The 44,412-nt window shown below is 31.5% G+C and carries 36 protein-coding genes, 5 tRNA genes and 1 pseudogene (1 of these 42 cut by a window edge); 10 read left to right on the forward strand and 32 right to left on the reverse strand.

The genetic code is table 11. The features are described 5' to 3' along the window. Positions 1-1,140 carry the 5' portion of a tyrosine--tRNA ligase gene (tyrS, locus tag G0Q09_RS02745; protein WP_125350013.1) on the reverse strand. It extends 156 nt beyond the left edge of the window, so the window shows 1,140 of its 1,296 coding nt (coding positions 1-1,140); it begins with the start codon at positions 1,138-1,140; its stop codon lies off the left edge, out of view. 129 nt (positions 1,141-1,269) lie between these two features. On the opposite strand from tyrS, the gene G0Q09_RS02750 reads away from it, so the two are divergent. The 3 genes from G0Q09_RS02750 to G0Q09_RS02760 are packed head-to-tail and all read left to right on the forward strand — an operon-like array spanning position 1,270 to position 4,262. Then, a complete protein-coding gene (locus tag G0Q09_RS02750; RefSeq protein ID WP_219033896.1) occupies positions 1,270-2,172 on the forward strand; it encodes a CorA family divalent cation transporter in 903 nt (300 codons plus the stop codon). Positions 2,173-2,178: 6 nt separating this feature from the next. Then, positions 2,179-3,180 carry an NAD-dependent epimerase/dehydratase family protein gene (locus G0Q09_RS02755; protein WP_219033897.1) on the forward strand — a complete coding sequence of 334 codons (1,002 nt, stop codon included), beginning with the start codon at positions 2,179-2,181 and terminating at the stop codon, positions 3,178-3,180. 14 nt (positions 3,181-3,194) lie between these two features. After that, a complete protein-coding gene (locus tag G0Q09_RS02760) occupies positions 3,195-4,262 on the forward strand; it encodes a diphosphomevalonate decarboxylase (protein ID WP_125350010.1) in 1,068 nt (355 codons plus the stop codon). Positions 4,263-4,544: 282 nt separating this feature from the next. Here G0Q09_RS02760 and G0Q09_RS02765 read toward each other — a convergent pair. From G0Q09_RS02765 to G0Q09_RS02810, 9 genes and pseudogenes are all read right to left on the reverse strand, one after another. Further along, positions 4,545-5,045: pseudogene (locus G0Q09_RS02765) on the reverse strand (DUF4184 family protein). A 39-nt stretch (positions 5,046-5,084) separates the two neighbouring features. Next, the gene (locus tag G0Q09_RS02775) at positions 5,085-7,802 is read right to left on the reverse strand and encodes a COG1470 family protein (protein WP_219033899.1); all 2,718 of its coding nucleotides are present in this window, start codon (positions 7,800-7,802) and stop codon (positions 5,085-5,087) included. A 102-nt stretch (positions 7,803-7,904) separates the two neighbouring features. Then, complete coding sequence (locus tag G0Q09_RS02780) at positions 7,905-8,930, reverse strand: hypothetical protein (RefSeq protein ID WP_219033900.1); 1,026 nt, start codon at positions 8,928-8,930, stop codon at positions 7,905-7,907. Continuing rightward, complete coding sequence (locus G0Q09_RS02785; protein ID WP_219033901.1) at positions 8,920-9,726, reverse strand: fimbrial biogenesis chaperone; 807 nt, start codon at positions 9,724-9,726, stop codon at positions 8,920-8,922. Before G0Q09_RS02785 ends, G0Q09_RS02780 begins: the two co-directional genes overlap by 11 nt. A 49-nt stretch (positions 9,727-9,775) precedes the next feature. Then, entirely contained in the window at positions 9,776-10,345 is a 570-nt protein-coding gene (locus tag G0Q09_RS02790) for a hypothetical protein (RefSeq protein WP_219033902.1), read from the reverse strand. A 170-nt stretch (positions 10,346-10,515) separates the two neighbouring features. Continuing rightward, a complete protein-coding gene (locus G0Q09_RS02795; protein WP_219033903.1) occupies positions 10,516-11,379 on the reverse strand; it encodes a helix-turn-helix domain-containing protein in 864 nt (287 codons plus the stop codon). A gap of 226 nt (positions 11,380-11,605) precedes the next feature. Next, entirely contained in the window at positions 11,606-12,349 is a 744-nt protein-coding gene (gene deoC, locus G0Q09_RS02800; RefSeq protein ID WP_219033904.1) for a deoxyribose-phosphate aldolase, read from the reverse strand. 9 nt (positions 12,350-12,358) lie between these two features. After that, a complete protein-coding gene (locus tag G0Q09_RS02805; RefSeq protein ID WP_125350002.1) occupies positions 12,359-12,832 on the reverse strand; it encodes an Lrp/AsnC ligand binding domain-containing protein in 474 nt (157 codons plus the stop codon). Between the two features lie 28 nt (positions 12,833-12,860). Beyond that, the gene (locus G0Q09_RS02810; RefSeq protein WP_219033905.1) at positions 12,861-13,850 is read right to left on the reverse strand and encodes an endonuclease/exonuclease/phosphatase family protein; all 990 of its coding nucleotides are present in this window, start codon (positions 13,848-13,850) and stop codon (positions 12,861-12,863) included. A gap of 310 nt (positions 13,851-14,160) precedes the next feature. On the opposite strand from G0Q09_RS02810, the gene G0Q09_RS02815 reads away from it, so the two are divergent. The 3 genes from G0Q09_RS02815 (at position 14,161) to G0Q09_RS02825 (ending at position 21,447) form a co-directional block, all read left to right on the forward strand. Further along, entirely contained in the window at positions 14,161-16,371 is a 2,211-nt protein-coding gene (locus G0Q09_RS02815) for an NADP-dependent isocitrate dehydrogenase (protein WP_219033906.1), read from the forward strand. A 228-nt stretch (positions 16,372-16,599) separates the two neighbouring features. Beyond that, entirely contained in the window at positions 16,600-18,954 is a 2,355-nt protein-coding gene (locus G0Q09_RS02820; protein ID WP_219033907.1) for a hypothetical protein, read from the forward strand. Positions 18,955-19,083: 129 nt separating this feature from the next. Further along, a complete protein-coding gene (locus tag G0Q09_RS02825) occupies positions 19,084-21,447 on the forward strand; it encodes a TonB-dependent receptor domain-containing protein (RefSeq protein WP_219033908.1) in 2,364 nt (787 codons plus the stop codon). 43 nt (positions 21,448-21,490) lie between these two features. On the opposite strand, the gene G0Q09_RS02830 is transcribed toward G0Q09_RS02825, so the two are convergent. The 8 genes from G0Q09_RS02830 to G0Q09_RS02865 form a co-directional block, all read right to left on the reverse strand. After that, a complete protein-coding gene (locus G0Q09_RS02830) occupies positions 21,491-24,874 on the reverse strand; it encodes a DUF8818 domain-containing protein (RefSeq protein WP_371875723.1) in 3,384 nt (1,127 codons plus the stop codon). A 93-nt stretch (positions 24,875-24,967) separates the two neighbouring features. After that, on the reverse strand, positions 24,968-26,599 hold the full coding sequence (locus G0Q09_RS02835; protein ID WP_219033910.1) for an ArnT family glycosyltransferase: 1,632 nt from the start codon (positions 26,597-26,599) through the stop codon (positions 24,968-24,970). Next, positions 26,583-27,218 carry a lipid-A-disaccharide synthase N-terminal domain-containing protein gene (locus G0Q09_RS02840; RefSeq protein WP_219033911.1) on the reverse strand — a complete coding sequence of 212 codons (636 nt, stop codon included), beginning with the start codon at positions 27,216-27,218 and terminating at the stop codon, positions 26,583-26,585. Before G0Q09_RS02840 ends, G0Q09_RS02835 begins: the two co-directional genes overlap by 17 nt. Next, positions 27,218-27,931, reverse strand: a complete 714-nt coding sequence (locus tag G0Q09_RS02845) for a glycosyltransferase family 2 protein (RefSeq protein ID WP_219033912.1) — start codon at positions 27,929-27,931, stop codon at positions 27,218-27,220. The genes G0Q09_RS02840 and G0Q09_RS02845 overlap by 1 nt, the downstream gene beginning before the upstream one ends. Before the next feature lie 123 nt (positions 27,932-28,054). Then, the gene (locus G0Q09_RS02850) at positions 28,055-28,942 is read right to left on the reverse strand and encodes a glycosyltransferase family 9 protein (RefSeq protein ID WP_219033913.1); all 888 of its coding nucleotides are present in this window, start codon (positions 28,940-28,942) and stop codon (positions 28,055-28,057) included. 283 nt (positions 28,943-29,225) lie between these two features. Further along, positions 29,226-29,930, reverse strand: coding sequence for an SDR family oxidoreductase (locus G0Q09_RS02855; RefSeq protein WP_038330800.1), 705 nt, complete (start codon positions 29,928-29,930; stop codon positions 29,226-29,228). Between the two features lie 13 nt (positions 29,931-29,943). After that, the gene (locus G0Q09_RS02860) at positions 29,944-30,720 is read right to left on the reverse strand and encodes a hypothetical protein (RefSeq protein ID WP_125349992.1); all 777 of its coding nucleotides are present in this window, start codon (positions 30,718-30,720) and stop codon (positions 29,944-29,946) included. Between the two features lie 67 nt (positions 30,721-30,787). Then, positions 30,788-32,224 carry an amino acid permease gene (locus tag G0Q09_RS02865; RefSeq protein ID WP_371875724.1) on the reverse strand — a complete coding sequence of 479 codons (1,437 nt, stop codon included), beginning with the start codon at positions 32,222-32,224 and terminating at the stop codon, positions 30,788-30,790. A gap of 181 nt (positions 32,225-32,405) precedes the next feature. Here G0Q09_RS02865 and G0Q09_RS02870 point away from each other — a divergent pair, with 181 nt between their 5' ends. The 3 genes from G0Q09_RS02870 (at position 32,406) to G0Q09_RS02880 (ending at position 34,551) form a co-directional block, all read left to right on the forward strand. Further along, entirely contained in the window at positions 32,406-33,074 is a 669-nt protein-coding gene (locus tag G0Q09_RS02870; RefSeq protein ID WP_219033914.1) for a hypothetical protein, read from the forward strand. Beyond that, complete coding sequence (locus tag G0Q09_RS02875; RefSeq protein ID WP_219033915.1) at positions 33,071-33,559, forward strand: hypothetical protein; 489 nt, start codon at positions 33,071-33,073, stop codon at positions 33,557-33,559. Before G0Q09_RS02870 ends, G0Q09_RS02875 begins: the two co-directional genes overlap by 4 nt. 89 nt (positions 33,560-33,648) lie before the next feature. Further along, entirely contained in the window at positions 33,649-34,551 is a 903-nt protein-coding gene (locus G0Q09_RS02880; protein ID WP_219033916.1) for a ketopantoate reductase family protein, read from the forward strand. A gap of 36 nt (positions 34,552-34,587) precedes the next feature. Here the strand turns inward: G0Q09_RS02880 and G0Q09_RS02885 are convergent, their stop codons facing one another. The 12 genes from G0Q09_RS02885 to G0Q09_RS02940 form a co-directional block, all read right to left on the reverse strand. Further along, on the reverse strand, positions 34,588-35,502 hold the full coding sequence (locus G0Q09_RS02885) for a hypothetical protein (RefSeq protein ID WP_219033917.1): 915 nt from the start codon (positions 35,500-35,502) through the stop codon (positions 34,588-34,590). A 47-nt stretch (positions 35,503-35,549) separates the two neighbouring features. Further along, positions 35,550-35,624: transfer RNA gene (locus tag G0Q09_RS02890), tRNA-Pro, on the reverse strand. Positions 35,625-35,646: 22 nt separating this feature from the next. Beyond that, a tRNA-Ser gene (locus G0Q09_RS02895) sits at positions 35,647-35,730 on the reverse strand. Positions 35,731-35,749: 19 nt separating this feature from the next. Next, a tRNA-Arg gene (locus G0Q09_RS02900) sits at positions 35,750-35,823 on the reverse strand. 24 nt (positions 35,824-35,847) lie between these two features. After that, positions 35,848-35,922 (reverse strand) — tRNA-Pro (locus G0Q09_RS02905). A gap of 51 nt (positions 35,923-35,973) precedes the next feature. Further along, positions 35,974-36,048 (reverse strand) — tRNA-Pro (locus G0Q09_RS02910). Between the two features lie 60 nt (positions 36,049-36,108). After that, on the reverse strand, positions 36,109-37,293 hold the full coding sequence (gene trpB / locus G0Q09_RS02915) for a tryptophan synthase subunit beta (RefSeq protein WP_219033918.1): 1,185 nt from the start codon (positions 37,291-37,293) through the stop codon (positions 36,109-36,111). Between the two features lie 12 nt (positions 37,294-37,305). Further along, on the reverse strand, positions 37,306-37,977 hold the full coding sequence (locus G0Q09_RS02920) for a phosphoribosylanthranilate isomerase (protein ID WP_125349945.1): 672 nt from the start codon (positions 37,975-37,977) through the stop codon (positions 37,306-37,308). Next, on the reverse strand, positions 37,974-38,759 hold the full coding sequence (trpC, locus tag G0Q09_RS02925; RefSeq protein WP_125349946.1) for an indole-3-glycerol phosphate synthase TrpC: 786 nt from the start codon (positions 38,757-38,759) through the stop codon (positions 37,974-37,976). The genes G0Q09_RS02920 and trpC overlap by 4 nt, the downstream gene beginning before the upstream one ends. Then, the gene (trpD, locus tag G0Q09_RS02930; protein ID WP_125349947.1) at positions 38,756-39,742 is read right to left on the reverse strand and encodes an anthranilate phosphoribosyltransferase; all 987 of its coding nucleotides are present in this window, start codon (positions 39,740-39,742) and stop codon (positions 38,756-38,758) included. Before trpD ends, trpC begins: the two co-directional genes overlap by 4 nt. A gap of 4 nt (positions 39,743-39,746) precedes the next feature. Next, positions 39,747-40,310 (reverse strand): anthranilate synthase component II, encoded by a 564-nt coding sequence (locus G0Q09_RS02935; RefSeq protein WP_125349948.1) that lies wholly within the window; start codon positions 40,308-40,310, stop codon positions 39,747-39,749. A 3-nt stretch (positions 40,311-40,313) separates the two neighbouring features. Continuing rightward, positions 40,314-41,708, reverse strand: coding sequence for an anthranilate synthase component I family protein (locus G0Q09_RS02940; protein WP_219033919.1), 1,395 nt, complete (start codon positions 41,706-41,708; stop codon positions 40,314-40,316). 253 nt (positions 41,709-41,961) lie between these two features. On the opposite strand from G0Q09_RS02940, the gene G0Q09_RS02945 reads away from it, so the two are divergent. Further along, positions 41,962-42,738, forward strand: coding sequence for an enoyl-CoA hydratase/isomerase family protein (locus tag G0Q09_RS02945; protein ID WP_219033920.1), 777 nt, complete (start codon positions 41,962-41,964; stop codon positions 42,736-42,738). A gap of 73 nt (positions 42,739-42,811) precedes the next feature. Here G0Q09_RS02945 and trxA read toward each other — a convergent pair whose 3' ends face one another. After that, positions 42,812-43,168, reverse strand: coding sequence for a thioredoxin (gene trxA, locus G0Q09_RS02950; RefSeq protein WP_219033921.1), 357 nt, complete (start codon positions 43,166-43,168; stop codon positions 42,812-42,814). 234 nt (positions 43,169-43,402) lie between these two features. Continuing rightward, a complete protein-coding gene (locus G0Q09_RS02955; protein ID WP_219033922.1) occupies positions 43,403-44,038 on the reverse strand; it encodes a suppressor of fused domain protein in 636 nt (211 codons plus the stop codon). Positions 44,039-44,412 lie beyond the last annotated feature (374 nt).

The raw sequence follows: 44,412 nt of genomic DNA on the forward strand, positions 1-44,412 counted from the left end.
ATTTGATTTTAAGAAACCTGATTTTTCAGCTAAAGCAGTTACAATATCCAAACCAGCTTCGATATCAGCTTTTGCAATAGTTGCTTGAGGCACACCTTCGAAAACTGATAAGAAAGTATCTCCATCTAATTCTTTCAAATCTTCTGAAGTTGATTTTCCGAATAAAACTTGAGATGCTTTTTCTGCTTTGCGTAATTCTTCAACACCATGAACTAAAATTGTAATTTCAGTTGCTAATTTACGTTGTAATTCGCGTAAATGTGGCTCTTGACGATGACGCTCGATTAAATCATCAATTGCTTCTTTTTCTAAGAATGTATAAATTTTGATGTAACGTTCTGCATCCGCATCCGCTTGATTTAACCAAAATTGGTAGAATTTATAAGGAGATGTACGGTTTTTATCTAACCAAATATTTTCACCACCTTCTGATTTTCCAAATTTAGTTCCGTCTGCTTTAGTTGTTAATGGACATGTAAAAGCAAAAGCTTCACCTTGTACTGTACGACGAATTAATTCTGTTCCAGTTGTGATATTTCCCCATTGATCAGAACCTCCCATTTGCAATTTTGCACCTAATTCTTTGTACAAATGCAAATAATCGTATCCTTGAATCAATTGATATGTAAATTCTGTGAAAGACATTCCGACATTCGATTCAGAAGAAAGTCTAGATTTTACAGAATCTTTCGCCATCATGTAATTTACAGTAATGTGTTTTCCGACATTACGCGCAAAATCGATGAACGAAAAATCTTTCATCCAATCATAGTTATTCACCAATAAAGCTGAATTTCCATTATTCGTATCAAAATCTAAGAAACGAGACAATTGTGCTTTAATTCCAGCAACATATTTATTCAATGTTTCTTCGTCTAATAAACTTCTCTCTGCTGCTTTACCAGTAGGATCACCGATAAAACCAGTTGCACCACCAACCAAGGCGATTGGACGATGACCGTGACGTTGCAAATGAACCAATAAGAAAATAGGAACCAAACTTCCCACGTGAAGAGAATCTGCTGTAGGATCGAAACCTACATAACCAGAAGTCATTTCTTTATTTAGTTGTTCTTCTGTCCCTGGCATAATATTGTGAACCAGTCCTCTCCAAGTCAATTCTTCAATTAATGGATTCATAGTATTTTAATATATTTTTTATCTAATTTTTACAAGATACAAAGTTATGATTTTTCAGTAGATTATAAATGATCTGTCAAAATAAAACTTATTTGATATATTTATTTAAAATTTGAATAAAAGGAATACATGCAAACACTTTTCGAGAACGAAAAATTTAAATGGATAAACTTACAAAATCCAACAAAAGTTGAGTTGAATGAAATTGCCACAAAATATTGTTTTCAGAAATTAACGATTGAAGATAGTTTGGAGCCTGGACATTTACCTAAATATGAATCAGATGATTCAAAAGTTTCGTTTTTGTTAATTCGTTTTTTTGATAAAGAACACCGTATGTTGAAAAACACTGTTCGAGAATTTAGTCACAAAATCAGTATTTACATCGGTGCAGATTTTATTGTGACTGTTCATCAAAAGGAAACGGATATTTTTGACAAAATTCAGAAAAAGTATTTAGCTAATACTGATTCTTCTAAAATCATTATCAAAGGAATTTTATATCGTATTATTTCCGAAACCATCAAAACTTACGAAGAGCCTGCATATCAAATGGACGAAGAAGTTAATCAACTCGAGCATTTGATTTTTACGGATGATTTTAGAAAAATTAAACTTCCTACCTTATATAAAATCAAACGAGAAGCTACAGCTTGCAAAAAAATATTAGATTATACGCTTGAAGCTCTGAAAGAATATCGCGCGGATAACAAAAAGACAAGTTCATCACAGGATTTGTACGAAGAAAACGTAAAAATGTTACACTTGCATTCGCAAATTGTAGATGATGTACAAAGTTTGTTAACAATTTACCTTTCGTTAAATGGACAAAAATCGAACGAAATCATGCAAATGCTTACCGTTTTTTCAGCATTTTTCTTACCCTTAACTTTTATCGCCGGAATTTATGGAATGAATTTCGATTTCATGCCCGAGTTAAATTACAAATTAGGCTATCCAATTTGTTTACTTGTCATGTTATTAGTGGTAATTTTTATTTACTTTTGGTTCAAGAAAAAAAAATATTTATAATTCAGTATGATTTTCGTAACGGGAGGAACAGGTTTGGTTGGCGCGCATTTGTTGGTAGAATTGGCAAAAAAGCAACAACCTATTCGTGCCTTAAAACGAAAAACATCGAACACAGCAATCATCAAAAATTTCTTTGCAGAACAAAACGCTTTACAGTTTTATCAATTTATTCATTGGATTGATGGTGATTTGTTGGATGTAACTGAACTTCCGAATTTATTAGACGGGATCGAAACAATTTATCACGCTGCAGCTTTTGTTTCGTTTGATGAACGTCAAGAAGAAGAAATTTTCAATACGAATATTTTAGGAACTGAGACTTTGGTAAATGAAGCTATTGATTCTGGCGTGAAAGAATTTTTCTTCATCAGTTCTATTGCTTCGATGGATGATTTGAATCCCGCAACTAAAATGATTGACGAACGTTCTGGTTGGAATAATGGCTTAACACATTCTTCTTATTCTATCTCAAAATTTAGAGCAGAAATGGAGGTTTGGCGCGCTTCACAAGAAGGCATTAAAGTTATTATTATTAATCCTGGTGTAATCATCGGAACATTGGATACTAAACGTGCAAGCGAAAGTTTATTTCAACAAAATTCGTCAAAAAGCGATTATGCACCTTCTGGTGGAACTGGTTTTGTTGATGTTCGCGATGTGGTGAAGATTTTTTTAGAATTAATTAATCAACAAGCTTACAATCAAAAATTTGTGGTAATTTCTGAAAATAAAAGTTACCGAGAAGTATTTGATTTTGTTTCGATCAATAGCAAACGTTCAATCAAAAATGTTTCGAATACAACCTTGAAAATCATTAAAAATCTATCTATTTTTAGTCGTATTTTTGGTGGAAAATATATGACAAAAGCGAATTATTATTCGTTGACAACTTATACCAAATACGACAATTCTAAAGTTAAAAATTTGCTTCAATACGAATTTATTCCAATCAAAGAAGCAATTGATTATCATTATAAACGCTTTCAAAAGCTGAATTCTACAAAATAGTTTACTTTTGTTTTATGGAACAACAATTCATTTCAACACTTTCAACAACTGCTTCGGAATTAAAATCAGGAAGCGTTTCTGCTAAAAGTCCATCAAATATTGCGTTGGTAAAATATTGGGGAAAAAAGAAAAATCAAATTCCAACCAATAGTTCAATTAGTTATACGTTAACCAATAGCTATACAGAAACTGAATTAAAATTTTCGCCAAAAACATCGGATGCTTTCGAAGTTGAAGTTTATTTAGAAGGTGAATTGAAAGAAAGTTTTACTCCAAAAATCATTACTTTTTTCGAAAGAATTACGGCTTACATTCCATTTTTGAATCAATTCAAATTTGAAGTTCACACACATAATTCTTTCCCACATAGTTCTGGAATTGCTTCTTCAGCTTCTGGAATGTCGGCAATGGCATTATGTTTAGTTCAAATTGAGAATATTCTTGGCGCAAATTTATCAGAAGAAGACGCCAAGAAAAAAGCTTCTTTCTTGGCTCGTTTAGGTTCTGGAAGTGCTTGTCGTTCGGTTTACAAAGGTTTGGTTGAATGGGGAGAAAATGATTTTATCGAAGGTAGTTCAGATTTATTTGGAACAAAATATCCAGATGTCGAAATTCATGATGTTTTCAAAACTTTTCATGATACCATTTTATTGATTCACGAAGGTCAAAAATCGGTTTCTTCTACTGTTGGTCACAATTTAATGAACGGACATCCGTATGCAGAACGTCGTTTTGTGGAAGCAAATGAAAACTTAAAAGCTTTATTACCAATTTTAAAATCTGGCGATATCAAAGCGTTTGGAGAATTGGTAGAACATGAAGCTTTGACATTGCACGCCATGATGATGATGTCGAATCCTGCATTTATTTTGATGAAACCAAATACAGTTGCTGCTTTAGAAAAATTGTGGGAGTTCCGTCGTGAAACAGGAAATCATTTGTATTTTACATTAGATGCTGGCGCAAATGTACATTTATTGTATCCTTCGCAAGATGCGGAAGCTATTGAAATTTTCATCGAAAATGAATTGAAACAATTCTGTCAAAACGGAAATTATATAAAAGATAAAGTGAGTTTTTAATCACTTCTAAAATAAAAGGTTGTCAATTATTTGATAACCTTTTATTTTTTTATTAATAGTTTCTCCATTAACCCAAAAATAACCAAACTCAAAAAAAATACTCATTCCGATAACAGCAATAATATTTCCTAAAGCAATTTCTATTGGGAAGAAAACTAATCGTATTGTGGAAATAATAGTTGTAAATAGAACTACTTTTAACCAAAAAAATGTAATCAAATTTAGTTTTTAGAAGAATTTGTTTTGGCATTTTATACATCCAAAAAGCAATAAAAATTGCACCTAAAAACTGCTAAAATGTTGTTGAAATTTATACCCTTTTACTTCGAAATTTTTGAAAGGAATTTGAACCCAAGTTTTCTGTAAAGCATGAAAATGTTTCGCAAAAAATCCCCATTCATGGGTAAAAGCATCCCAAAAAAGATGTGAATATGCACCTATTATAATTGAGAGAATTACAATTATCAAATGTTTTTTGAAATAATCAATCCAATCAAAAATTAGGAATTGAGCAAATCGTTCTTTAAAAAAATAAGGTAAATGATGAATTAAAACATTTCGGACAAATAAGTGAAAAACGAAACAATAAATAAGAGCAATTGGTAAATCAAAATACAAAACGCCTCAAAACAAATGAATATACGTCGCTACAATCTCCATTCGAGAGAAATATTCTAAATCTGGCGACATCGAACCAATGATTAATCCCGTCATCGAAAACCAATTCGATTTTAGCTTTTTTAGCGCAAGAACAATTGCTGGATGGCAAAAAGTTAGTGGCATTTAGGTTTTATTTTGATGCAAAGTAAATCAAAATATCCATTAATTACCAAAACGTTTGATGTTAACTTTTCGCTCCTTAATTTTCAAAATAAGCGGTTCATATTCTGTATTTTGTTCCTTTTCTACCGTTACTTTATTCAAATATGTTTTTGCATAAACATGTTCTGGTAAACTATTTTCTACAAGATGAAACGTATAATTTCCGACAGGTAAAAAAGCTGTATATTCACCTCTATCATTTGTTTTAACTGTAAAAACCTGTCCATTTTCGTGATTAAAAATCAATGTAAATCCGAATAAATTTGCCGAAACCTGATACTCCAAATTTGAAGATAATTCATACTCAACTTTTCCTCTCACAATACCAGTTTGTTGCATTGGAATAGAAATAGAAGTCGTTTTCGCATTGATATTAACCGCGAAATCTTGTGCAAACCATTTTTGTCCAGGAAGTTTGATTATATAATTACCATAAGGAACTTTTTTATACTTTATATTTCCTTCTAAATCTGTAATAAAGTTAGTTTCATTTATCTTCACATTACGACTATCAGCCACTTTATCACCTTCATCAAAAATACCATTTGCATTGTAATCATAAAACACAAACAAATTTAATGTTCCGTCTTTTACATCTGTCACAGTACGTTTCGCAGGCAAATTATATTGTACACCAACTTGCAAATAAGTTTGTTTGCTATTCAATGTTTTCGAATCGTAATGGCTAAAATTCGTTTGTGTACTCACAATAAAATTATCAATTGGTTGATAATCCACAGAAGCTCCAAAAGTTAGGGTATTTCCAAAATTTTTGTCAATATTATAATAAGTAGAAACTGCCGTATTCAATTTTCTTTGAAAAAAGCTTTGACGAAAACTCGCCGAATTTGTAAAACGTTCTAATTGATGATTTAAATTATTCGTCGAATAAACCTCTGCAATCATCATACTTCCTCGTTGATAAATTGAGTTTAACTGAAAGTTTTTCACATTCCACGTTAATTGTCCATAAACAATTGGATCAACCTTACTCAATTCGTTTAGCTCAGAAAACCCTCCCAAAGCATTCAACACCAACTGATGCACACGTGAATTAGACAACCAAGTAAATGTTCCGTTTAAATAAGTCGATTTAAAATCCATCGGCATGTACGTAAACGTCTCATAATTCAGAATATTTGATTTTTCTATATTGAATTTTGGAGAAATCGAAAGATTAAAATGATTTGCTAATTTGAACGAAATTCCCGTCTCAAAACGCAACGTTTTCGACTCATTTGCTTGCATATAATTAATCAAATACGGATCGATAGATTTCGGATTGTTATTCGTAATCGTTAACGAAGACCACAACGAAAATTTAGAAAACGTTCGTTGAAAACGCTGATTAAGATACAATGCTCCACGTCGCGTCCCCGGATAATATCCTGAGCTGTAATAATTGGAACTATAAAAATCAAATTTACCAATTGTTCCAGAAACATTTGCAGAAACTGATAATGAATTTTCGACATCATTTGTCTCTTTAAATTTTGACAAACCATACCCAAATTTCACCGAGTGATTCCACTTATTTGGCGTAATCCATTTGTAACCATTTGTCAAAACAAAGTCCGTTGTCGAATAATTTCTATCAAATAAAGCGGTTGTTTCTAATTCGTTTTTATCTTTTATCAAAAATCGTCCATTCGCAAAAGTTGTGTTGCTATTCTTGAAAACATCGTTCGTCAAATCATCTAATAAATTATAATTTTTTTCGACCGTTCCGACTACAATTCGGTTATCATTCTTATCATAATTATTAAAAAACATCACTCCTCGTCCGTTAACTGGAATATCAAAATCGTTGTTATTGATTGATCCGATTAAAATTCCTTTGTCTTTGCGTTGATATTTCACCCAAGAATCTGTCAAAACCATGTCTTGATCGTTATTCCAAGTTGTTCCATTAATATTATATGCAAATTCATTCAACCCAACCGAAAATTCTTGATGCGCCATTAAATTATAATTCGCATTAGCAGAATTAATATCGCGAGCAGTTAATCGAACATAATTTGAAGAAAAATTGGTCCAATTCTGATTTAGCATTGTTGGATCTATATACACACGATTGGAACTTGCATTCTGTATCGTAAAAAACACATTTCCTGCAAAATCTTTGGTCGTTGTATAACCCGAAACATTTGCCTGAAAACTTTCAATTTTCATCATATCGCGGTCTACATATTTAGAAAATCGAACAATTTTTTCTTGAAAAGCTTCAACTATAAGTCGTTTGTTATTATAAGTATAACTTCCTCTGAAATCAGGAAGTACATTGGTTAACAAAATTTCTTCGGCTTGATTTCCCATATTCATTACTTTTAATTCATAATGAATAGAATCTCCTTCTTGACGGTAAAAAATATTACTCTGGACAGGAAAAATTTTGATGTTTCTCTTTTGCAAAACAACAACTGAAGTAACAGATTTTCCTATTTCTTTTTTACTTAAAAAATCAATAATACTGAATTCTAAATCTAATTTTCCAGCCATTTGCGATTTACTCACCGTAAATTGCATAGGAATAAAAGCCTTCTTGTTTGGATTGATTTTTATTTGAAGATTATCTTGCGAATACGATTTTATAGCCGAAGGGATTTTAAGTGCCAGACGAGCATTTATCGTATCATTGGTTGTATTTTCTAATTGAAGAATAACAGAAAAGTTGTTGCTATCTTCTAATTTAACTTCTTTTATTGTACTAAATTTCAATCCATTATTTATAGTTTGAGCACGCAAATTTTGTCCGCTAACAAGGATAAGCAGTATAAAAAATACGCTTCGAAAATAATTGATTGAAAAGAACATATTGTTTTACAAAGGTGTAATTGTGTACAGCAAAGAAGTTGAATAATTCCCCGGTTTGCTATTCAAAATTTTATTATCCGACGGAGTTGTATAATAAATAATATTATACTTTTTTGAAGCTGTTTTAGAACTATTCGTCATCAATGATTGATTGTAATTCGAAAGTTTTATAACCTTAGAAAGATTATTTGTTTCGATGTCTTTTATCTGAACATTGATTGAATTTAATTCCAAATTCTGCGCATCACTTGATTGTAAATATTGATTAATCGACGAAACTTGAATATCGTAAGCTGTATCAGAAGAAACAATTAAGCCATTTTGATATTCTTTCTTCACACCATTTTTATAATCTTGTATCGTATTGAAAACCAATTCTCCATTTACAGCAGAACCATCGACCGCAATAGAAAGCGTCGGAACTGGTTCATAATTTCCGTTTGGACTAATTTGCATTTCAATCGAAAAAAGACTTTTACCAATCAGGGTTCCAAATTCATTCAATAAAGAAAACTCGAATTGAATTGGATAATTGTTCCATGATTTTAGAGGATTTAGATATGCTCCTGCATCAATCACAATATCATAATTCAGTACAATTGCACCATATTTTCCTGCTGGTGTTGCAATTGTTAAAGGAGAATTTCGGATAAAATAATTTGGAGAAAAACTCATCGCGATGTTATTCTGAATAACTCCTAATTGATTTATTGTAGGATAATTCTCTGAATAATATTGAGAAGTTGTATAATTATTAAATTTTAGCTTCAGTTTTTCGACAGGAAATTCTTTTTTCTCAGAATTTACAATAGGCGAAACAACACGCGCAACTAAAGACCAATTTTTATAATTTAAAGCACCAGACATGTGCATTTCTACAGCCACAACATTAGCCGTCGTAACTCCATTACTTCCATTTACTTGCACCCAACCATTATTATGAGCATTTAACGTAAACTGAGCAGAAACTGCCATTGTCAACAATAATGTTATGGTTGAAACTATCTTCTGAAACAAGTTACTATTTATCATTTGAGAACGTCAATTCAGCAATTTTCAATTGATCATCTTTCTCAAAACTTAAAGTTGAGGTAACAATATACGAGCCTTTTGGCAAATCCTTTGGCAATGGTATATATACAATTCTTTTATCATTGGGTAAACTATAGAAAACTGCATCTTGCAATTTTGTTTGTTGACCATTTTCTTGATTAATGATTTCATTTGTAATCGTTCCTTCGCTCCAAACATTTCCTTCATTGGAAATATTAAGCACCAAACGATTTTCAGTTTTATCGTAAACAAAATTTGTAAACTCTACATTTGTATCACGTGCAATATTTAATCGTTGATAAATTTTGATACCTGTACGAATCGAGAATATAATATTTTCTCCACTTTTATTTTGTCCAGCAATCGGATTTGTTTGCGTGATGTACATCATTGCTGTATGCACACTCTCTGCATTTATCTTTTCAGGAACTTGCATCAGAACTTCTATTTCTTTTGATTCTTTTGGCAAAAGTGTAAATGTATTACTTGGTAAAACTGTGAGCCAGTTTGCATTACTTGTTGGTAAAGTATTAGGTTCAGAGACTACATTACCTCCAAACTCATCATACTTCCAATCATTAAAAGAAACTGACAACTCTAATGTATGTGCATCACTTACATTGGTTACCAAAATCTTTTTACGCTCAGACTCACCAGGATTTAACGCAAAATAAGTCCTTGGTGGACTTACAGTAATACCTGATTGTGCACTAATCTTAGTTGAAATGATTAATGCTAAAAAAGAAACGATTGTTAAAAAACGAAGAACTTTCATAAGCAAAAAAAGAAGTGATATTTTTCAATACCACTTCCTGTTTTTTATATTATTGTGCCTCAATTGTATAAGTTACAGTAGTTGTATAAACATTAGGATTCTCAACATTGTAATATTTGTTTACATAATCGTTGTTTCCTTTTCCGTTATACGCAACGTTGAATTTTAAATCTGTACCACCAACTTGGCTAGAAATCAAGTTTTTGTCTGATTTATCTAATGTAACTGCACTGAAAGTTGATCCTGATTGATTCCCTGTACCTAAAGTTGCTACTAAGTTAATTGTATTTACATCGATTTTATCAGTTGTTCCGTCTTTTGTAAAAACTAAATTTTCATTTTCAGATTTTACTTTAACAGCAAAACCACCAGTACTATATACAATTAAGTGGTTGTTCATGTTTGATGTAACACCATTTAAATAATCTTTTTCAGATTTATACTCTAAATTAACTGTATTATCACCACCAATAACAATTGTTTGAATTGGGTATAACATTACGTTTAATGTTGCTGTTGCTGTTTTAGGCCCAGGCCCAGGCGTAGTCGGATCTTGAGCGAAAGCTGTTCCAGAAACTAATCCACAGAAAATTGTTAAAAAAAATGCTAATTTTTTCATGATTTTATAATTTGTTAAAAATTTATTAAAAAATATTTGTTAAACAATCTGGTAGTTTATATATTTATAATTGGTTATTCTCAAATTCCATTGCAAATCTAGAAGTTGTTTTTGTTCTAAAAAAGATTAAATCATACCAAAAGATGATGAAAAACGACATTTCTAACTATTTAATTCGGAGTACTTTGTCTGAATTTAGTCGGAGAAATCCCCGTGTTTTTCTTAAAAAACGCAGTAAAATTGGTTTCTTGAAGGAAATTGAGTTCCAGCGCAATCTCTTTTATTGACATTTTTGAGTTGACTAATAAAATCTTTGCATTTTTCATCAATTCTTCAACAATCATTCCTTTTGCTGTTTTTCCAAAAACGATTTGAGTTGCTTTATCTAACCTTCTTTTTGTAATAAAAAGTTTATCACTGTAAAAAGATACTTGTTTATTTTCCTTGACATTTTCTTGCAAAAGTTTTTTGAATTTTGTCGCAAGTTCTACATCAAAATCATCTTGTATAAATTGGCTTTGCATATCAAATGTTTCCATTTGACCATTGATAATAATACGTTCCAAAAGATTATGAGCAAGCTTCATATCTAATTCATTTTCGAATGCAGTAAAGAAATATTGCAAATAATTAGCCTCAAAAATTGGAGCAGAACAAATTGTATTCTCAACAATATTTATAATATCTCGCGAAAAAAGTGTAGAATTTTCTAACTTCAAGTTCTCTTCGATTGATTTTGAATAAAATTCTTGTTTAAAAACAATATAATAAGCATCAGTACGAGTAGTTTGTTTCACAAATTCTTGAGAGATATTGGGAGCTATAAAAAGAAAATGGTTTTTAGGAATCGAATATTCTTTTCCATTTATTTTATGAACAAATTTTTTAGAACCAGACCAGATTATTCCAAAATACTCATCAACAGATAACTCTTTTCTCAATTTTTCTGTATGTTGGATATCATTCAATTCAAATGCAGTTATACCTACATCAAAAACCAAATTATTATAAACATTTCGATTATTGAACAACATACGTCTATACTATTTTATCAGTGTTATCAATGCAAAATTACACCATTTTTAATCAAATCACTTGATATAAACCAAGTTATAATTTTAGTGCTCCAAAAATAATAAAATACAATATGCTATTTAAGTATTTTAAAAAATTAACTAAAAAAGGAAGCTTATTTTTAATGAATAAAAAAAGTCTCAATAAATATTGAGACTTTTAAATGTATTTTAATGTAGAAATTTTCTAATAACCTTTTGCTCCTTGCCCTCCTTTTAAAATCGCCAATGCAGACGATGTTCCAATTCTTTTCACGCCTAAAGCGATCATTTTTTCAGCTTCTTCTGTTGTGCGAACTCCGCCAGAAGCTTTCACTGGAAGCGAACCTGAATTTTCAAGCATCAATTTAATAACATGCTCGTTTGCTCCATTTGGTTCTCCATTTTCAGTTTTATAAAAACCTGTAGAAGATTTTACAAAAACTTTTGATGCATTTTCTTCACCTGCTTTCTCTAAAACAGTATCACGAATTAATTGTGTTATACCAACAATCTGTTCATCTGTTAAAGCAGCAGTTTCGATAATCCATTTTACAACTTTACCTTCACGCAATGCGACTAATGTTGCAGCTTCTACTTCTTCTTTTACTTTATCACTATCACCTTTTTTGAACGCTTCGTAGTTTACTACAAAATCTAATTCATCGGCTCCATCAGCAATTGCTTTTTGCGCTTCTCTCAACTTTTCATTCAAATCGTAAGTCCCTTCAGGAAAGCCAATTACAGTTCCCAAAACAACATTCGATTTTTTCTCATCCAATAATTCACGAACTGATCTTACATAATCAGGACGAATCATTACCGCATAGATATCATTATCAATAGCTTCTTGTGCTAACTTATGCACCATCTCTAATGTATCAGAATTCGAAATACCTGCTTGTTCAGGTGTTTTAAGATACGTCGAGTCTAAATATTGATTAATATTCATCTTTGTATATTAAAGTTTTATTTGTCTATCTATTGGTTGTTCCAACGAAATTATAGTTTCTGTACGTGTAACGCCATCAATTTGCTGAATTTTTTTGTTCAACACATTCATTAAATGTAGATTATCACGACTCAAAATTTTAAGGAAAATCCCATAATTTCCTGTTGTAAAATGAGCTTCCACTACTTCTGGAATTTCTTCCAAAGCTTTCACAACTAATTTATAAGAAGAAGGTTTGTCCATAAAAACACCAACAAATGACATCGTTGAATAACCTAAAATTGCTGGATTTACAATTACTTTAGTTGAATCAATCACACCAGAAGCTTCTAACTTCTTGATGCGTTGATGAACAGCCGTATTTGAGATACCCAACTCCTTTGCCAATTGAGAAACAGGTATGTTTGCATTATCCATAAACGCATTCAGAATCAATTTATCGATTCCATCAATCTCTACCTGACCATTTTCGTGGATTCTCACCTATTCTTAAAATTATACCGCTACAAATTTAATATTTTAAAATGGTATAAACGGGAAAATGGTCGCTATATCCACCGAAATATTTTCCGCCAACAAAAGTTCTGAATGGCAAACCAGTTGATTTTCCGCCTGTATTCTTCAAAAAATCAGCATCAAAAATATCTGTTTTTATATATTCTAAATTTGATTGAGAAGCAAAAAATCCTTTCGAAAAAAGCTGTTGATCAAACAACATCCATTGTTTTCTAAAAATCATCGAACCCCTTTTATACGATTGTAGACTGACCATTGGATTGAATAATTCATTTCGGTTTATCTCTTCTTTTTTTGAGCGTGTATCCAATTCATCAATTAAGTCAGAATTTGTTGGAGCATCATTAAAATCTCCCATCATAACAATTTTCTCCGAATAATTTTCGGTTAACAAATCGTTAATTCTTTTTCGAATCGTTTTAAAAATATGTTGACGCTTTAATTGATTGATTTCTTTATCAATTTTAGAAGGTAAATGAACAATAAAAAGATGAACAATTTCGCCAACTAAAATTCCTTTTACATACAAAATATCACGTGTATAAGATTTCGTATCATACTGATCTTTAAAGATAAATCTAATTGGTTCGCTTTCTAGAACTTCAAAAAATTGTTGACGATAAATTAATCCAACATTTATTTTTCGTTCGTCTAATGATTCATATAAAAGTGTTTTATAATCGCCATCTTTCAAAAAATCATTTTGAATCAAATCTTGCAAAACCTCTTCATTTTCAACCTCAGCCAAACCAACCAAATATGGCAACTCATTTGTTTCTAATTTGCCAATTTTAGAGATGCAAAATGCAATCTTATTCACCTTTGTATCGTAACGATTATCTTTCCATTTGATAAAATTACTTGGCAAAAAAGATTTGTCTGATGATTTAGAATAAAAATTTTCGACATTATAAAATGCGATTGTCGCTAAATTTTGTTTCAAAAGAATTGTTTTATGCAAAATTAAGAAAGAAACTAAGTTCATAAAAATTGGTTTCTTAAGAAGAATTAAAAAGACGATTTTTTCAAAAGTGAACTTATACATGAAGTTGAAAAAAAAATCAATCAAAAATTATCAACTTGAACAATTTTCTTTCAATAAATTATCAACTTGACGACCTATCAAAAATCATGTTAAATATTATACTAAAATTAGTGTAAATGATTGATTTATGGTCAACTTAATCTGCTAAATATTGTATATTTGCAAAGTTTGCAGTTTCTGCATTCAAAATTGAAAAAATGTATTTTTAATTGACTATTATTAAAATAGTCTCAAAAAAATTTAAAACATAATGTCAAAAATTCATTACACACTTACGGATGAAGCTCCGATGTTGGCAACTCACTCATTTTTGCCAATCGTACAAGGATTCACGAAAACAGCTGATATTACAATCGAAGTTCCAGATATTTCTTTAGCTGGACGTATTTTAGCTAATTTCCCTGAATTCTTAAAAGAAGAACAAAGAATTCCTGATGCTTTAGCAGAATTAGGAGATTTGGCGACTACTCCGGAAGCAAATATCATTAAGTTACCTAATATTTCGGCTTCTGTTCCTCAGTTAGACGAAGCGATTGCAGAATTGCAGGCGAAAGGTTTTGCTGTACCAAATTATCCAGCTGAACCAAAAAATGAAGATGAAAAAGCAATCAAAGCTAGATACGGAAAAGTTTTAGGTTCTGCTGTAAATCCAGTTTTACGTGAAGGAAACTCTGACCGTCGTGCACCGAAAGCTGTTAAAAACTATGCAAAAGCTAATCCTCACAAAATGGGAGCTTGGGCTACAGACAGCAAAACAGAAGTTGCTTACATGAAATCCGGTGATTTCTATGGTACTGAAAATTCAACTACATTAGAAAACGCAACTGAATATACAATCAAATTTTACGGAGAAGATGGTTCTGTTCAAGAATTAAAATCAGCAGCACCTTTAAAAGCTGGAGAAGTAATTGATTCTTCTGTAATGAACTTAAACTCTTTAAGATCATTTGTTCAAGAAGCTATTCAAGAAGCAAAAGACAAAAACGTATTATTGTCTGCTCACTTAAAAGCAACAATGATGAAAGTTTCTGATCCAGTTATTTTTGGAGCTATCGTAGAAACTTTCTTTAAAGATGTTTTCGTAAAATATGCTGATACTTTCAAAGCATTAGATATTAATCCAAACAATGGTTTAGCAGATTTATTCGAAAAAATAAAAGGTCAACCTCAAGAAGCAGAAGTTAAAGCTGCAATTGAAGCTGATTTAGCAAACGGACCACGTGTAGCAATGGTTAATTCTGATAAAGGAATCACTAACTTCCACGTTCCTTCTGATATTATTGTTGATGCATCTATGGCTGCATTAGTAAGAAACGGAGGTAAAATGTGGAACAAAGATGGTGCTGAAGAAGATACTGTAGCGATCATCCCAGACCGTTCTTACGCTGGTTTCTACGAAGCTGTTGTAGACGATATGAAAGCAAATGGAGCATTAGATCCTACAACAATGGGTTCAGTTCCTAATGTTGGATTAATGGCTCAAAAAGCGGAAGAATATGGTTCTCACGACAAAACTTTCCAAGCTCCTGCAAACGGAACAATCAAAGTTGAAGACGCAAACGGAAACACTTTATTAGAGCAAAAAGTTGAAACTTCTGATATTTTCAGAATGTCTCAAACTAAAGACGCTCCTATTCAAGACTGGGTTAAATTAGCGGTTAACAGATCTCGTTTATCTGATACTCCAGCAATTTTCTGGTTAGATAAAGGAAGAGCTCACGATCAACAAATCATCAAAAAAGTTGAAAAATACTTAGCTGATCACGATACAACAGGTTTAGATATTCGTATCATGGACGTTAAAGATGCTATGAAAGAAACTTTAAGCCGTGCAAGAGAAGGAAAAGATACTATTTCTGTTTCTGGTAACGTTTTACGTGACTACTTAACAGATTTATTCCCAATTTTAGAATTAGGAACTTCTGCTAAAATGCTATCTATCGTTCCATTAATGAACGGAGGTGGATTATTCGAAACTGGTGCGGGAGGATCTGCTCCAAAACACATCGAGCAATTTATTGAAGAAGGTTACTTACGTTGGGATTCTTTAGGTGAATTCTTAGCATTACAAGCTTCTTTAGAGCACGTTTCTCAAACACAAGGAAATGCAAAAGCTCAAACTTTAGCTGATGCTTTAGATGAAGCAAATGCTAAATTCTTAGCTACAGATAAATCTCCTGGTCGTAAATTAGGAACTATCGATAACCGTGGTTCTCACTTCTATTTAGCAATGTACTGGGCAGAAGCGTTAGCAAATCAAACAAAAGATGCTGATTTAGCTGCTAAATTTGCTCCAGTTGCAAAAGCTATGGAAGAAAACGAAGCAAAAATTAACGAAGAGTTAATTGGTGCGCAAGGTAAACCTCAAGATATTGGTGGTTACTACAAAGCAGACTTTGCTAAAACAACTGCTGCAATGCGTCCATCTGCAACATTAAATGCAATTGTTGACGGAATTTAATCCAACAACATTTCTTTATAAATTAAAACCTCGAGAAATTCTCGAGGTTTTTTTTTGTTTAAAGTCTTTTAATTAAATTCATTAACAAAAATTAACATTATTCGAGAAGAAAAATCGTCATTCAATCAAAAGTTATGATAAACTTTAATAAAATATTTGAATGAAAATCATCTAAATAATGATAATTTTAAGAATTCAAATTCATTCTATTAGATTAATCATTCTCGCATGAAATATATTTATTTACTCGCATTATACTTTTGCTCGATTACAACTTTTGCGCAATCAAAATTGGAAACGGCTATAAAAAGTCTGGATACAAATTACGCTCAAGAAAAAGTTTATTTATTATTTGATAAGGAAAATTACATTGCTGGCGACAATATTTGGTTCAAAGCTTATACATTAAATGGCTACAAACCAAGCTTAATTTCTACAAATCTTATTGTAGAATTATACAATAAAGACAAAAAATTAATCGACCGAAAACTGGTTCCGATTGTGAACGGTGAAAGTGACGGAACGCTAAATACCAAAAACGAAAACGAGGAAGGAATTTACTTTGTAAGAGCCTACACAACGTACATGACTTTCTTCTCAGAAGAATTTCAACATATCAATCAAGTCAAGATTTATAATCCAAATTCTAAGTTAAAACTTGTTCCAAATCCAAATTTAAAATGGAATGCAAAAGCTTTTGCGGAAGGTGGAAATTTTATTCAAAATCAGACAACTAAATTTGCTGTAAGATTAAAATCGGACGGAGATTTACCAAAAAAATGGAATGGTTTTGTATTCGAGAAAAATAATCCTACCAATAAAATTACAACATTTGATAATCTAGATGAAAACGTTGCGACTTTTGCGTTGAGAGCAGAAGAAGGCAAATCTTATCAAGTACAATTAAATGACGAAAAAGGAAATCAACAAATTATTGATTTACCTGAAGCTAAAAAAGATGGGATTCTGATGAAAGTTGTTCGAAATAGCAAAGACATTGTGATCCAATTAAAAAGCATCAATCAAGAAAATCCTTTATTGAATTATAAAATTATTGGAACAATTAACAACGAACTTGTGATGAGTTCTCAAATTGTAAAAAGTGTGGAATCGGTTTCGACTTATGTTCCAAAAGAGGTTTTAGACAATGATAAAGGTATTTTGAACATTGCCATTTTTGATGCAAATGATATTGAAGTTGCCAATCGTTTGATATTTATCAATCCAAAAGAATCATACAAAAAACCAGAAATTTCTTTCGAAACAACAACAAATCCTCGAGAATTAAATACAATTAAGGTAAAATATCCTGAAGAAATTAATTTTTCGGCTGTTATCAAAGATCAAAAAAATAATGATGAAGACAATTTAATTTCTGCGATGTTGTTGACAAGAGATTTTAGTTCGAAAATTAATCATCCAACTCAATATTTTAAAAATAATGAATTCTCAGAAAATCTTGATGCGCTTTTAATAACAGAAAAATGGAAAAGATTTAATTGGGAAGATTTAGTGGTTGGAAACATCGTAAAACCTACTATTGACAATGATCGTAGATATCTTTCGTACAAAGTAAAAGCGTACAATAACGGAAGAGAATTGAGCAATGCTTCGTTGAGTATTATCTATAAAATGCAAAATAATGGAAAAGAATTTGCAACGCTTGATACTGATTATGAAGGAAACTTCGAGATGAATAATTTGTTTTATTATGGGCCAATGGCGATGAATTATTTCTTGAATTCGGAAAATGGAAAATCTGCCAACAACGGAACTTTAACTTTATCTGTTGTGCCAAATTATAAAAGTACAAGTTATAAATCCAAATTGCCTGCAACGCCTTATTTATTAGAAGAAATTACGAATAAAGAAGAAGTCGAGAAGCAGAATACGTATAAACAGAACATCAAAATCATCAATGATAAAAGTATTCGTCTGAAAGAAGTTGTTGTAAAAGCGGATAAAAAATCGAAAACTGAGAAGCTGAACAATGAATTAAGTAGCGGAATGTTCAATAACATAAACGAAACTGTGATAGATTTCGTAAACGAATCTCAGCCAATAGAAGGTTATACAAATATTATGGACTTTTTAGCTGGACGAGTTGCAGGATTAACGGTTTCTAACGGAGTTCCAAAAATTAGAAATTCTGAAGTTGCAATTTATTGGAACGAAATGAAAATGACTGCGGATAATATAACCAGCATTAATCCTAGAGATATTGCAATGGTAAAAATTTTCAAAGGTGCTGGTTTACTTGGAAATGCAATTGCGATTTACTCGAAACGAGGAAGTGATGCGCCAGTTGATAACACGCCGATGTTACCAAATAATTTAATTCAAATTGGAGGTTACAATCAATCGCTGCCATATTTTAGTAATGATGATTACGAGTCGCTTTACAACGATATTCCAAATGATATAAGAAGTACTTTATTTTGGAATCCTAATTTGTATACAGCTCCAGGAGAAAACACAGAAATAGAATATTTCAACAACGATAAACCAAAAGATTATCAATTAACTATAATTGGTTTCGATGAAAAAGGAAATCTTGTTTATTATGAAGGAAAAATAAATTAAACAAAAAAAACTCGAGAGACTCTCGAGTTTTTTATTTTAATCAAATTCGTCGATAATATAGTAGGGTTTGTCGATTTTAAAGTTCAAAAAGAATCGATTTGGAGAATATTTGTTTAAAATTAATTCAACATGAAAACATTTATTCAACTTATCATTTTATTTAGCGCTAGTTTTCTATTTGCTCAAAACTATACACTAACAGGCGAAGTTATGGAGCAAAATAAAGCGCTTCCTTATGTTGACATTACCTTATCTAATCAAGACACAATTATCAATTTAACAACAGATGAACTTGGAAAATTCGCTATTGAAGCAAAGAAAAATACGTACAAATTTGAAATCAACTATTTTGAAGAAATTGTTTTTCAGAAAGATATTCAATTGAATAATTCTATCGATTTAGGAAAGATTGAAATTAAAACATCTACAAACTTGAAAGAAGTTGTCGTTGGAGCAGAAAAGAAAATCATGGAACGAAAAATCGATCGGTTTGTTTTCAATGTAGAAAATTCTACTTCAGCGGCTGGCGGAACTGCAATGGATGTTTTGCGCGTCACTCCTGGTTTGAATGTAACAAATGATAATATTGCGGTTTCTGGAAAAAATTCTGTAATGGTTTTGATTGATGACAAACCAACTTATATGTCACAAACGGATTTGATTAATTATTTGGAAAGTATTAGCGCTTCTGATATTTCAAAAATTGAAGTCATCACGACTCCGCCTGCAAAATATGAAGCAGAAGGAAATAGTGGAATTATAAATATTGTAACAAAAAAAATAAAAAATAATAGCTGGAATTCCACTATTGGAGCATCATATACGCGAAGTAAAAGAAACACAGAGCGCTACAATGCAGCTTACAATTTACAAAAAGATAAATGGACAGTTCAGACTTCGTTGAATGCTGGAGATAGAAGATTTCTGAGAACATGGAACAACGAATTATTTTTCTCTGATGCGCGCAGACACAACATTTCTTACACAGATTATATCAACAAATATCTAGGAGGACGATTCTCTGTTGATTATAAATTAACCGATAAATGGACAATTGGTTCTAAATTTTCATTCAACAATTCGAAATATAATTCAGAAAATCCACAAGAAATGTTTTTCAAGAATTTAACGAACGAAGTTTATCAAACAAATAAAGGAAATTCATTCGAAAATGGTAAGACGAATCAATCTTTGGTCAATCTTTATTCTGAATTTGCACTTGATTCATTAGGTAAAAAGATTTCATTTGATGCCGATTACGCCAATTACTCATCTCCCATGAATAGAACTTATGCAACCAATTCTTACAAAAATAATCAGTTAATAGAAGATTCTTTTTTTGGTGGAAAAAGTAATTTAAACAATCGTATTGAAAATTTTTCGTCTAAAATTGATGTAGAACTTCCTTTAACAAATTTCAATTGGAGTATTGGGGCTAAATTTTCGCAATCAAAATCAAATAATTTGGTTGAAGCATATAAAGCAGACGAAAATTACAACTATACATTTGATGAAAATTTGTCGAATCTTTTCAAATACAAAGAAAATAACGAAGCAATTTATTTGAACGGAAGTAAAAAGTTTGGAGAAAAATGGCAGATGCAAGCTGGTTTGAGATTAGAAGCAACACAAACAGAAGGTTTTTCGAGAGAAAATAATCAAACGAATAAAACAGATTATATCAAACTGTTTCCGTCATTTTATTTGTTGCATACTTTTGATAAAAGTAAAAGTTTAGGAATTAATTATTCGCGTCGTATCAATCGTCCAAATTACGAAAGTTTAAATCCTTTTCGAATGATACAAAACGAATATGTTTACAACGAAGGAAATCCTTTTTTGAAACCAGCTTTTACACACAATTTAGAACTTACTTTTACTTACAAAAAATTTGATACTCGACTTTATTATTCAAGTTTGAGAGATGGTGTCAATCAAGCTTCAATCATTGATGAGAACACAAAACATAATACTTTTGTTTGGATGAATTTTGTAGATTCGGATAGCTTTGGTTTGAGCCAAAATATGACGATAAATCCTACAAAATGGTGGTCAAGCGTTACTACTTTTGAAGTTTCTTATTCGAGCGCAAATGTTGCAATTTCTTCTAAGCGATTCAAAGGTTGGTCGAGTTCATTATTTTCGACAAATGATTTTACGCTTAATCAACAAAAAACGATGTTTATTAACTTGATTTATTTTCAAAATTTTGGAGAAACTTTCCAAAATTATAAACTAAAACCTTATGCTCGTTTCAATCTTTCGTTCAAATATTTGATGTTAGATAAAAAATTAGAATTGAGTTTGAATGCAACAGATATTTTCAAAGCGCAAGAATATTTATCACAAAATAACAATGGAATCGTACAAACTTTTGCGAATGTATGGGATACTCAAAGCATAAGAATTGGATTGAATTATAAATTCGGAAGTAATAAATTATCAGTAAAAAATCGCGAAACTGGAAATCAAGATGAAGTAAATAGAATGTAAAAATAATAAAAAAAGACGATTTTATAAAATCGTCTTTTTTTATTTAAAACCTCGCTTGCACTTGCACACTTCCCGTATGTATTGGCTTATTTTCTTCGGTTTTTCGTCCATCATACGAAATATTCAATTGCAAAAAACTTGTGATTTGCCGTTGGATTTGCAACTGCCAAACAAAATTATTTCCAGCGCGCAAACCTTCCATCATTTGATTTCCAACAACAGATTCTTGGTTTCCGATAAATTTATTGTTGATAAAACTAAAACTTCCCAACAAACTCATTTTATCCGAACCGTTCCATTGAATTTCTGTTCCCAAATCCGACTGATTTAATTGCTCTTCACCCGAAACATTCTTCTTATTTTGATAATTATAAAACAACGACGCAACAAGATTTTTTTCTGTTTGATACGTAATTTTTGGTGATAAACGAAGATTATTTAACTTATATCGTCTACTCAAAAATAATTCAGAATCGCTGTTAATCACCATATATTCAGTATCGAAACTTGCGATTAGATCTTGCAAAATCTTATAACGCGCTTGCAACAAATAACTGTCTGAATCACGGTATTCAGAACCTGTGTAAACATACGTTTGGGATTGTTGTTGATTGTAAATAAAATTTGACGACCATTTATATTGTGTTCCTTGATTAAAGAAAATCGACGAACGAATACTTCTTGTTTTACCTAAAATTTGAGCCGAATTCGTAAAAGGATTCCATTCTAACGTCGTTCCTTCTTTGCGCAACGAGTTACTTGCCGAGATATTTTGCTGAAACATCCAACGATTCCAGAATTCATTTTCGGTATTAAAAACTTGTTTTGGACGAAAACGCAACGTAAAATTGAATTGATTTTTATTCGTTTTCAAATACTCGATTGTATTCGTATACACGCGAATATAATTTGCTTGGTCGATAAATTCTGCCACTTCAAACTCGTCAATTTGCTCAATTCCATCGCCGTTATAATCCGTCCATTTGTAAATTCCCATTCCATCCGAAACTTTTACATACTGAAATTCACGCTGCGGTTCCACACCGCTTCCCACTTCATAATCTACATTTAATTGTAAACCTTGATTGAAAAAAGCTTTGTACCATTTTACGCTTCCTGTCATAAAATCTTCGTTCGGCGCATCTAAAAATTGATAATTAACTCGTCGATAATGGAAATTTAAATTTAATTGATGATTTTGTTTTTGTATTAATGTTGAATTAAAAATAGCTCCTTTACTTTGTTGAATATTTTGCCAAGTCCCTAAACGAACCGAATCGTCTTGACGTTGATAAACCGTCAAATCGATTTTATGACCAAGCGAATCTGCAAAACCTCCTTTCAACTGAAATTCATTCCATTTAAAACTTAAATCTGATTTTTGATTTTTTGTCAAATCATCCATGTCATTATTCTCGCCCCAAACTCTCGCTCCAACCCAAAATTTATTTCCAATTTTTCGTTTTCCATCTACCATATAACGTGCGAAATTGGTATTTTGAGGCGTTGCTTTTGTTGATAAAATATTTGCTTGCGCAACGATTTCGTCTTTTTCAGTTTTATAATTTGCATCAAGTTGATTTCTCAAACCTTTGTACAAACCAGTATTTTCAAGATAATCGAATTTATATTGTGCATTAAATTTTTCTTTCCAAGATGAATTGATTTTTGCTGTGATAAAATTCTGATTTACGCCACTTAATTCTTGTTCCAAATTAAAATCTCGTGCAAATTCAACAGCTCGTAAACGCTCTGCACTTTTATAATTTTTATTAATAAAATTCCATTCCGCATAAGGTGTAATTTTCCAATTTTTGAAAGAAAATGTTTTTTCACCATAAACACGAGTTGCTAAACCAGAATTGTTTTGATCATCAATCGATGAAAATAAATTTTGATCATAATTACTCAAACCTAAATTAAAACCAACATTTCCATTATTTCTCAATTGATATTGTCCATTCAACGTATAAATCTGCAACTTTTTAGGCGAAATTAATTGCTTTATTGGTTCATAATCACCTTGTAAAACTCCAGCAATTGCTTCGTTATATTGAAAGACTTTCCCATTTTGATTCGCATTTATTTGTCGATAATTTCCTTGATTAGCGCCAACATACGTGAAAGCCACTTGATACAATTCATCGTTTGGATCTGTCGAATATTCAAAGATATCTAATCCATTTTGATCTACTTTTCGATACAAGATTTTATTCGAATCAAACGTCGTTTTCTCTGCAGAAACTGTGTACATTTTATCTGGATCATTCCCTGCATTTGCCAAAATTTGCTTTTCAGCATCTGTCAAATCATTTCCAAGTGAATTATTCTTCGAATCTCCTTGAGAAAAGAAAAAACCTGACAATTTCATTCGTTCCGACTCATATTCAGCTCCACCATAAAGTAAAACTTGTGAATAATTTCGAGAATTGTACAAATACTCCACATTTATGCGCGTATTTGCGGTAATCAATCGGTTTGAAGTGAAAGAAATTTCGCCCGTATTGTAATTAATCACATAATCATTTTGTTCGCCACGCTCCAACAAAACACCATCAATATATACTTTTTCACTACCAGAAATAATAATCACATACAATTCATTATTCTTTCCAGAAAGCCTATAAGGACCTTGATTTCCGTCTTGTCCAACAAAATTAACACGCATAAATTCACCTCGTGTAATACTTCCAGAAGCAAAAATATTGGTCGACGATTTTTCGCTTTTTAACTGAGTTGACAATTGTAAACCTGTTACTTTTTGATTGAATGGATTGAAAAAATCTCGTTCTTGATTGGTATTAATATCAATATGTCCAGCTCTAATTTTCGAATTTTTGCTTGCTAATTCGATGTAAACTTTATCAAATTCTTGCAGATTTTGCGTGTATCCATCCGATTCTATTGGCACATTATTATCCGCAATCGCAGCATTTACTGTAATATCATCCGATAATTTTCCAGACAATTCCAAATCCAAAGAAGATTGCACAGACGCACTTTGATTATTTCCAAAACGAATTCCACGAACCATCGAACCTTTGCTGTTCAAACCATCAAAAACATCTTTGTTCGCTTGTTTTGAATTCGGTTCTATTTGATGAAAAATATCAACTGGTTTTGCATCATTAACAATGATATTCGGATTTTTGGCATAAAAAACAGATTCGGCTAATTTTGGATTAACAAAATACTGAATTTTCACCATTTGTTTGGCGATTGAAGAATTGAAATAAACCTCGTTTCGTTCGAAATTTATCGTATAAAATTCTTTTAAAATTGGATTTCCTGTTGAATCTAAAATTTGAAATTTTTCGGATAAAATTCCTTTATTTTGAAGCTTTATCGTATCAGAAAGTTGAACAGAATCTTGTCTAAAATTAGGATTTTTCCACCCAAAATGTTGAGCAAAAACAAAACTGTTCACTAACCAAAAACATAGAAAAAATAGAATCCGAAACTGCAAAAGATTTTATTAGAATAACGAAAATTTAAGCTAAAAATTTTACTCGAAATTTAATCACTTTTTTTGAATCAAATAATAGTTTCTTTGGATACGATCGTTATAATTTTTTTGATTTTTTGAAGAATGATTCAAATCGACCACACCAATTTTTTTGATTGAATAATTATTGAAATGATCCGCAAAAAAAGTAGAATCTGACGGACTTGCTAACATTCCAAATTTCTCTTCTTTCGGAAAGATAGTTTTCTTTCCATCGTTAATTGCAGGAATTGAAGTCCCATAATCCAACACTATTTCAGGAACAAAACTTTGCCATTCGTATGTTTTGATTTGATTTTGTTGTTCTAATTTTTTCAGATTTTTAGCAGAAGAATACAATTCTTCGGAAAAAGTTAATTTGGAAAGTGGAAATCCAAACGCAACAACTGAGCACATCAATAAAATAGTTGAGTAAAATATCTGTTCGAATGATTTTATCTTTAATCCTTTAAAAATTGAGATTCCTAAAATTAATCCTACGACAGCAAAAGGAATCGACCAAACCAAAAATTCTGACAAACGATCTTTTGTATAAATAAAAACACCAACTGAAATTGCGATTCCTATTATTCCGTATAAACCAAACGCAAAATTGGTAAAATATCGTTCAGTTTTATTTGATAAATTTTTGAATTCTAATCGTAAATATTCGATATAAAAGCCAATATTCATCGCTAAAGGAATTAAAACTGGTAATAAATATCTTGATTTTTTTTCTGGAATTACAGATAATAAAACCACCGATAAAATCGTCCATAACCAAGCAAATTGATAGGCTTTTTTGTTTGCAACTTTATTCTTTAGATAGGGATAAATCAAACTTACCAAAGCCGGAATTGTCCATAAACCAGATTGCGTAAAGAAACTCCAATAATAATAAATTGGGCGAGTATTATAGCTATGCCAATTGTTCACTTCCTTTTGAGAAGCCGCTAAAAAATGTTCTGGATCAAAATATTTCACATACATCATCCATGCAAATCCTACAACACAACCTAATATTATCGTTAAAATTGTAATTCCTAAATTTCTTCCTAATTTGTATCTATAAACAATAAAATAGGCAATTAAAAAAGGTAAAAATAACGCATACAACGAAACTGGACCTTTGCTCATTATCGAACAAGCCAACAAGAAAAATGCAGCAATAAAATTGAATAAATTAAATTTTGATGATTGAAATTCTTTCACCAAAAACAATATTGCTCCCATCACAAAACTATGCGTGTACATGTCCCAATTGTTATCTCTCCCTGAGAAAAACACGTAAAATGAAGTGATTAAAACCAATGAAGAATTAACAACTTGTTGTTTTGTTAAATCGAAATGCGTTAATGTTTTATAGAACCAAACGACTAATAAAATGGTAATTAGAACAACTGGAATGCGTAGCCAAAAAAAGTTTTCGAAACCAAAAACACTTCCAAAAAAAGCTGTAATCCAAGTTGGTAAAGGTGGCTTTTCATAACGAGGCAAACCGTTAAGCGTGGTAAAAATCCAATTTCCATCGTGTACCATTTCTCGCGCCGAAATAATGTTTCGAGCTTCCATAATGTTGGTTTGTAAAGCGCCAAGATTGACAAACAACATCAAAATTGTTACGATGATTAAAAATAAAACTGAATTTTGCTTAATCCACTGAACCATTTTTTTCTTTTCGTTTGATTAATATATTTCGAGCATAAACGATAAATCCCATAAAATGACCAACAAATAAAACGGGATCTTTTCGAATAATCGCGTAAATTAAAATCAACAATGATCCTGTTAAACTAATGACCCAAAATACCATTGGTAATTGCGATTCGTGTTTTCGTTCGGAATAAATCCATTGATAGACGAAACGAAATGTAAAAAGTACCTGAGATACGACTCCTAAAAATAAAAGCCACATCGGAATTTTTTCGTTTTTGAATAATAAATCTACATCAAAAATTCCGTTATTGAAGCCATAAAAAACAATTAATGCAGGAAAAATATACAGAAAAATACGTACTATTTTTGGAAATTCTTTCCAATGATTTTGAAGTTGAATATTTCTGATATAGATATAATACGTCAATGTTTGTCCCAACATAATTGAAAAATCATGACGCAAATAACCATATAAAAATAGCAAAACAGAGGCAAACAAGCTAACTTCCCAAAATAATTTTGGTGTAAGAACTTTTTTATTCTTTTCGGAAACAATCCATTGTAAAATAAGACGACTCGAAAAAAGTGCTTGTGCAAGAAATCCAATACTGATGATAACCCAATTTGGCATTATGCTCTTTCTTGAATTTTATAATTGATGTATTTTTTCTTCATCCAAACAAATGCAAAACAATCCATTAACGGTCCTAATAAACGATTCCATAAATTGAATTTTGATTCGCCTGCTATACGTGGAAAATGTTTGACAGGAACTTGAATTACTGTTCCGTTTTGTAATAAAATCATAGCTGGTAAAAATCGGTGCAATCCTTTGAACATCGGAATTTTTTTCGCTTTTTCAGCATCTATAACTTTTAATGGGCAACCTGTATCATCCATTCCGTCATTGGTAAATGCTCTACGAATAGAATTGGCAATTTTAGATGACATATTTTTCACGAAAGAATCTTTGCGATCTGCACGAACACCAGTCACCAAATCAAATTGATCTGCTAACTCTAATAATTTATTGAAATCTTCTGGATCTGTCTGTAAATCTGCATCAATATAACCAACCCATTTAGATTTCACTGTATCAAAACCAGCTTTTATAGCAGCAGATAAGCCATAATTTTTGTCAAAAGAAATATAATGAAAAGCTTGATTTCTACTACAAATCTCTTTCATAAGAGCCAAACTTTTGTCTTTAGAACCATCATTAATCAATAAAATTTCAGTCTGTTTTATTGACTTTGACAGATATTGATTCATTGTTTCTTCCAATCTTATCAAGTTATCTTCCTCATTATAAATTGGGATAACAATTGTAAACTCTGTTGACATTTTTATATTATTTCAAAGGACAAAGCTATGAAATTATCAAACGAAATTAAAATATTTTTATAGAAGTTAATTTACTCTATATCAAATCAATATAAATTTTATTCAATGATAAAAAACAGCTTTTTAAACCAATAATTTATCCATTTCTTGAATAAGAATCCTCTTATCTTCATTATTAATCAAGACTACAGCATTTCCTACTCCATAAGGTTTATAACGCTCTAAGAAGCTTTGATCTTTAAACAAACCAATTGTTTTTGTAGACGCAGCACAACTCAAATGCATCATACCAGAATCGGCTGCAATCACAAATTCGCAACTTTTCATCAACGCTGCAATTTCTCTCACATCTTTACTATAATAAGTAGGCAATCTATGATTTAACATCGAAATATTTTCGACAGGTAAAATTTCAATTAGATTATATTCTTGCGAATATTTTGGATAAAATAAATTATAAAATTCTATCCACCATTCCTCATCATAACATTTTACACCTGTTGCATACGTAAAAAACGCCAACGTTCTCTTTGAAGGATCTTGAATCAATTCATTTAACATTTCTACTCCTTTCAAAGATTCTTTCTCTGTTAGCTGAATATTTAGAGTTGGAATATCTAAATTCCCTTCTTTATTTTTAAATAATTCTAAATATTTTCTGAATTGATAAACTGGATATTGTGCTTGATGAATATGAATTTCTTGGTTCGAATTCATTTCAAATTCATTTCCAAAAATTTTATACTTAGAATTTGCAAAAGAAGTTGAAAGTCGTCCTGAAGATGAATTTTTATCAACATTAATGACTAAATCGTAATTCTTTTTTTTGATTTTTAGCCAAACTTTAGCGTATTGAATCAATTCTTTGAAAGGTTTTTTAGGTAATTCAATAATTTGATCAACTTGTGGATAGTTCTCAAAAATAATCGTGGCAACCTTACCTTTTACAAATAAGTCAATTTTAACATCTGGATTATATCGGATAATTTCCTGAATCAAAGGTGTAATCAATAGAATATTTCCTAGACGCTGATTGGGTCTGTATCAGTACTCTATTAAGTTCAAGAGGTTTTTCTTTGTCTATCTTTGGCAAATTACCATCACCTATTCCTCCTGTTAATCGACGCATAATTGTACGACGAAAATGATTGACTGATTTTTTAAAATTCATTAAAAAGTGCTCGTTAAAAAAATACCTTTATTGTATTCTTATTTTTCCACGAAACTATGTAAACTATTGGTAATTACGAAATATTTTTTTCATAAAAAAAGATCTCTTATCGAGATCTTTAAATTATTTTGTTTTCGTAGGACGAACTTCTATTTTACTTGGCAAAACATTTGGATTCATTTTCAATAAATCAACTACCATTTGTCCTAAATCTTCGGGCTGAATTTTCCATCCATCCTCCGAATTTGGCACATGATCATTAAAGTTTGAAGTCACAGAACCAGGCATAATCGTTGTACATTTGATATCATAATTTCTCAAATCTAACATCGCTGCTTGGGTAAAACCGACAACGCCAAATTTCGAAGCATTGTAACCCGCTCCATTCGCAAAGAAATTTGTTCCCGCCAAAGAAGCAATCGAAATATAATATCCTTTCGAAACTTTTAGTGCTTCAACAGACGCTTTTATTGTATGAAAAACTCCTGTCAGGTTAGTATCAATCATCGCATTCCAATCTTCTAAAGAAAGTTCATCAACTGGCGCAAATTTTCCTAAACCAGCATTTGCAATCACAATATCCAAACGTCCAAACGCAGAAATAATTTGCTCAATTGCATTTTGTTCATCTTCGAAATGTCTCACATCCGACTGAATAGCCAATACATTTTGATTTCCTAAATAATGACGAGCTTTTTCAACATCATCAATGTTTCGTCCAGAAATTGCCACTTTCAAACCATTTTCTACCAATGATTTTGCAATTCCTAATCCAATTCCTTTTGTTCCCCCCGTTATATAAGCTACTTTACCTTCTATATTTTGCATAATTATTTTAGTTTTATTTTTGGTTCAGCCAATTCCATTTACCATCTTTTCGGTAAATAAATCCGCCTTCTTTTGCGTTATCTTGATGCACATAAATCGCATCATAATCTAAAGTTACGATTTCATTTTTAGAAACTCCATTTAAATTTCGTTTCACTCCATCTTTATAATTCGAATAAAGTGGCGTTCCTTTTGGAATCATCATCAACGTTCCGAAATCATAATTTGTAATTTTGAACGGATCTTTTGCTCCTCCCAAACCATAAATTTGACTTCCTTTTTTCATATTATTCACAATAAATAAACGGATATTTCCTTTTGTATCAATCATTCTATATAAATAATCCACCACACCGTCACCAAAAAAGTCGCCTTTAATTGCGAAGCATTTGTAAGCTGTTGCTAAATAAAATTCGCTAAAAGCTGGGTGCGTAGAAATTTCTGTTTCGAATTGATTGACAAAATTTTGTTGTGTGATTAAATAACCACTAAACGCATACAAATCGCCTTGAGCAGAAGAATCATTAACTCCTTCATCCAAAATTAATTTAGACGAGCTAACATCTAATTTCACCCAGTTTCCACTTTTTGCTTTCCCATTATCTTTAATTGCAAACGCTTCACCTTTTTCTGAAATTTTAACAGGATATCCATACGGAATTTTACCAATTCGTTTTCCATTCGGACTTGTTCTAACTGTCAATCCTTCTTGCGCTATAACTTGATAAATTTCTTGTGAAAACACAATAGAACTCATCATCAAAATGAATCCAACAACTATTTTTTTCATGATGTAAAATTAAAAAGCTTCAAGTAATCTTGAAGCTTTTATATGAACTATTTTAAATTAAAATTTATCAAGAATTCTTAGTCTTTTTATTTTCTTTTACAATTCGATAAGCGATGTAAAGGAAGATCAACCAAACTGGAATTAATTCTACTGAAATTTTAAGTCCTGTAAACCACATAATCACTAAAATTCCAAATAAGAAAATTAGACAAATATAATTACTGATAGGATACAAGAAAGATGGAAATAATGTTTTTGTATTCTCCAAATTCTTTTGTTTTCGGTATTTAAGATGTGTTATCGAAATCATAATCCAGTTAATTACCAACGAAGAAACCACTAAAGACATCAATACATGAAATGCATCTTCTGGAATTATTTTATTAATTAAAATACAAATTGCTGCGAAAAAAGATGAAACTAAAATCGCCATAACAGGGACGTGATTTTTGTTTAATTTTTTTAAGAATTTAGGCGCATTTCCTTGTTCTGCCAAACCATATAACATTCTACTATTACTGTAAACAGAGCTATTGTAAACTGATAAAGCAGCCGTCAAAACAATAATGTTTAGTGCATTGGCAATTAATCTTGAAAAATCAATTGTGTTACCAAAAATATTTAGTTTCAAATGATTCAAATTCTCAAAAACCATTACAAAAGGACTACTTTTATCCGTAATCGTTTCCCAAGGAGCTAACGAAAATAAGATAATTAATGCTCCAACATAGAAGATTAAAATTCTATAAATTACTTGATTGGTTGCTTTTGGAATTGTTTTTTCTGGATTTTTAGCTTCAGCAGCTGTGATGCCAATCAATTCTAAACCTCCAAAAGAAAACATAATAAGAGCCATTGCGGCGAATAATCCACTAAAACCGCCTTCGCTATTACCAGATAACCAACCTTTTGGAAAAAAACCTCCGTTGTTCCAAAGATTTTGTATTGTTGCTTGTTCACCTCCAGTTCCGCTTATTAATAAGTAAGCTCCGAAGATTATCATAGCAATAATGGCAATTACTTTGATGATAGAAAACCAAAATTCAGCTTCACCAAACATTTTTACTGAGCCTAAATTCAATGCGTTAATCACAATAAAAAAGAACAAACTCGACGCCCATAATGGAATTTCTGGCCACCAAAATTGTACATAAATTCCGATTGCAGTCAATTCGGACATACTTACTAAAACGTAAAGAATCCAATAATTCCAACCAGAAGCAAATCCAGCAAAAGATCCCCAATATTTATATGCAAAATGACTAAAGCTTCCTGAAACAGGCTCGTTAACAACCATTTCTCCTAATTGGCGCATAATAAAAAAGGCTATAATTCCTGCAATTGCATATCCCAAAATAACAGATGGTCCAGCTAAAACAGCAGCAGGTCCAATTCCTAAAAACAAACCAGTTCCAATCGCGCCACCTAAAGCAATCAATTGAATATGTCGGTTAGTAAGGCCTCTTTGTAATTCTTTTTCTTCAGTATTATTTATTTGACTCACGTGTGATGTATTAATTTGTTAAATATATGTAAAAACTATTTTCTAAAAGAACAATTTGAAGAATTGTCTTGTTTGAATTAATATAAAGAAAATGCTTTAATAATAAATTTTATTCATGTTAAATCATCTAAAAATTGAAAAAATATTCAATAAAATTTCTAATTATATAAAAATCAACCTTATGAAAAAACTACTTTTTACTTTTCTATTGACTCTATTCACCTCAGTTCAACTTTTTGCAGATGGACCTTTTTTATATTCTTTACCTTTTGGTTCGAGAGTTTATCCTGATGAAACGATCTTAGAAAAAACGAAAGAAAAAGGAATTGATTATTCTACTTTCGAAAAATATATGTTGGATAATAATATAGAATTAGGCAAAAAAGTTGGGCTTCTTTCTGAACTCGAAGTTTATTTTGTGGTGAATGATAATCAAAAATCATATTTTGTTGATTATAAAGAGAAATTTAAAAAGTCAGTTGGAAAGAAATTTGGAACTAAAACTCCAATCAATGAACGATTTTTAATTGCGTTGATGGATGATTACGATATAGAATCTCCTAAAGTAGAAGTATATCAAAAATTTGTTGATGAAAATCCTCAAAGTAAAACGATGCAATTTGTGAATATTTTTGCTTATAATTTTAATCTTATTTGGGATGATGATAAAAAAGATTATTCTTCTATGAATGATTTTATAGAAAAATATCAAGATAATTGTTTGCAAAATTTTGAGAGTTTTAACAACGATACTTCTGCCGATATTTTTTCTGAATTTGAAGAGATTATTGCGTTAGGATACAATTGCGATTATGCTTTGAATGTCTTGCTCCTGCAAATAATCGATTGAATATTCTGAATCAAAAAACAGGATTTACTTTAAATAAAATTGCAAATGCAGAACCAATTCCAAGAATGGTTGTGACGTCAAATGCTTCTCAAATTGGATTGTCGGCTTATGAATGGTTAGGTGAGGAAATGATGTTAATTTCAAGCTTGAAAATTTCGGATGAAGAGAAAACTCTTCTGAATTATTTTGCCGTAAATGAAACATACAATTATATCAATCATGTCAACAATCTATATGTTTTATTTGAAGCGATTCAGAAAACGCCCTCACAATTAGCGAAATCTGCGAATAATAAATCTGTTGAAAAAATTGCTTCAAAAGATAATTGGAAGAAAATAAATCAATTGTATGATGTTTTTAAAAAGAATTTTCAAAAAGACAATGAAATAGCTGTAGATTCTAGCTCAAATCTTGATGATTTGCGTAATTTGATTTATTCTTTGTATCTCAATCCAAAAGAATTGTCTAAGGTTTATAAAAACTAATTATAACCGAAATATTAAATTTTTTCAAAGACTTAAATTCGTAAATGTTGCTGATTTTATTTTAAATTTAACTTCTAAATAGCAAAAAAATGAAATCAATTTATTTTCTTGGATTGGGAGCTTTAGGAACAAAATATGCAGCGAATTTTTATGAATATAATCCAGAAATTGTAAGTGTAATTGTAGATGAGGAGCGAAAAAATCGATACGAAAAATCGCGAATCTTTGTGAATGATAAAGCGTATGATTTTAATTATGTCACAAAAATCAAGGATAATAATTATCCAGATTATATATTTTTAGTCGTTAAAAGTTCGCATTTACAGCAAGCGATAGAAGATATGAAACCTTTTGTTGGTGAAAACACAATGATTGTAAGTTTGATGAACGGAATTTCTTCTGAACGTGTTTTGGCAGATCATTTTGGATGGGATCGTGTGGTGAATGCAGTTGCGTATATGGATGCTGTAAAAGTTGATAATCGTGTGACGTTTTCGAGTATTGGAAAAATTATTTTCGGAAAAATAGATTCAATCAACCATGATAAATTAGTCGATTTACATGAATTGATGAATGATGCGGAAATTCCAAATCAGCTGTCGGATGATATTCAGAAAGCACAATGGGCGAAATATTTGGTAAATGTTGTTGGAAATCAATTGACATTTTTGTTGGAGTTTCCATATGGACAATTTCGTGCCAATGAACATCTCGAGGTGTTAATGGATATGATTTCTAACGAAGTTCTTGCGGTTGGGAATGCACATGGAGTTGCAATTGGTCAAGAAGAAGTGAATCGAATGAAATCTACGATGAAAATTGTGGATGAGTTTGGAAAAACTTCGATGTTACAAGATCGCGAAGCAAAACGATATTCGGAAGTGGATGAATTTGCAGGCGAAATTATCAGTTTAGGAAAACAATATAATATTCCGACACCTTACAACGAGTTCATTTATAATATGGTAAAATCAATCGAAGAAACATATTAAAATAGTCATAAAGTCATTCAATTTTGGATGACTTTTTTATTTGAAATCAATCGCTTTTGGATAAGCAACTTTCTGAATAATATAAATCGATAGCATAAAAAATATACTCATGATTAATGTTGCAACAGGTAAATATTTTATCGAGTCAGAAGGTAAAATCATTGGTAAAATAACCATTGCAAAAGCAGGAGGTAAGCGTAAATCTGTTAATTTCAAAATAAACATTACGATAATTAAATCGATCAAGCCAATGATTATCCAATTATCAAGATAATGCATCATCAAACAACCAGCCATCGTCGCCATAAACATTACAAGAATACGTTTTAGACGTACGGTTAATTTTAATGTTGGATTATTTAAAGATTCAAAAGAAATTACGATAATAGGTGGAATAGCAGAGAAATGTGCAAAACCGCTAAAATAACAAGCTGTAAACCAAACTACACATAATCCGATTAACCATCTGTTATGGCTTGTATAAATCATTGGAACCGCATTTTCAGTTGGTTTTAGTTTGAATATTTTTATTGATAGAAAAAGTAAAAAGACAAATAGAAATATCGCATATAGAAATACAAAAGATTCTGTATTTGTAACAATTGGTAATAATCCCGTAGCTAATGCTGGCGCAAGTTGACTTTTAAAAATTTTCAGGACAATTAACATTGCAACCAATACCAATGCTAATTTGAATGATAATATAATCGGTAAAAAATTAATCCCAAATCCTAAAATAGCAGTTATGGATGGAAGTAAAAAAATATGAAATGGTCGTTGTAGCCATTTATTTTCTCGAAACGTTAAAATTCCGACAGATAATGCAGCAACTTCTGGTAAAATAATTTCTTTATCATCATAAATCATTGCTGTTCCAATCATGATTAAAATAAATAGAAAAGCGACAGAGTATGAGACAAAAGATTCTTTATTACCTAAGATAGATTTCATGAAATAAATGTATAAAAAAAACCTTTGCAAATATACAAAGGTTTTTGTCGGGGTGGCAGGATTCGAACCTGCGACCTCCTGCTCCCAAAGCAGGCGCGATGACCGGGCTACGCTACACCCCGATTCGGTCATTCAAAAAAAATGCGGAGAGACAGGGACTCGAACCCTGGCATCGGTTTCCCGATGACAGATTAGCAATCTGCTCCATTACCGCTCTGGCACCTCTCCTGGTTTTTAATAAAACGTGTGATCCAGTCAGGATTCGAACCTGAGACCTACTGCTTAGAAGGCAGTTGCTCTATCCAGCTGAGCTACTGGACCGATCCAAAAATTCATTGAATTTTGTCGGGGTGGCAGGATTCGAACCTGCGACCTCCTGCTCCCAAAGCAGGCGCGATGACCGGGCTACGCTACACCCCGATTCGGTCATTCTTTTACGATAAATCTTTCTATTTTCGGATGAAAATTTTGTCGGGGTGGCAGGATTCGAACCTGCGACCTCCTGCTCCCAAAGCAGGCGCGATGACCGGGCTACGCTACACCCCGATAGATTTCATTATCGTGGGTGCAAATGTAAGGTGATTTTTGAAAATTAACCAAATATTTTTAAGAATATTTTTCGGAAACTTTCATATATGTTTCTAAATCTTTATCTCCTCTTCCTGAAAGATTCAGAATCACAATGTCTTGCGGTTTAAAATTAATTTTTTCTAAAGCAGCTAAAGCGTGAGAAGATTCTAATGCAGGAATGATTCCTTCCTCTTTTGTCAACATAAAAGCAGCTTCCAAGGCTTCATCATCTGTTGCATTTAAGAATTCAGCACGTCCAGTTTTGAACAAATGCGCATGTAAAGGACCAACGCCAGGATAATCTAATCCAGCCGAAATTGAATAAGGTTCAACAATTTGTCCATCTTTATCTTGCATCAATAATGTTCGACTTCCGTGAATAATTCCTTCTGTTCCTTTGATAGTTGTAGCAGCAGTTTCTCCAGATTCTACGCCCAAACCTGCCGCTTCAACCGCGATTAATTTGACAGAATCATCATTTAAAAAATGATAAAAAGCTCCCGCAGCATTACTTCCGCCACCAACACAAGCAATCACGTAATCAGGATTTTCTTTCCCATATTTCTCTTTCATTTGTGCTTTAATTTCTTCTGAAATAATCGCTTGGAATTTCGTTACCATTGCTGGATAAGGATGAGGACCAACTACAGAACCAATGATGTAAAAAGTTTCAGGATTATTGATCCAATAACGAATCGCTTCATTTGTTGCATCTTTCAAGGTTTTACTTCCTGAGGTTGCTGGAATAACTTCTGCACCTAACATTTTCATTCGTGCAACATTTGGTGCTTGACGAGCAATGTCAATTTCTCCCATAAAAACGATACATTCTAATCCCATCAACGCACAAACAGTAGCAGTTGCAACACCATGTTGTCCAGCACCAGTTTCGGCAATAATTTTGGTTTTACCCATTCGTTTTGCTAAAAGAGCTTGACCAATCGCATTATTGATTTTATGTGCACCTGTATGATTCAAATCTTCTCGTTTTAAAAGAATATTGGTGTTATATTTTTTGGAAAGATTTGGTGCAAAATACAATGGACTTGGACGTCCAACATAATCTTTTAACAACAAATTAAATTCATTTTTAAATTCGTCTGTATCGACATATTTTGCTAAAGCTTCAGATAATTCTTCACAATTATGATGTAATAACTCTGGGATAAATGCTCCTCCAAATTCACCATAAAAACCTCTTTCGTCAACTTCGTATTTCATTTTGTTTCTTTTTTAATTTTGTTCAATTCGTCCATCAATTGTATCGATAAACTGTTTTACTTCGTCAGTTTTTTTTATTCCTGGTGCTGACTCAAAACCACTATTGATATCAAATCCAATACATTTCGGATGCTGAAAATTTTTCAAGATAAATGCATCTTCAAGTGTTATTCCGCCACTTAATAAAAAGGGTATTGATAACTGATAATTTGTTAACAATTGCCAATCGAATTTCTTTCCAGTTCCTCCGTAATTATTTGATTTTGTATCGAAAACAAAACTATCAATAACTTGTTGATAAGTGGTTAATTGTTGAAAATCTTCAATCGATTTTATGCCAACGGCTTTCCAAATTTTAAAGTCTAAAAAGTTTTCATCAGTTAATAATCGTTGATGTTTTTGATTGATTAATTCTTCACAAAAGTCAGCTGTTTCATCACCATGTAATTGGACAACATCTAATTTATATTCTTCAACTTTTTCGAGAATTTTCTCGACTGATTCATTCACGAAAACGCCAACTTTTTCTGCATTCGGAAAAACTTCAAAAATAGATTCGTCTTCTACAAATCTTTTTGATTTTGGATAGAAAATAAAGCCTACATAATCGGGTTCGATTGCTGCAATTTCTTTAAAATTTTCGATGTTATTATTTCCGCAAACCTTTACTTGAAAACGTTTCATTTTGATTCTTTTACAAATTGCTCAAATGCTTGAGATGGATTATCTGCTTTCATAAAATTTTCACCAATTAAAAATGCCTGAAATCCAGCTTGTCTTAATTCTTTTACTGTTTTAGGATCAGAAATTCCACTTTCCGCAACTTTAATTAAATCGGTTGGTAATTGTTTTAAAATTTGTTTTGATTTTTCGATATCAACTTCAAAATTTTTCAAATTACGATTGTTAATTCCAATCAAATCAATGAATTCATTTACCTTTTCTAATTGATCTTCTGAATGTAATTCCAATAAAACTTCTAATCCAATTCCCTTAGCAGTTTTAGCTAAATTATAGACTTCGTCTTTTGTTAAACATTCTGCAATTAATAACATCAAATCTGCACCAATCGCTTTTGTTTCGTACACTTGAAATTCATCAACAATAAAATCTTTACGCAAAACAGGAATATTCAACACTTCTTTTGCTTGTTTTAAATCATCAAAACTTCCGCCAAAAAATTGCTCATCTGTTAAAACAGAAACGACAGAAGCACCAAACTTTTCGTAACCGGAAACAACTTCTTTTACATTTGCGTCTTTGTTAATAAAACCTTTCGATGGTGATTTTCGCTTAAATTCTGCAATAATTCCAGATTTTAATTTATCTAAAATTGAAGCTTTTGTAGATTTAACAGGAAGCAAAAAATTTTCTGAATTTCTAAAACTTTCTATTGATTGAGTTTTCTGTTTTTCTAAAATTTCAATACGTTTTTGCGCGACAATTTCGTCTAATATCGTTTTCATGGTTTCATTAATTTTTGGAATACATTCAATGCTTTTTTACTGTCTAAACTTTCGTTCGCAATTGCTACACATTCGATTAAATCTTTGGTTGGATAAATTGTTTTAAGCGCTAAAGCAGCATTTGCTAAAACAACTTCTTTTTGTGCTTTAGTTGAATTTCCTTCTAAAACGCTCAAAAATATTTTTGAATTTTCTTCGATTGATTTTCCTCCTTTTATCTCATCAGGTTGAAGAATATTTAAACCAAAATCTTTACTTTCTAAAACAAATTCCCCCGAATTATTGAACACTTTTGTAGGCGATGTCAACGAAACTTCATCATAACCAGCCAACGCAGTCGAAATCGAATATTTCACGCCCGAATTTTGCATCACATAATGATATAATCGAGCAGTTTTGACATCATATGTTCCTAAATTTTGAAATTCTGGTTGAACAGGATTCACCAAAGGCCCCATTAAATTGAAAAATGTTTTTATCGCCAAACCTTTTCTAATCGGAGCAACTTTCGCTAAAGCCGGATGAAAGAGTGGCGCATGTAAAAATGTAATTCCAACTTCTTCGAACTCACGTTTTAATTTATCTTGATTAACAGAAAATTCGTAACCAAAATTATCCAACATATTCGAAGAACCGCTTACAGACGACGTTCCGTAATTTCCTTGTTTAATAATTTTCTCTCCAGCTCCAGCCAAGACAAAACAACTCAATGTCGAAATATTAAAAGTGTCTTTTCCGTCACCGCCCGTTCCTACAACATCAATCGCTTGCTTTGGTAAATTAACTTTGATGCATAAATCTAACAACGCTCGACGATATCCTTTTAATTCTTCCAACGTAATGTTACGCATATTAAAAATGGTCATAAATGAAGCTAATTCGACAGCCGAATATTTTTCTTCCGAAATTTCCACCATAATTTGATAGGCTTCATTTTCGCTCAAAGTATAATTTTCGAATAATAAATTTAATAATTTTTTCATCGTTTTAAGCTTCTAACCAATTCTTAATCATCTCATCTCCAAGTGGTGTTAAAATAGATTCTGGATGAAACTGAACACCGCGAACATCATACGTTTTGTGACGTAAAGCCATCACTTCTCCTTTTGGACCAACTGCTGTAATTTCTAATTCTTCAGGAAAATCTTCATTTGAAACTACCCAAGAATGGTAACGTCCAACTTCTAATTTTTTTGGTAAATTTTGGAATAACACTTCGTCTTTTATTACTTCAATTTTAGATTCAACTCCGTGAAAAACTTCTTGTGTATTTAATAATTTCCCTCCAAAAACTTCTCCAATTGCTTGTTGTCCTAAACAAACGCCAAAAATAGATTTTGTTGAAGCATATTTCTCGATGATTGGTTTCAATAAATTGGCTTCATCAGGAACTCCTGGACCTGGAGAAAGTAATATTTTATCATAATTATTCACATCTTCCAAAGTAATTCCATCATTGCGAACAACGGTAATATCATCGGCGAATTTCTTTAATGAATGCACTAAATTATAGGTGAACGAATCGTAATTATCGATAACTAAAATTTTCATAGTTTATAGGTTTTGAGCGATTTCTATTGAGCGACGAAGCGCTCCTAATTTATGATTGACTTCTTGTAATTCATTTTCTTCGACCGATTTGGAAACAACTCCAGCACCAGCCTGAAAATATAAGGTATTTTGTTTGCTGACGAACGTACGAATCGCAATCGCCATGTTGATGTCACCGTTGAATCCTAAATATCCAATTCCGCCACCATAAACGCCACGATTTTGATTTTCGTAACCGTCTAATAATTCCATTGCTTTGAATTTTGGTGCGCCAGAAAGTGTTCCAGCCGGAAAAGAGTCTGCAAAAACTTTCATCGTATTTACGCTTGGATCCAATTGAGCAGTTACTTTTGAAACCATGTGAATCACATGCGAGAAATACTGAATTTCTTTGTATTGTGCGACTTTTACATCAGCAGAATTTCGACTTAAATCATTGCGAGCCAAATCGACCAACATCACATGCTCTTCATTTTCTTTTGGGTCAGCAATTAATTTTTCGGTCAATTCTTTGTCCAAAGTTGGACTTCCAGTTCTGCGAACTGTTCCTGCAATAGGATGAATTTCTGCATGATTATTATTAATGATAATTTGCGCTTCTGGTGAAGATCCGAAGATTTTATAATTTCCGTAATCGAAATAAAACAAATAGGGCGAAGGATTTACAGAGCGTAAAATGCGGTAAACATTAAATTCGTCACCCGAAAATTTTTGTTTGAATTGACGAGAAGGAACAATTTGGAAAACATCTCCACGGAAACAAGATTGTTTACATTTTGTCACCATTTCTTTGAATTCATCATCTGTTAAATTCGATTGAATTTCACTTTCTACATTAAATGGATATTCAACAATTGATTTGTTATGAACAACACTTTTAATTTCAGAAAATTTAGAATCTATTTCATCATTTTGAAATTCGATGAATTGAATTTCATTGTGAAAATGATTGAACACCACAATATTTTGATAGAACGAATACGAAAATTCTGGAATCGTTGCTTCGTTTCCTTTTGCTGAAAATTTTACTGTTTCAAAATGTGGAATCGCATCCCACGCAATGTATCCAAATAAACCATTTACAGGTAAATCTTCTCCATTTTGAATCATAAACTGACTTGTAAATTTTTTGAATTTCTCTGTCAATTCTTGACCATTCAACGCATATTCTTTTGTTTCTCCATTCGCATACGTTTCATTCACAATTCCGTTTGTAACCTTAAAAGTTGCGATCGGATTTAGACAAATAAAAGAGTTAGCATCTGTCTTAGAATGATAGTCAGAACTCTCTAATAATAAGGCATTCGGATAAATATCTCGCAATTTCAAATAAAGCTGAACAGGAGTTGTTAAATCGGCTAAAACAGTTTCTTTCTGTATGTTAAAAGTTAAATTCATTTGTTAAATATTTAGGTTTAGAGCACAAAAAAAGGCTTGTCGGTTACGACAAGCCTTTTCTACATATAACTGCATAGAGGTCTTACGAACCAACGTTTTGTTGTTCGATATTCCACCACCAGTTATTTGTAAATAATGTTTTCATTGGGACAAATTTAGGAAGGATTTTGAATTGTACAAATTATTTTTTGATAAATTTTTTAGTTGAGTGAACAATTGATATTTTTGAGTGAATAATAAAAACACAAACAAAATGGAATATAATTATAACAATCTGATTGTTGAAGTAGAAAATAAAATTGCATTAGTTACCTTAAATCGTCCGCAAGCATTAAATGCATTGAACAAAGATTTATTAGATGATATTTCAAACTTTTTTACAGACGCAGATTCTGATCCCGCTATTCGAGTAATTATTTTAACAGGTTCTGGTGAAAAATCTTTCGTTGCTGGTGCTGATATCAAAGAATTTGCAAGTTTTGATGGTCGTCAAGGTGAAAAATTAGCTGCAAAAGGACAAGAAAATGTTTTTGATAAAATTGAAAATTCTAAAAAACCTGTAATCGCCGCAGTGAATGGTTTTGCTTTAGGAGGTGGTTTAGAATTAGCGATGGCGTCTCATTTTCGTATAGCATCAACCAATGCAAAATTAGGATTACCAGAGGTTACATTAGGTTTGATTCCAGGTTATGGAGGAACGCAACGTTTGCCAAAATTAATTGGAAAAGGTCGTGCAATGCAGGCAATTATGACAGCAGATATGTTTACAGCTGAACGCGCGTATGAAATTGGTTTAGTGAATGAAGTTGTTGAGCAAGCTGAATTAATTGATCGAGCAAAAGAAATTGCGACTAAAATTTCAAAAAATTCTTCTGTAGCGATTCGTCACGCGATTCGAGCGATTAATGCGTCAGATAAAGACAATGGTTTTGAAGTTGAAATTGAAAGTTTCGGAAATTTATTTGACGAAGAAGATTTCAAAGAAGGAACAACTGCTTTTGTTGAGAAAAGAAAACCTAATTTTAAGTAAATTTACATAAGCAAAAAAATCCGCTCAATGAGCGGATTTTTTAATCGACTTTGGCTGCAAAGCAAACCTATTTTTAAATATATTTTTTGATTTCTGCCACCAATTGTTCTTTTGGCCTTGCTCCACTTTGTTTCCATAATAATTCACCATTTTTGAAAATAGCAAAAGTCGGAACTCCTTGCACTTGATATCGTGCAGCTAAATCTTGATATTTATCAACATCCACTTTTAGGATTTTGACATCACCTCCCAATTCTTCTTTCACTTGTTGCAAAATTGGCCCCATCATTTGACAAGGACCACACCAAGTTGCAAAAAAATCTAACAAAACTGGTTTATCTGAATTAATAATTTCTTCAAAAGTCATCGTTTTTGATTCTTCTTGGTTATTTGATTGATTTTTATTTCGGTTGAATAAATTTTTAAACATCTTTATTTTTTCTTCTTAAATATACTAAAAAAGCACTTCCGAAGAAGTGCTTCATAATTAGTTTTACTAATTATTAACCTAACCTATGAAAAATTTATTCTACTGTTAGTGCTACTAACATTTAGATATAATCAAAACAAATACCAATTTTAAAATACTGACAATCTGTTTTTTACATTTAACATAATTTAAGAAATAGGCTAACGCAAATATGTTTTATTTTAAAAATTTCTACTATAATTCACACACAAATTTTGGATTAACTGATTTTATTTCAGCTATCACTGACATTATTTCTTCTTTGGTTGAATTCTCTTCCAATCTTTTCAATTGTTCCGAATTCAAACCAATCATTTGTATAAATATCACTTTACCATGAGGCGTATCAATTTCATCTAAATCATCATCCTTGATAAAAGCCAAACCAACAATATCCGTTTCCGAATCTGTACGAATTGGACCTCCTAATGGTAAAAACTGGTATTCATCAAACCAAACTTTTGTTTCGTTCACGAATCGCCCCAAATTATTCATTAATTGAACTACCCAAAAAGGATCTTCACCATTATCATCTTTAACAGGTTTCACGCGGAAAGAAAACTCAAATCCCCATTTACTAAAATCCGCTCCTACACTTTCCTCAGAATAGTATAAATGCGACATTCCGTAACTCACCAAATGATAATAACCATTCACATTAAAAACCGCAACGCCATCAATTGGATCATCTCCACCTTGAAAAGACATCACCTGCGGCGAATAAAAACGAGGCTCTAAAGTCCCATAAACTTCTTTTAAGCGATTTTCGATCGCAATTGCACCAACCGCTTGATCTGATTTATATTGTTTTTTGTATTCTTCTAAATTCATGATGCAAAAATAGTTTATCCAATCTTAATTCTCAGTTAAAGACATAAAAAAAGAGAGCTTCTTGTTAGAAACTCTCTTTGTAGTAGCGAGGACCGGACTATATAATATTCTCTGTATCTCTCACTATCACTAAGATTTTTTCATCTATATTTTTTATGTATGCCTAATTGTATGCCTTTAATATGGTTTACCAATAGAAACACCTAATTATTTACCAGGAGTTATAAAAATACTACATTGACACAAGATGTAATCTTCCCCTTGTTAAGAACACTTAAAAGTAGAGTTTTTATTTAATATTATTGTATTATTATTTTGATTAATTTGAAATGTAGGAAAATCATTAGGATTTTTGACCTTACCATATTTCAATA

It is taken from the genome of Empedobacter falsenii (genome assembly GCF_019308355.1).
GTDB classification, from domain to species: domain Bacteria; phylum Bacteroidota; class Bacteroidia; order Flavobacteriales; family Weeksellaceae; genus Empedobacter; species Empedobacter falsenii_B.

Bases quoted from the DNA above. Each gene is read 5' to 3' on its own strand.
- G0Q09_RS02750 (WP_219033896.1), top strand. From the start codon at position 1,270: ATGCAAACACTTTTCGAGAACGAAAAATTTAAATGGATAAACTTACAA.
- G0Q09_RS02755 (WP_219033897.1), top strand. From the start codon at position 2,179: ATGATTTTCGTAACGGGAGGAACAGGTTTGGTTGGCGCGCATTTGTTG.
- G0Q09_RS02760 (WP_125350010.1), top strand. From the start codon at position 3,195: ATGGAACAACAATTCATTTCAACACTTTCAACAACTGCTTCGGAATTA.
- G0Q09_RS02780 (WP_219033900.1), bottom strand. From the start codon at position 8,930: ATGATAAATAGTAACTTGTTTCAGAAGATAGTTTCAACCATAACATTA.
- G0Q09_RS02785 (WP_219033901.1), bottom strand. From the start codon at position 9,726: ATGAAAGTTCTTCGTTTTTTAACAATCGTTTCTTTTTTAGCATTAATC.
- G0Q09_RS02790 (WP_219033902.1), bottom strand. From the start codon at position 10,345: ATGAAAAAATTAGCATTTTTTTTAACAATTTTCTGTGGATTAGTTTCT.
- G0Q09_RS02795 (WP_219033903.1), bottom strand. From the start codon at position 11,379: ATGTTGTTCAATAATCGAAATGTTTATAATAATTTGGTTTTTGATGTA.
- deoC (WP_219033904.1), bottom strand. From the start codon at position 12,349: ATGAATATTAATCAATATTTAGACTCGACGTATCTTAAAACACCTGAA.
- G0Q09_RS02810 (WP_219033905.1), bottom strand. From the start codon at position 13,850: ATGAACTTAGTTTCTTTCTTAATTTTGCATAAAACAATTCTTTTGAAA.
- G0Q09_RS02815 (WP_219033906.1), top strand. From the start codon at position 14,161: ATGTCAAAAATTCATTACACACTTACGGATGAAGCTCCGATGTTGGCA.
- G0Q09_RS02820 (WP_219033907.1), top strand. From the start codon at position 16,600: ATGAAATATATTTATTTACTCGCATTATACTTTTGCTCGATTACAACT.
- G0Q09_RS02825 (WP_219033908.1), top strand. From the start codon at position 19,084: ATGAAAACATTTATTCAACTTATCATTTTATTTAGCGCTAGTTTTCTA.
- G0Q09_RS02835 (WP_219033910.1), bottom strand. From the start codon at position 26,599: ATGGTTCAGTGGATTAAGCAAAATTCAGTTTTATTTTTAATCATCGTA.
- G0Q09_RS02840 (WP_219033911.1), bottom strand. From the start codon at position 27,218: ATGCCAAATTGGGTTATCATCAGTATTGGATTTCTTGCACAAGCACTT.
- G0Q09_RS02845 (WP_219033912.1), bottom strand. From the start codon at position 27,931: ATGTCAACAGAGTTTACAATTGTTATCCCAATTTATAATGAGGAAGAT.
- G0Q09_RS02855 (WP_038330800.1), bottom strand. From the start codon at position 29,930: ATGCAAAATATAGAAGGTAAAGTAGCTTATATAACGGGGGGAACAAAA.
- G0Q09_RS02860 (WP_125349992.1), bottom strand. From the start codon at position 30,720: ATGAAAAAAATAGTTGTTGGATTCATTTTGATGATGAGTTCTATTGTG.
- G0Q09_RS02870 (WP_219033914.1), top strand. From the start codon at position 32,406: ATGAAAAAACTACTTTTTACTTTTCTATTGACTCTATTCACCTCAGTT.
- G0Q09_RS02880 (WP_219033916.1), top strand. From the start codon at position 33,649: ATGAAATCAATTTATTTTCTTGGATTGGGAGCTTTAGGAACAAAATAT.
- G0Q09_RS02885 (WP_219033917.1), bottom strand. From the start codon at position 35,502: ATGAAATCTATCTTAGGTAATAAAGAATCTTTTGTCTCATACTCTGTC.
- trpB (WP_219033918.1), bottom strand. From the start codon at position 37,293: ATGAAATACGAAGTTGACGAAAGAGGTTTTTATGGTGAATTTGGAGGA.
- G0Q09_RS02920 (WP_125349945.1), bottom strand. From the start codon at position 37,977: ATGAAACGTTTTCAAGTAAAGGTTTGCGGAAATAATAACATCGAAAAT.
- trpC (WP_125349946.1), bottom strand. From the start codon at position 38,759: ATGAAAACGATATTAGACGAAATTGTCGCGCAAAAACGTATTGAAATT.
- trpD (WP_125349947.1), bottom strand. From the start codon at position 39,742: ATGAAAAAATTATTAAATTTATTATTCGAAAATTATACTTTGAGCGAA.
- G0Q09_RS02935 (WP_125349948.1), bottom strand. From the start codon at position 40,310: ATGAAAATTTTAGTTATCGATAATTACGATTCGTTCACCTATAATTTA.
- G0Q09_RS02940 (WP_219033919.1), bottom strand. From the start codon at position 41,708: ATGAATTTAACTTTTAACATACAGAAAGAAACTGTTTTAGCCGATTTA.
- G0Q09_RS02945 (WP_219033920.1), top strand. From the start codon at position 41,962: ATGGAATATAATTATAACAATCTGATTGTTGAAGTAGAAAATAAAATT.
- trxA (WP_219033921.1), bottom strand. From the start codon at position 43,168: ATGTTTAAAAATTTATTCAACCGAAATAAAAATCAATCAAATAACCAA.
- G0Q09_RS02955 (WP_219033922.1), bottom strand. From the start codon at position 44,038: ATGAATTTAGAAGAATACAAAAAACAATATAAATCAGATCAAGCGGTT.